Genomic DNA, 56,935 nt, shown 5'->3' with positions numbered 1-56,935 from the left:
CTGGTCGGTCTGCTCCGCGACCGGATCTGAGAGAGGACGACCCGTCATGCGCCGCACGGCGATCGCCGCATCTCTGCTCCTGGCCACGGTGACCGGGTGTGCCGACGAGGCCGCACCGACACCCGCCGTCACGGTCACCGCGACCAAGACCGCACCCGCGTCCGCGGATGAAGCCGCACCGCCGAGTCCGGGCACGGCCCCGGCCTCTCCGGCGGAGGCCGGCGTGAAGGCGTGCGAACTCCTGCCGAAGAAGGACGCGGAAGCCCTCGCGAAGACCCCGCTCGACGAAGGCGTCGAGGGTCCCGAGACCAGCCCCAGTTGCATGTACACCGGACCGGTCACCGGACCGTTGGCCCAGGTCGAGATCTACCTCGGCGACGGAGCCAAGAAGTACTACGACATCGACCGCAAGCTGGACCACAAGTTCACGCCGGTCACCGGCTGGAAGGTTACGCCGAGGACAACGCGGTCTTCTTCCGCAAGGCCACGACGTGGGTGGCGATCCGGCTGGTCCGGCTCAACGACCCCGCAGCCAACCGCGAGCCGCTGCAGAACCTGGCACGCCAGGTCGCGGCGCGCATGTGAGCGGAGTTCCGGACGGTGTGAGCACCGCATGCCATCAAGGAGCTTGGTCCATGCACCACCACCTGACGGAACGGCTCGGCGCCGCGGCCGGAGCCCTTCTTCTGCTCGTGATGCTGGCCGGCTGCACATCGGCCGGCGGCACCACAGGACACGCCCGTGAGACCTCGGCAGCCGACGGAAGCAGGCCCGAGGGTGGAGACAGCACCGCAGCCGCCCTCACGTACGGAGCCGGACCTGTCGAGGACCGGTCGGTGACCTATCAGTCCGACGTGGTCCTCGTCGAGGGCGGAGCGGGTGCCATCCGGTCCGCCAGTCCGGACGGGCTGACCTGGACGATCGACGGGCGGGCCGCCGGTGCGGCCGACGTCGAGGTCGGAAAGGTCATGTACGTCACCAGCAGGGCGGTCGGACGGGTCGTCCGGATACGGCAGGAGGGCGGCGATCTCGCCGTGACGCTGGCGCCGGTGGCGCTCACCGAGGTCTTCCGCGACGCGCACTTCCACACCGACCGGAAGATCGACCCGAGCGCCATCCTGTACCAGGAGGTACCCGATCGGCCGGGAGCCGTGTCCGTCCCGGCGGGCGCCGCCGGGACGGCCGCCCCGTCGGCGAGTACGGCAGCCTTCACGGCGCGGCCCGCGGCCCTGACCCGAAGCGCCGGTGCGGTCGTCTCCCTGGGCAGGCCCCGGTTCGTCTCTGCCGACGCGGATCGGCTGCCGCCGGCCCGGGAGAACAGCGTCACCTGGAGCCACGGGGGGGTGGGAGGTCCAGCCCGAATCGTCGCCCGGGGAACTGGGACTGAAGATCGGTCACGAGGCAGGCGACGGGCTCAAGGCCTTCATCGACTTCTCGCTGCACACCAGCGACCTCCGCGTCCGGTCCGACGTCTCGATATCGAACGGCAGGATGGGATCCGGATCCACCTTCGTGGTCGAGGGAGTCGACGGTTTCTCGATCGACATCTCCACCGGTGCCGCAAACGGCGCGGACGACAACAAGAAGATCCGGGTGGAGGTCCCCGTCGAACTGACCGTCCCCGTACTGCCGGGCGAGCCGCTGATGTACAGCAACACCTGGAAGTTCGTCGTGGGCACCGCTCTCAGCGGCAAGAACACCACGGTGACGGCCGGGGGGACATGGCGGCTCGACGGCCCACTCGGCATCGTGGACGGCAAGTTGGTGACACCCCGGCTGACCGTGGTGAAGCCCATCATGGACTCGATCGGCGGGGTCTCCGTCGGCGTCAGCGGCGTCGCCGCCGCGGTCGAGGCCAAGTTCCAGCTCGGCCTGGGCATTCCCGCCGCCTTCGCCGGACCCTATGCCAAGTTCGTCATGGACACGGGCGTGGCCAACGGCTCCGCACTCGGCTCTCCGCTCGCCCGGTGCAGATCGGCGCGGCTGGAGGCCAAGGCCGGTGCGGGGTTCGGCCTCACGCTGTCCTCGGAGGTACTCAAGGCACTCCGGAAACTTCTTCCGGCAGGCGCGAAGATCGAAACCGAGAGCGAAAGCCTGAAGCCGTATTTCAGCGCTTCCCAGACCCTTCCGAACGTCCCGCTGTGCGTCGGCTCGAGCTGAACTCCGGTGGCGGGACGGGCGGAATGCACGGGACAGGCCCGGACATGGGCCTACCCGGCCTGATACTTCACCGCACACGGGGGACACATCATGACCACGGACACGACAGAACCGTACGGGATCCGCGGCGGTGCCGACCGCAGACCACGACACCGGCGCCGGGGTCTCACGACCATCGCCGTACTGGCCGCCATGGCAGTGGCCCTGCTGGTGGCCCGCATGACACTCATACCCTGGGCCTACCCGCTGCCCGGACAGCCCCGGCTCACCGGCTACTGGGAGGGCCGTATCGCCTATTCGGACACCGACAGCAGACAGATACTGCTGCAGATGCGCTATGACGAGAACTGTTCCATGGCCTGCGACATGACCGGGCGAATCAAGGTGTGCGGAGCCGGCAGGAGCACGAAAGGCGACCTCGCGGGTGACGTGTACAACTGGCGCGGCAGCCGCTTCGCGCTCAACCCCTACCTCCCACGGAGCAAGGGTGATGTGAACATCGAGAAGCTGGACGGCGACTGGAGCGGCGACGTCATCCGGATGCGCGCGAAGGTCGAGTTCCTCGACGCCGACGGTTCATGGGAGTCGTCCCGGCAGCCGTCCGCGCCGCCCGCCTTCGACATGCGGCACATCGACGAGGGGGCGTTCAACGCCGGGTGCGCCCGCGGGTGACTCACCGTGTCCGGCTGCGGGACGCGTCCGCCGGGCGTGGGCGGGCCGGGGCTCTGATGCCGAAGGCCCCGCCGTGACCGGCTCTGCGTCCAGGCCCGCGGCGGAGTCACGTATCCGATGGCCGCAACTGAGGGCCCCGGGGGGCCGCCCTCCCTGGGCGGCCCCCCCGATGTCACTCTTCGCGCCACCGAAGAGACCCGTTCTCCACTTGCGGGCGTTGAACGTCCCAGTTGCCGCGGTCCATTCCGTCGGCGAACGACGTCAACAGCTCGCCCAGGGAAGCCGTGGGATCGGTTTCATTCGGACTTACCTCGGCATAGTGCAGCACACGAAATCCGGAAGATCCGGAGGTGTCCATGGCATAGCCGTAGTAGGCGCGTTCAAAGTCCCAGATGACCGGGATCAAGTGGGGCTCCCAGTAGCCCTCGGCATCCTGTGCTATGTCCAACATCTGGGCGCGCGTCTCGACGATCTCCTCGCATCCCAGGAGCACCTTGCCGAACGGGAAGATCACCGAATCCACGTGATTGACCGGCACCATACGGCCGTTGGGAAGGGTCTGCGTGGTGTCCTTCGCGCCGCTGCCGTTGTTCGTCCGCAGCAGCGCCTCGAGCACGTCGGGCACCTCGAATCCCAGCGCGTCGTGCAGGCTGGCAATGTCCTCGTCCGTCGCCGGACCACGCAGCGCCTCCGCCGTGGACGGGGCGTTGGCCGTGATCCAGCGTACGATCCGCCCCCAGGCCGCCCGCACTTCCTCGATCTCGGACACTCCGGCTGCACCGCCTCGCTCGTGATTCAGAACTACTCGTCGGCACCGCACACCATCGGCGTACCAGCCGGCTTGCTGCGCCGGATGGTTGTGTCCTCGCGTCGGCGCACTTTCGCGCGGCCTGACCCTAGCCGGGCGGAGAGCACGGAGTCACCCGGCGGCCGGGCGGATGCCGGGTGTGAGGTGGCGGCCAGGGGGTTCGGCAGGGGCACATGGGGCCTGTCCGGTGGGTCGGAGACAGAGGCGTCCACCCGGGCTGCCGTGGGGCGCTTTAATGCCCAGGTGGTGAACTGGACGCAGATGCACGACTGCTACGGGGATGTCGATCGCGTCCCCGCGCTTCTGGAACTTGTGGAGCTCGAGGACAACGCCGAAGCATGGGAGGAGCTGGGGTATCGGCTGGTCCTCGAACACGACGTCGTCTTCCCGGCCGGCTTTGCCGCCCTGCCGCGCCTGATACGTCTCGCATCGAGGAGCGCACGGGCGCGTGGTCTGGCCGGAGCGATCCTGCGACGCGCGGCAGGACACCACGGCTGCGACGATCTGCTGGCGGACTGCGCCGACGCGATTGCGGAGTTCCGCGAGTTGTTGGACCGGCACCTGCAATCACGGCCGGTCGGCTACCTCGGGCCCCTTCTTGATTTGCTCGCGGCCAAGGAGGAGTACCACTGGAGTGCCGTCCTTGGGGACTTCACGGACGACTTCTACCACCTGGCCTGCCCCAACTGCGCCGTGGAAGTGACGATCGCCATTGGGGACTACGGGTGCTATTCAGCGATCCGGGACTGGCACCTGGGCGACGTGGACCGTCGCGGCCTACGGCCGGCGTCCTTCGAGGAACTCTCCGGCATTGGCCGGTGGATGCACGAGACTGCCGTCCGCGACGGGCACGAGGCCCTCGCCGACGGAATCGCCTACCTCTTCGGCAAGGCCCAATGCCCACTCTGTGCCGCCGTGTTCAACATCGCGGACGAGTACTCGTCCGCCAACTGCCCCGTCCTGCGGTAGGCCGGGGTAAATCGAGAGCATGCGGGGAGGGCTCAGGAGCGGAGCCACAGCCGGATAGCGGTGACGGTCACCGTGCCGTGGAAGACGTAAGCCCGTTTTGTCGAATCGAGTGGGACGGCGCGTAAGCTTTTGCGGGTGTTGATCGTTCACTCGACCTCGTTCCTGCGGCCTGGTCGCGGCGATCGGGGATGGTGTGTTTGATCGGCCGGCATGGCGTGGGCCGCATCGGCGACCAAGCCCGGACTGATCGGCCGCGCCGTCGAGCGCGGCCGGCGACCCGAGCTACAGCGCACGTCCCGCCGGACTCCTTCCGCATCGACGGCAATCGTCCGCCTTCGAATCATCCGAGCAGATGCGCTTCCGCTCGCCGCCCCGGTGCTGCCCGGCAGTGATGCCGCCCACTCATATGTTTACGAGTGTAGACTTAACTCGAAGTCTACAGTCGTATACAAACCTGGAAGGACAGTGCGATGGACGTGAACCTGAGGGGCCGCCGGGCTCTGGTGACCGGATCCAGCTCGGGGCTCGGCGAGGCGATCGCGCGACTGCTCGCCGCCGAGGGTGCGGACGTCGTCGTCCACGGGCGCGACGCGGCCCGCACGCGCAAGGTGGCCGAGGAGGTCGGTGCTGTCGCCGTGGCCATCGGCGACCTCACCACGGACGAGGGAGCCGACGCCGTGGCCGCCACCGCCGGCGAGACCGACATTCTGGTCAACAACGCCGGGGCGTACGACCACATCGGATGGACCGACGCCACCGCTGATACATGGGTTCGCACATACGAGGTGAACGTGGTCTCGGGCGTGCGCATGATCCAGCGGTTGGTACCCGGGATGCGCGAGCGCGGCTGGGGCCGGGTGATCCAGATCGGCGGTGGGCTCGCATCGCAGCCGATCGCCATGCAGCCCCACTACAACGCGTCACTCGCCGCGCGTCATAACCTGGCCGTCTCCCTCGCGCGGGAACTGAAGGACACCGGAGTGACCTCGAACGTGGTCGCCCCCGGAGCGATCCTCGTCGACGCCGTGGAGCGGTTGTTGACCGAGATCGCTCCGGATCACGGCTGGGGGGAGTCATGGGAGGAGATCGAGCGCAACGCCGCACGCGACTTCGTGCCCAACGACATCGGCCGCTTCGGCCGCCCGGAGGAGATCGCGAGTGCCGTCGCATACCTCGCCAGTCCATACGCCGACTACATCAGCGGTGCCACCATCCGCGTCGACGGCGGCACGATCCGCTCGGTGAACTGACCCGCACCCGCATCCGCCGGGGACGGCACGGCCTTCACCGCGCAACCGTGCCCACACCGGGGTCACCCCGGGGCCATCAAGGTCAGGACGAGTACCGACGCATGTCTACACTCGTAGACTTATCCTGGTCTCCCGACTAGACTGCGCGCCATGAAAGAGGACCCTCCCGCGCCGCCGTCCACCGATCCGGCCGCCAGGCGACCGCGGGACGCCAAGGCAACTCGCGAGGCGATCCTCCGATCCGCGGTGGAGGCATTCACCCGGTTCGGCTACGACGGTGTGGGCGTGCGCGAGATCGCGAAGTCCGCCGGCGTGACCGCCATGCTGGTCAACCGCTACTTCGGTTCCAAGGAACAGCTCTTCGCCGAGGCGGTGGAGGAGTCCTTCGCGCCGCGCACCGTCGTCACCGACGACCCGCGCACGCTGAGCCGTGATGTCGCCAGAGTGCTGGTGGACAGGACGGCACCCGAGGCGGACCATCTCGATCCGTTCCTGCTGATGCTGCTGTCCGCGCCCAACCGGAGGAGCGCGGAGATCATCCGGGAGGGAATCGAGCGCCACGTGGAGCGGCATCTGACCGGACTGCTCACCGGAACGGGAGCACGCGAGCGTGCCGGACTGGCGCTTTCATTGATCGCCGGGGTGTGGCTGATGAGGAAGGTCATCGGCGACACGGCGCTGTTGCAGGCCGAGGGCGACGATCTCGCCCGACGGCTGGAAGAGGTCTTCGAACTCCTCTTCAGGGACCCTGAGCGCGAAGAGGTCGCGGGCGTACAGGACTCCTGAGCGGTGGCCCGAATCGGCTCCCGGTCCGACAGCCCCGGGACCTGCTCTTGCGCATGGCGTCAGCGCGGGCCGGAGGCCGCGCAACGCACGCACATGGTCGACGCCGGACGTACTTCGAGCCGCTCCCTCGGAATCGGCTCACCACACTTCACGCACTTTCCGTAGTCGCCTTGCTCCAGCCGTTCCAACGCCCGGTCCAGTTCGGTCAGATGCTCCCGTGCCCGGTCCAGCAAAGAGGCGACATGAGCCCGTTCGAAGGCCGTGCTCGATCCTTCCGGGTCGTGTTCGTCGTCGATGGCCACGAAGGCGTTCGCTGCGACGATCCCCTCGAATTCTCGACTCAGCGCGGCGATCTGTCCGAGCGTCGCAGCACGTTCGGCGGCCAGTAGCTCGCGGAACGACTCGCCCTCGACCGCGGGGACGGCCGCGCTGCGGAACTTGTCGCTCATATGTGTAGGAACGTATTCGCCCCCGGCCGGATTCCACAGAGCCGGCTACGAAAACCAGGTCCACGACGACCTGATGATCAGCCGCCCGTGCTCTCCCGGACGATGATCCGGTGCCCGGCCACATGGTCGCGCAGGGCGGCGCCGTCCGGGGCGTCGATCCGCTCCAGCAACAGGGACACCGCGGCCCGCGCGATCTCCCGCTTGTCGGGGGCGACCGTGGTCAGGCTGGGCACGCTGAAGCGCGAGGCCTCGATGTCGTCGAAGCCCACGACGTCGAGGTCACCCGGGACGGAACGGCCGTGTTCGTGCAGCGCCCGCAGCGCGCCGAGCGCAAGGTGGTCGTTCAGGCACAACAGCGCGTCGGGGCAAAGGCCGCGTTCCACCAGCCAGGTGGCCGCACGGGCGCCGTCCCGCCAGTGGTAGGCGCCGACGGGGATCACCAGGTCGGCGTCGAAGGGCACTCCGGCGGCCCCGAGGGCCTCCCGGTAGCCGTCCGTGCGCAGTCGGTCGGTGCCCTGGCGGCCGCGGACGGCACCGCCGACGACAGCAATACGGCGCCGGCCCCGGGACAGCAGATGTTCCGTGGCCTCGCGTGCGGCACGCACATTGTCGATGCCCACGTGGTCCGTGCTGCCCCCGGCGGGCCGCTCGCCGAGCAGTACCACCGGCAGTCGTCGATCGCGCGTGGCGAGGTCGCGCGGGTTGAGGGCGAGCGGGCTGAGGATGACGCCGTCGGAGAACTGGGCGTCGAAGCCGTGCAGCGCGGCCAGTTCTCGTTCGCGCACCGCCTCGGTCGAATGGAGGAGCACGGTGCGGCCGCGCGCGGCGGCCTCGTCCATGACGTGCTTGGCAAGTTCGGCGAAGTAGGCCACGTCCAGCTCGGGGACAGCCAGCGTGATCATGCCGGTGCGGCCTTGCCTCAGTTGACGTCCGGCGATGTTGACGCGGTAGCCCAGGGCGTCGATGGCCTCCTGGACGGCGGCACGGGTTCGTTCCGAGACATGCTCGAAGTTGTTGATCACGTTGGAGACGGTCTTCGGGGAGACACCGGCGTATTCCGCCACGTCCTTGATCCTGGGTCTGGCCGCCACGCTGTTCATCCTTCCGCCTGCCCATGATCGTACCGACCGTCACGAATCGGTTGCGGGCCGGATCGGTTCCCGCCGACATATTTACATCGATGTAATCGCCATGATGCCATGTGCCCCGCACACCTCGAGTCCCAAGGCGCAAGGAGCCCCATGCCCCTCCCCCGCCCCTCGGCCCCACCCCGCCCCGAATACCCGCGGCCGCAGTTCGTCCGGCATACCTGGCTGAACCTCAACGGCGAGTGGCAGTTCGAGATCGACCGGTCCGACACCGGTCTCGAGCGCGGTCTGCGGGAGAGAGAACTCGCCGACCGCATCGTCGTCCCGTTCTGCCCGGAGTCCGAGCTCTCCGGGATCGGTGAGACCGACTTCCTCGAGGCCGTCTGGTACCGGCGCACGGTGACCGTCCCGGCCGCCTGGGCGAAGTCCCGGGTTCTGCTGCACTTCGGTGCCGTCGATCACGACACCACCGTGTGGGTCAACGGCACCGAAGTGGCCCGACACCGCGGCGGCTTCACCCCGTTCACCGCCGACCTCGGTGATGTCGCCGAGCCGGGCGACGAGTTGACGATCGTCGTCCGCGCCCGGGACAGCCGTCACGGCGTCCAGGCGCGCGGCAAGCAGGCCACCTGGTACGCCAACTCCCACTGTCACTACACCAGGACGACCGGAATCTGGCAGACCGTGTGGATGGAGCCGGTCCCGCGAGCGGCCGCGCTCAAGCGCCCCCGCATCACCCCCGACCTGGCCTCCGGCGCGTTCTTCCTGGAGCTGCCGCTGACCGCAAATGTCCCCGGTCACCGCCTACAGGCCACCCTCACGGACGACCAGGGCGAGATCATCGCGGCCGAGACCCGCGCGGACCTCGATCTCGCGCCCCGTCTGGTGCTTCCCGTACCGGACGACCGCCTGCGCACGTGGTCACCGCAGGATCCGCACCTGTACGACCTCACACTCCAACTGCTCGACGCCGACGGCGCGATCCTGGACTCGGCCCGCTCGTATGCGGGGATGCGCTCGATCTCGTTGCACGGCAAACGGCTGCTCCTCAACGGCGAACCGGTCTTCCAGCGCCTTGTGCTCGATCAGGGCTACTACCCCGGCGGACTGATGACCGCGCCCGAGGACACCGACCTGGTCCGCGACATCGAACTGGGACGTGCGGCGGGCTTCAACGGCGCCCGGCTGCACCAGAAGGTCTTCGAGGAGCGCTACCTCTACCATGCCGACCGGCTCGGATACCTGGTCTGGGGCGAGTTCGGCGACTGGGGGTGCGAGGTCGGCGTCCGCGACGACAACCAGCGGCCGGACGCGTCGTACGTCACCGAGTGGCTCGAGGCCATGGAGCGGGACTACTCGCACCCCTCGATCGTCGGCTGGTGCCCTCTCAACGAGACCTACCAGCCGTTGCACGACCGCATCACCCGGCTCGACGACGTCACCCGCGCCATGTTCCTGGCCACGAAGCAGGCCGACGGCACCCGCCCCGTCGTCGACGCCTCCGGGTACGCCCACCGGGTGGCCGAGACGGATGTGTACGACTCCCACTGCTACGAGCAGGACCCGGTCGCCTTCGCCAAGGTGATGGACGGTCTGGCGGAGGACCGGCCGTACGTGAACGCGGCGCCCGACGGCCGGCACTGGTCGCTGCCGTACCGGGGACAGCCGTACTTCTGCAGCGAGTTCGGCGGCATCTGGTGGGACCCGGAGGCCGCCGCCGCGACCGGCGAAGAGCGCGACAGTTCCTGGGGCTACGGTGAACGGCCATGCACCGACGAAGAGTTCGTCGACCGGTTCACCGGGTTGACCGGCGTGCTGCTGGGCGACCCTGACATGTTCGGCTACTGCTACACGCAGCTCACCGACGTCTTCCAGGAACGCAACGGCGTCTACCGCTTCGATCGCACCGAGAAGGTCGACACGGACCGTCTGCGCCAGGCCCAGTTGCGCCCGGCGGCCTACGAGAACACCCCCTAGCACGGTCCGCGCGAGCGGAAGCACAGCGCATCCCGCGCAGAATTTACATCGATGTAAGACATGAGCCGTGCGGCGGCGGTGCTCCGGTCTCGCCTTCGGATGCACCGCCGCCGCTGGAAAGGAGCCCGATGACAGGCATACCCGCGCCCGTCGGTCCCCCCGGCCTGAGCCGGCGCCGACTGCTCGGCACCGCCCTCACCTCCGGTGCGGCCCTCCTCGGCGCCGCAGCCCTCAGCGGCTGCGGGTCGGCGCAGGCCTCCGACGCGTCGACCGTCCGCCTGTGGGATCTGTTCAGCGGCGCCGACGGCGGCCTGCTCAACGACATGGTCCGCGCCGCCCGTCCCGACATGCCGGGCACACGTATCGAGCGCACCGTCCTTGAATGGGGAACCCCGTACTACACCAAGCTCGCCATGGCCTCCGCCGGTGGCCGCGGCCCCGAGGTCGCCGTCGCGCACATGTCCCGTCTGGCCAGCTACGCGCCAACCGGCCTGCTCGACCCCTGGGACCTCGATGTCCTCGCCGAATACGGCGTCGGACGCGACGACTTCGCCGATGCGGTGTGGGCACGCACCCAATATCGCGGACACACCTACGCCGTCCCCCTGGACACGCACCCGTTCATCGTCTTCTTCCATCCCGAACCGGCCGCAAAAGCCGGTCTGCTCACCCCGGACGGCGTCCTGGACACCGAGGCGTTCTCCTCCCCCGACCGCTTCCTGGCCGCCGGCAGGGAACTGGCCAAAGCCTCCGGCCGGCAGGGCATCGCCTTCGGCTACGTCACGGACACAGCGCAGGGCTGGCGCCTGTTCTACGGCCTGTACCGGCAGACCGGCGGCGCCTTCGACCTGCCCGCAGGCGGACCCGCCGAGGTCGACGTGGACCGCATGGCCGAGGTCATCGCGTTCATGGCGAAACTCGTCGACGGGCGGGTCAACCCCAAGCGGCTCGACTACCCCGCCGCCATCGCCGCGTTCGCCAACCGGCAGACAGCGATGATCCTCTCGGGTGAATGGGAGCTCGGTACCTTCCGCACCGCGGACAAGAACGTGAGTGCCGCCCCCTTCCCCACCGTCTTCGGCACCCCGGCCGTGTACGCCGACTCGCACTCCTTCGTCCTGCCCCGCCACCCCGACCCGGATCCCGAACACCGCCGCCGTACGCACCGGGCCGTCGCCGCCCTCCTCAAGGCCGGCCAGATCTGGGCCACCGCGGGCCACATCCCCGCCTACGGGCCCGTCACCCGGACGTGCGCATACGCGCGGCTACAGCCCCAGGCCCACTACGCCAAGGCTCAGGACCACGTCGTCCTCGACCCGTCGGTGTGGTTCGCCGGCGCCGGATCGGACTTCCAGAACGCGATGTCCCAGGTGCTGCAGCAGGCTCTCCTCGACGGCCTCGCCCCTGACCGTGCGGCGCGCGCCATGGTGCAGCGCCTGAACACCTTCCTCTCCAAGCCCAGCCCGGCCTGACCCGGCCGCACACCCCGCGCAGGAGGCACAACGATGTCCTCTCCTCAGGCCGCGCCCCGCACCGGGGCCCCGTCCGGGCGCCGACCGGTCCCTCCGGGTCTGCTGTTCGCGCTGCCCTTCCTCGTCCTGTTCGCCGTCTTCATGCTGTGGCCGCTGGGCCAGGGCCTGTGGATGAGCCTGACCGACACCTCTCTGTCGGCACACAGCCCGGGCTTCGTCGGCGTCGACAACTTCACCGAGGCCCTGGGTGACGCCGCGATGTGGAGCTCGCTGGGTCACACCGTCTGGTTCACGCTGATCTCGACCGTTCCGCTGGTCCTGGTCGCCCTCGTGCTGGCTCTGCTCGTCCACACGGGCCTGCCCGGCCAATGGGTGTGGCGGCTGGCCTTCTTCGCCCCTTATCTGCTGCCGGTCGGCGTCGTCAGCCTGTTGTGGATCTGGCTCTACCAGCCGGACCTCGGCCTGTACAACCACCTGCTCCACATCCTCGGTCTGGAACAGGTGGCCTGGCTCAGTGACGAGTCGGTCGCCATGTGGGCCATCGCCCTGACCACGCTGTGGTGGACCGTCGGCTTCAACTTCCTTCTTCTCCTCGCCGCGTTGCAGTCCATCCCCGACCACCTCTACGAAGCCGCCGCCATCGACGGCGCGGGCGCCTGGCGGCGCCTGTGGTCGATCACCCTGCCCCAACTCGCCCGCATCGGCGCGGTGATCACGGTGCTGCAGATCCTGGCCTCGCTGAAGGTCTTCGACCAGGTGTACCTGATGACCAAGGGCGGTCCCAACGGCTCCACACGCCCCGTTGTCGAGTACATCTACGACGTCGGCTTCACCGGTTACCGGCTCGGCTACGCCTCGGCGATCAGCTACATCTTCTTCGCCCTCGTCCTGATCGCCTCCGCCGTCCAGTACGCCGCCCTCCGCCGTCGGGAGAAGTGACATGACCTCCACCGATCTGCCCCTCCGCACCGCGCCCTCCCGGCAAAGCGAAGTAGTTGTGCGGGAATTGAGGCCGCGGCAGCCGGGCCGCCGCAGCCGCACGAATCTCACCCTCGGGGACAGCGCCCTCGCCCGCGTGCTCGCGCTCGCCGCGCTCGTCGTCATGACAGTGATATGGCTGCTGCCCATGGCATGGGCCCTGCTGACCGCCTTCAAGTCCGAGACGGACGCCAGCGATCCGGCCCACTGGTTCTGGCCCCGGCACGGGTTCACCTTCCACGGCTTCAGCTCCGTGTGGCAGCGCGGAGACCTGCCCCTGTGGATGCTCAACAGCCTGCTCGTCTCCGCCGCCGTCACGGTGATCACCGTGCTGGTCTCGGCGATGGCCGGCTACGCCTTCTCCCGCACCCGGTTCACCGGCCGCCGCGCGCTGTTCGCACTGACCGTCGCCGCCGTTCTGGTGCCGCCCCAGTTGATGATCGTGCCGTGGTTCCGGCAGATGCTCACCCTGCACCTGGTGGACACATACGCCGCGGTGATCCTTCCGCAGACGGTCGCGCCGGTGATGGTGTTCATCCTGAAGAAGCACTTCGACTCACTGCCCCACGAGCTTCAGGAGGCGGCCCGCATCGACGGTGCCGGCCACTGGCGCATCTTCTGGTCGGTCCTTCTGCCGCTGTCCCGCCCGATGCTGGCGGCCGTTTCGATCTTCGTGTTCATCGGGGCGTGGAACAACTTCCTGTGGCCGTTCGTATCGACCTCCGACCCCGCGCTGATGACCCTGCCGGTCGGCATCACCTCCGTGAAGGACGCCTACGGCATCCAGTACGCCCAGACGATGGCCTCCGCCGTCCTGGCCGCCGTTCCCCTCGTCGTGGTCTTCATGTTCTTCCAGCGGCACATCGTGAAGTCCGTCGCGACGACGGGCCTCGGCGGCCAATAGGCACCCTGCCGTCTCACCACCCACCCCCTGCAGCGAAGGAGCCGCCATGCGCGCAGCACGGCGCTTTCCCCGCCTCACCCTCCTCCTCGTCCTCCTGTTAGGACTCGTCACCGTCCCGCAGACCGTCACCGCGTCCGCCGCCGCGACGGGCACCTTCCGCAATCCGCTCAACACCGGTCCGGACCCCTTCATGACGTACTGGAACGGGTCCTACTACCTGACGACCACCCAGGGCGACAGCATCCGCATGTGGCGCTCGTCCTCGCTTGGCACGCTGCTGACCGCCGCCCCCGTCACCGTGTGGACGGACACCGACGCCTCGCGCAACCGCGACATCTGGGCACCGGAGTTCTACCGCTTCGGCGACCGCTGGTACCTCTACTACACGGCGGACGACGGCATCGACGACCACCACCGCCTGTACGTCCTGGAGTCGGAGCGTGACGACCCGGCCGGTCCCTACCACTTCAAGGCGAAGCTCTCTCCACCCAACCACGCATCCGACTTCGCCATCGACCCCGGAATCCTCCAGCACGACGGGCGCCTCTACCTCGCCTATGCCGGTATCAACGCGTACCAGCACAACGGCATCAACATCGCCCCGATGTCCAACCCCTACACGGTCTCCGGCGACGCCGTCGCGATCGACGCCGCCGGCGGTTGTGCCGAGGTGCGCGAGGGGCCGGAGTTCCTCAACCGCAACGGCCGTACGTGGATGACGTATTCGACATGCGACACGGGCAAGCCGGACTACCAGGTCTGGATGATGTCCCTGCATGAAGGCGCCGACCCGCTCGTGCCCGCCAACTGGGTACAGACCTCCGGCCCGGTGTTCTCCCGCGCGGACGACCACGGTGTCTACGGTCCCGGCCACCATGCCTTCTTCCGCTCCCCCGACGGAACGGAGGACTGGATCGTCTATCACGCCAAGACGACCTCGGCCTACACCTACACCGACCGCACCACCCGCGCCCAGAAGATCACGTGGAAGGCGGACGGCAGCCCCGACCTCGGCCGCCCGCTCGCCGTGGGCGCCACCCAGGACCTGCCGGCGGGCGACCCGGGCTCCGGTACCTACTGGATCAATGACGACGGCCGGTCGAGCAGCGACGGCACACTCGCGTACACCGGCACCTGGAACTCCGGCACCGGATGCGCCACTCAGTGCTTCTGGGGCGACGACCACTGGAGCGACCGAAGCGGCAACACGGCCACCTGGACCTTCACCGGAACCCGTATCGCACTGCTGTCCGTGCGCGACACCGGCAACGGCATCGGGGCCCTGAGCATCGACGGAGGTTCCGAGCAACGCGTCGACTTCTACGGCTCGATGCGCACCGGGGAGACGTTGCAGTACGTCAGCCCACAGCTGCCGTACGGTCGGCACACCCTGCGTGTCCGGGTCACCGGCGAGCACAACTCCCAGTCACAGGCGGCGTTCGTGAGCGTGGACCGGGCGGAGGTGTACACCAAGTGACCGGTCGTGCGTCGTAGCGGATGCAGCCCGCGCCCGATCAACCTGACACGGGCCATGCCTGGGCGGGACACCAGGGCTCCGGCGGCGTTGGCGACGGCGCTCGCAGCATCGTCGGCGGACAACTGCGGCTGGAGCAGGCCGGGACCCTCTTGGTGACACGGAAGTGTGCAAGCGGCACCGGCGAACCGCGGTTTCCCGTCGGCCGCACCCTTAGGGCGCCCGCTCCGGTCGCCCGCCCGGGTACGACGGAGAACCAGATCGCTGCGTTCCGCGGTGGAGTGGCCTGGGCGCGTCCCGCTGTCCGGGACCGGCCTGTCAACGATCACCTACGCAGGCTCGGGTGATTGCATCACAGAAGTCGACAGGTCGGCGGCCCCGCCCGGAGAGCGGGGCCGCCGACCTCGTGGACGGACGTGCGCCGCTGCCGTCGGCAGGACCCGGCGGCAGCGACGGGGGCAGACTGCGGCTCAGACGGCGGCGAAGACCTCGTCGTAGTCCAGACGCGGGCCGCGGGGGTACGAGGCGTTCTCGCCGGGCTTGCCGATGTTGACCACGACCAGCACCGAGTGGTCGCCATCCGGGAAGAAGTCCTTCTCGATGCCCGCGGCATCGAAGCCGGTCATCGGGCCGGCGGCCAGTCCGGCGGCCCGAACGCCGAGGATGAAGTAGCCGATCTGCAGCGCGGCGTTCAGGGTCGCCGACTGCTCACGCACCGGCCGCTCGCCGAAGACCAGGTCCTTCGCCTCGGGGAACACCGGGAACTGGTCAGGCAGCTCCTCATGGAACTCGTTGTCCGCGGCCAGGATCGCCACGAGGGGTGCGGCGGCGGTCTTCGGCGCGTTGTTCGCGGTCATATGGCCCACCAGTCGCTCGCGGGACTCGGGAGTGCGCACGAGCACAACGCGCAGCGGCTGCTGGTTGTAGGCGGTCGGGGCGTACTTCACCAGGTCGTAGACGGCCCGCACCTGCTCTTCGGTCACCGGCTCGTCGGTGAAGGTGTTCGCGGTGTGCGCATCCCGGAAGAGAAGGTTCTGGGCGGCCGGGTCGAGCTGGAGAGTCATCAGGTACCTCGGTTGAATCGGGGACACCCATCACTGAGTGTTGTTGAACTTTCTACCACTATAGGTGAACGTTCAACGAATTTGCCGTTCCCGCCTGTGACGCTGGGCACAATGTCCACAATGTGCTCGCGCATCTGACAGTGCCGCGGACCTGCAACGTCGGACTTCACGAGAGCGATCACCGGACGGGCTGACACCGCCTCCAGCACCGGACGACACCAGGGCGGGCATTGCCGCCCTGGGACCCGATGGTCAGTCCAGCGGCCTTCGACGCAACGCCCGGCTCCCGTCCATGGCCTTGCCAGTCGGCAGCGTGGGAGCATGCGGCGGTGCGGGAGTTGACCGTGCTGGGGACATGTGGCGCCTGGCCGGAAGCCGGCCGGGCGGCGAGCGGCTTCCTCCTGGAGGTCGACGGTTTTCGCCTGGTCCTGGACCTCGGCTACGCAACCCTGCCTCGACTGCTGGAAGTATGCCCGACGAAAGCGCTCGACGCCGTGGCCATCACCCATGAACACCCTGATCATTGCGCGGATCTGAGCGCACTCTGTCGCGCGCTGCTCTTCGGCGGAGAGCTCGACACCCGCCTGCCGCTGTACTGCCCGCCAGGGGTGCTCGAGCGGGTGCAGGCGATGGAGCCGACCGAGGATCTGCGCGAGGTCTTCGAACCCCATCCTCTGCCCGGCAGCCACGAGATCGGCACCTTCCGGCTGGAAGGGAGCCCGCTTCCGCACCATGTGCCGCACGCCGGCGTGCGGTTGACGGCGCCCGGACTGACCGTGGCCTACAGCGGCGACGCCGGTGGCGACCACGCGCTCGGCGAACTGGCCGCCGAGGCGGACCTGTTCATTGCCGGCGCCACATTGCAGGGCGCCGCCACCGACCCTCATCTGCTCAGTGCGGCCGAAGCGGGCCGATGGGCCGCTCGCGCGGAAGTGCGGCGTCTGCTGCTCACGCACTTCTGGCCCGACACGGATCGAGGGCGGTCCGTCACGGAGGCGGCCGCCGCCTACGACGGGGAGATCCTGGCCGCAGCGGAAGGGCTGGTTATCCCGCTCTGAAGCTCGGTCGCATCAGCCGCGCCACGTGACGCCGCTCGGCACCGTCCCGACACGCACCACACCGGACCAAAGTAAAGCCTTTGCATGGTCTAGTCCAAACTGTCACTTGGTCTAGGCCAATTCATTGACGTGACTACAACAACTCACCAGGCTGGGACGACTCCCCCACCACCCCCACCGGAGGCACGCAGTGAGACGTCTTCGTGCATGTCTGGGCGCGGTCGCCGCGGTCGGACTGGCCGCGGCAGGTACGACCGCGCTGGTCGCGGGCAACGCCTCGGGCGCGACAAGCGCCCTGAGCAACCGCTGGTACGCCGCGGCCCCCTATCTGATGCCGCTGGACAACGACCCGCCGGACGCGGGCGCCATCATGGACGCAACCGGACTCAAGGCCTTCCAGCTGGCCTTCATCCTCGCCCCCGACGGCGGCGGCTGCTCCCCCACCTGGGGCGGCACCGCGGCGGTCTCCTCGGACACCGCCGTCCAGTCCGTCATCAGCAACATCCGCGCCAAGGGCGGTGACGTCTCCGTCTCCATCGGCGGATACGGCGGCACAAAGCTCGGCCAGGCGTGCTCGGACGCAGCGGCCACAGCGGCGGCGTACCAGCAGGTCATCACCAAGTACGGCCTGCACGCCATCGACTTCGATCTGGAAGAGCCGGAGTACGAGAACGCGGCGGCCATCAAGAACGAGATCGGCGCGGCCAAGATCCTCCAGCAGAACAATCCCGGCCTCTACGTCTCCGTCACCACGGCCGGCACGGCCGACGGCACCGGCTGGTTCGGCAAGCAGATGCTCCTGGAAGCGAAGTCGCAGGGATTCACCCCGAACAACTTCTCGATCATGCCCTTCGACGGCGGTTTCAACGGCGCCGCCTCCCAGACCGGCGCACTGACCAACTTCAACCAGATCCTGCAGTCCACGTTCGGCTGGGACCAGGCCACCGCCTACGCCCATGAGGGCTTCTCGGGCATGAACGGTCGCAGCGACACCGGGGAGATCTTCACGCAGGCGGACTTCCAGAGCGTGCTGGACTACGCCACCAGCCACAACATGGACCGCTTCACCTTCTGGTCGCTCAACCGTGACCGCCAGTGCAACCCGCCCGACAACGGCGGTCGCACCTCGGGCACCTGCTCCAGCGTCGCGCAGAACACCTGGGACTTCGCCAAGTACTCGGTGAAGTTCGCCGGAGTCACCCCGCCAACCGGCACCCCCACCGGCACGCCGACTCCCCCGAACACGACATGCAAGCCCGCCTGGAGCTCCACCGCGGTCTACACGGCGGGGAACGAGGTCTCGTACAGCAACCACAACTGGAAGGCCAAGTGGTGGACCCAGAACGAGCAGCCCGCCGCCACCGAATGGGGCCCCTGGCAGGACGAGGGCGCCTGCTGAGTCTCTGAGGCAGCCGGTCGCCCTTGCGGGGAACCCGAAAGATCCCCGCAAGGGACCGGCGCCACCGTGTCACCGCCTCACCGTGGTGGTCGGCGCGGGGCCTACCGGCCGACTACGGGACCTGCCGAGCCCGTCTGCCCGGTCGGCCGGACGGGCGCGTGGGAGGTGCCGGTGGCTGAGCCCGGTACGCCGTACGGGCCCCGACCGCCATCAGGCGGCGCTTGCGGCCACGGTCTCCCGCACCAGATGTGCCGCGCGCTCCGCGTCCGCCCTCGAGACGTCGAGATGGAAGACGAACCGGAACTGCGGCCGACCCCCTGTGCACAGCACACCCTGCGCCGCGAGCCGCTCCAGCAGATCCGGCGGCGTGACGCCCGGCACCGGCCGCGCGAACACCATGTTGGTGCGCGCCGGACCGACCTCGAGCCCCGGTACGCCGTCGAGGATCTCGGCGAAGAGTGCCGCATTCGCGTGGTCGTCGGCCAGCCGCTCGACGTGATGGTCCAATGCGTAGGAAGCAGCCGCTGCCAGGACGCCCGCCTGCCGCATACCGCCGCCCAGGGCCTTGCGCCACCGCCTCGCCTGCCCGATGAACTCCGTCGAACCGAGCAGCACCGACCCGACCGGCGCCCCCAGGCCCTTGCTGAAGCACACCGACACGCTGTCGAACGGCTCCACGATCTTCCGCGCCCCTTCGTAGGGATCGCCGCCCCCGGCCACCGCCGCATTGAACATCCGGGCCCCGTCCAGGTGCGTCGCCAAGTGATGCTTACGGGCCAGTGCCGTGGCCGCCTGAACATACTCGGGGGCGATCACCGTGCCGCTGAACGTGTTCTCCAGACACAGGAGCCTGCTCCGCGCGAAGTGCGGGTCGTCCGGCTTGATCGCCGCCTCGATGTCTGCCAGATCGAGGGTCCCGTCCTGGTGCGGCAACGGCTGCGGCTGGATCCCGCCGAGCGCGGCCGCCCCGCCGCCCTCGTGGCTGTACAGATGGGCCTCCGCCCCGGCGATGTACTCCTCGCCCCGCCCGCAGTGGCTCAGCAAGGCGCACAGGTTGCTCTGGGTTCCGGACGAGACGAACAGCGCGGCGGGAAAGCCGAGCAGCTGCGCCAGGCGCTCCTGGAACGCGTTCACGGCGGGATCGTCACCGAACACGTCGTCGCCCACCTCGGCCTGTGCCATGGCGGTACGCATGGCGTCGGTGGGGCGGGTGACGGTGTCGCTACGCAGGTCTATGACGTTGTCCATGCCTCCTTACTACCGCTCCGACCTTGGTGACCTACTCGCGGGGTGACCGGGCCAAGGCATCCACCGCGAACCCGACCGCCGTCACAAGGCGACCGCCCCCTCCACCGGCACCCTCAAGTTCGGGTCGAGGGACAGACGTCACTCCAGAAGACCTACAGGTCCCACTCACAAGTCTCCGGTGGCCACCACGCGCGGCCGCGCACCTACGCGGTCCGCGGCACCCTCCATCGCGCAGTGGCAGGTGCGCACCGGAGGCGACGGAGCCATCACTCCGTCCGATCGGCGAGGCGCTGGATGGCGATGAGGGCGGCATCGTCGCCGAGAGGTCCGCGAGCGTGGCTCAACAGGTCCTCATGAACGTGTCGGACAAGGCGCTCCGGCCCACCTGTGCCGTCCCAGGCCGCCATCCGTTTGGGGAGCGGATAAAAGGTGCCGTTGGGGCTGGCTGCCTCGACGACACCGTCGGTGTAGAGAAGCAGGACGTCGCCGGCCACGAAGCTGAAGGTGTCCACCACATACTGATCCACCGACGGGACGGTGATGCCCAGCGGGAGCCCGGGACTGCGGGCATCCAGGGCGCTGATCTTCCCCTCATGGAGCAGCAGCGGCGGCGGATGGCCGCAGCTGATCGTCTCCACCCGCCCGACGTTGTCGGGGAAGTCCAGAAGAAGAACGGTCACGAAGGACTCGTCGGCCTCGGGATCGTCATCGGCGGCGTTGGCCCAGTTCCAATACATGGCGTTCCCCAGATGTATCGCCATGTGGGGAAGCGAGAGATTGCGATAGGCCGAGCCGTGGAAGGCGCCGAGCAGGAGGGATGTGTCCTTGATGACGGGCAGCCCCTTGCCCCGGACATCACCGATGATGACCCGGGTCACCCGGTCGGCGCGCACAGCCGCGAACAGGTCGCCGCCGACCCGTGCGTCCAGCTCCGCGGCGATGTAGTCGGTGGCGATACGCAGTGGGCCTGCACGCCGGGGAAGGGGGCGTATCAGGACTTCTTGCGCGGCCGCTGCGATGGAGCGCGTATGGGCGAGTTGCCGCTCGCGCAGGTCGCGAACGGCACGGAGGGCGACCAGGAACCCGGAGACCACCGCGAGGCCGATCACCTGGATCTCGAGCCCGGCAGTGAGCCCGCTGCCCTCTGCGAACGCCGAGAGGACTTGGCCTGCCACGGCCAGGGCGCCCATGAGCCCTGTGAGACGAGGACCGGCGAAGGATGCGGTGACCGCGGGAGCGACGATCAGCAACGGACCCAGTTGGGAACTCCTGCCCGTGAACACGTCCGCGATCATGATCAAGATGATCAGACCGAGCGGGATCACGAGCAGTGCGTGACTCGGCCGTACGGCCCGGCGAGCTTCCGGTGTATCCGACTTCGCACCCATATATCCCATGCTCGCACTCAGGCACCCGAGGCGAACACCGCACCCGCAGCGGCACACACGACCCTTGTCGCCCGCCCCGGCCGGACCGACATGGGGATGGCCCGCCCGGAACAGAGCCTCGCCGCGGACCCGCGCGGCGAGTGGGCATGGCGAGTCCGACGGGCTAGAGGCTGGTGCGATAGAAGGGCTTGTCCGCACGCGGCTCGACGCCCTGGGCCTTGTAGAAGTCGAGTGCCGGAGGATTGCCGGCGTCCGCGGTCCACTCCATCCGCGTACAGCCGGCTGCACGGCCCGCCTCACGGACGGCTTCCATAAGCCGACCCGCGACACCGTTGCGCCGGTGAGCCTCACGTACGAACAGTTCCTTGAGATAGATCGACGTGTCGGCGCCGGCGGCGGGCCAGACGAAGCTGTACGAGGCGAATCCGAGAGGTGTGTCGCCTTCGCGGGCGATCAAGACGGTGGCAACGGGCTGTGGACCGAAGAGCGCCAGGCGGATCTGCTCCCGATCCACGCGGGTGTCGACCCCGCCGTAGTAGGCCTCGACCTCGCCGAGGAAGTGCGCCACGAGCTCGACATCCGCTTCGATCGCCTTCTCGATCCTCACCAGCGCCACCCTTCTCTTCCGCCGGTGACGCCAACACCGCACGCAGCACCCGCACTTCCGACACCGCCCGTGCCCCGGGACCCTAGCCGCAGGACGCAGAGCACGACAGTCGGTCACCGAAGAGCGTCGCCGTCGGCGAGACGAACCCTGCAATGGGGCGATCATCGAGCACTGGTGTCACGACTGCGGGATCAGATCGCCCAGTCCGTTCTCCAACAGCGTGAACGCATGGTTCGCGTCGGCCACAGCTCCCGGATGGCGCGCGTCCGCCGGTTCTCCGTACGCCAGACGCGCGGCGTTGTCCTGCGCCAGCGCCCATTGGACCGCGACGATCTGGACGGCGGCCAGCCGCGCGGTGAGCTCCGGGGTTGCAGCCGTCTCCTGCAACGCCTCGGCGAGTGCACGTTCGGCGCCGGCTTTGAAGCCTTCCATCCGGGCCACCAGTGAAGGCGTGTCGAGGATCATCCGGGTGAGCCGCAGCACCTGTGGATGGTCGTTGAGCCCCGTGATCGGGTCCCGGTCGTCCAGTCCCTTGAGGAAGTGCTCGCGCACTGCGACCAGTGGCGCGGTGCGGGGCAAGCGGTCCCGCACAACACGTGCCGTTTCGGTCTCGTGGTCGGCGAGGCGATGCACCACAAGGTCTTCCTTGGTCGGGAAGTAGGCGAACAGCGTCCGCTTGGACACCTCAGCGGCCTCCGCCACCTGCGCCACCGAGACCTGGTTGAAGCCGTGCTCGAGAAACAGCGTGATCGCCGCGTCGGAGATCGCCGCGTGGGTCCGCCGCTTCTTCCGTTCCCGAAGCCCTGGCCTGCCGTCCACGACGCACACCGTAACAGAGATCTTCCCCGAGAGTATTTCTGCACCTGGTATACATTTACTCCGAGGCGAGAAATGCTGAGGGAGTGAAGGTGTTGACCGAGATCGAGACCGAGGTCGTCGTCGTGGGCGCAGGCCCGACCGGACTGATGCTGGCGTGTGAACTCACCCTGGCGGGGGTCGAGACCGTGGTGCTGGAGAAGCTGCCCGAGCGCATCCAGCAGGTGAAGGGCGGCGCGATCCAGCCCCGCACCGCTGAAATGCTGGAACTACGCGGGCTGCTCGAACCGTTGCGGCGCCGGGCCGTGCTGCGAGAGCCGATCGGCGGGCACTTCGCTGCTCTGCCCGTGCCTCTGGACTGCGCTCCTTGGCGGACCAGACACCCCTACCCGATCGCGATCCCGCAGTGGGAGATCGAGGAAGTGCTCGAGGAGCGGGCGATCGACGCCGGGGCACGGGTCCTGCGTGGCGCCGCGGTCTCAGCGGTCCAGCCGGACGACGACGGTGTGGTCGTTGCGGCGGGTGACCTGCACGTGCGGGCCCGCTACCTGGCGGCCTGCGACGGTGGCCACAGCACGGTGCGGAAACTGCTCGGCCTGCCGTTTCCCGGTAGGCCCGGGACGCATCAGGCGGTGTTGGCCGACATCCGTCTGTCCACCGTCTCGCCACTGGTGCCTCAGGAAATGGGGCACATGAGCACCCTCACCCGCCAAGGAGGCGGCTACTGGGCCATGCTGGCCCCTCTCGGCGGCGACCGGTACCGCTTCACCTTCGGACGCGCGGACCGGACGGACGTCGACCGCGACACTCCGGTCACCCACGAAGAGATCACCGCGGCGCTCCGGGCGGTGTACGGCCAGGAGACCACCCTCGGCAGCGTGGACAACTCCTCGCGATTCGGCGACGCCACGCGCCAGTTGGAGGACTACCGTGCGGGCCGGGTCCTGTTCGCCGGCGACGCCGCACACATCCACCCCCCGCTGGGCGGCCAGGGACTGAACCTCGGAATACAGGACTCGTTCAACCTCGGGTGGAAACTGGCCGCGGTCGTCCAGGGTCGGGCGCCGAGCGACCTTCTGGACAGCTACCAGGCCGAACGGCACCCGGTCGGAGCCCAGGTCCTGCACCACACCTCGGCGCAGCGGGTACTGGCCGATCCGCACCCCAGCGAGGACGTGGCCGCCCTGCGTGCCATCTTCATCGACCTCATGCGACTACCGGACGCCAACCGTCACTTGGCGGGCCTGATGTCCGGGCTCTCGCTCCGCTACGAGTTGCCCAGAAAGCACCCGCTGACCGGACAGCGCGTGCCGGACACCGATCTGGTCACCGCGGCCGGCCCCACCCGGCTCTCGGCACTCTTCGCCTCAGGGCATGCCGTACTGCTCGATCTGACCGGTGCCGTACCGGCCGAACTCGAACTTCCGCCGCGAGTCGACCTCGTCCGCGCCACATGCGTCGACGATCTGGGGGCCGCCGCCCTGCTCATCCGTCCTGACGGCTATGTCGGCTGGGCCGCCGATACTTCCGCCGAGTGCGGCGACAACCTGCTCGCCGCACTCGCGGGCGACCTGGTGGCGCTGCCCTGAAACCGGCTCGGCCGCGGCCTGCCCGAAGCCGCCCGCCGCTTCGCCTCCTTGAATGCGTGTAGCGCGCGCATCGATGCGTGCGCTATACGCATTCCGGGATGATGCTTCAGACAGAAAAGCGGCCGGCATTCCATGCAAGATGCGACCCTTCTTCACACGCATAACCAGAGGTATGCGGAATGCGGGTACACACATCGCGAAAATCCTGAACGCACTCCTATCCAAAGCGATTCCCCATGCCCATGATTCTGCATGATAAACTGGGTTCGTGGTGCGCCAGCCCGAACTTCTGCGAGACATAGCGCTGAGGACCGGATTGAGGCCAACGTGGGGCTCCTTTGTCACCACCCGCTATGGACCCTTCCTAATCGCGCTCACGATGATCGCCGCCATTATGGTCGCCGGATTCATGCTTCCCCGATCCGAGCACCTGGCCTCCCTGATGGCCACCGTCCCGGCGGCGACCGCCACTCTTGCCGGTGCACGGTTGACTGCTGTGATCGCCGGCCTCTCGTGCGTCGGTTCCCTGGTGCTCGACGCGTACGACGGCCTGCTCGGCACCTCCATATTCGCGGTGCACCTATTGGCAATCATCCTTGTCTCAGGCTGCGTCATCGCATTTCGGACCCTGCGGGAACGTAATACTCGAGAATTGATCGAACTGCGCACGGTCGCCGAGACCGTCCAGCGTGTTCTACTGCGCCCGCTACCACCGTCCATCGGTTCACTGCGCATCCGCTCCGAATACCATGCATCGCATCCTCATGCGCTGGTGGGCGGCGACCTCTACGCTGTGTCGTCCACTCCCGACAGCGTCCGCATCCTGATAGGGGACGTGAAAGGGAAGGGGTTGCCCGCGGTGGAGGACGCAGCCGCCCTCCTCGGCGCCTTCCGCAGTACCGCCCGCAAAACACCGTCCCTCTCGCAACTTATGGCCACACTCGACGAGGCCGTCCAGGCGCACTTCGACGAAATCTCCGCCACCGACCCCAATGCCGCGGAGCGTTTCATCACCGCACTGCTACTGGAGATACCCGCCGACGGATCGAGCGTCCGCATGATCAACTGCGGCCACCCTCCCCCGTTCGTCATCGAGCACGGCAAGGCGCACTCCCTGCCGTCGATGCTGCCCGCACCCCCACTGGGACTCAACAACACGCGCACCTCCGACTACGCCACGACCGTGCTCCCTCTGGCTACGGGCGCCATCGTGCTCCTCTACACGGACGGTGTCGCCGAAGCGCGTGACACGGGAGGCAACTTCTACGAACTGGACGCCCGGATCGCCGCATGGTCGGGTTGCGACCCCGGTGACCTGCTCCGTTACGTCCTCGACGGTCTGGCCGACCATGTGGGCGGGGAAATGCGCCTGGACGACGATGTTGCCCTCGTCGCCGTGCAACACCACGACACCGAGTGCGCCTCAAGGCGAATCGAACAGCCTGCGCATGTGGACGGCGACTGAAGAGGGCCCAACACAATGAGGCGGTGTCACCCTCAGGCGACCCACTGGGTCAGGTCTTCCGAGCGGAAGAGAACGATACGCCTCTGCTGTCCGTTGACTGTCGCCTTGTGGACACGGGCCGCTCCTGGGGCTTGGAGGCTGTCGACGGCTCGGGCCAGTCGAGGCCGGGGGGTGACGCCTGTCGAGCATGACTTCGTGCCAGCAGGACCAGATGTCCCAGAGTAGGCGGGCAGAAGCCGTTCGGCTCGGAAGTACCTCGAAGTCAGCACCGGTCTCCAACTTCAAGAGCCCGCTCCTCAGGTCCATCAGGGGGAAATCCGGCGTATTGCGCCTTATGAATGAGGAATCGTCGAGGAGCACGGCAAATCTGTCTGCTGACGTTCAACCGAGCCGGCTCCTTCAAGGGCCGGTCCGCTTCCAGTTGCATGAAAGGCTTCCCATGCTTCTCGCACGCGATGGCAGGCCGCTGCGCAGGCGCGTTGTCGCCGTCGCCGTAGCGGCCCTGATGGCCACCGCCGCGTCCCCCGGCGTACGGCAGGCCCCTGCGGCCGACGCCGGCAAACCAGAGGTCACCACCCTCGCCTGGGGAGACAACGGTTCGGGTCAGCTCGGTGACGGCACGACCATCAACCGGAGCACGCCGGTTTCAGTGTGCGCGCCTGGCCGGACAGCCCCCTGCACCCGATTCCTCACCGACGTGGTGGGCATCGCCGCAGGCACCACCAACAGCCTCGCACTGCGCAAGGACGGCACGGTCCTCGCCTGGGGAGACAACGGTTCGGGTCAGCTGGGTGACGGCACCACCGTCAACCGGCGCACTCCGGTCCGGGTGTGCGCGCCCGGCCAGATCGCCCCCTGCACCCGATTCCTCACCGACGTGGTGGACATCGCCGCAGGCACCAGCCACAGCCTGGCGCTGCGCAAAGACGGCACTGTCCTCGCCTGGGGCAACAACGGCGGCGGTCAGCTGGGGGACGGCACCTCCGCCAACCGGACCACGCCGGTTCGGGTGTGCGCGCCCGGCCAGACCGCCCCCTGCACCCGATTCCTCACCCACGTCCACACCATCACGGCACACGGCGGGCACAGCCTGGCGCTGCGCAAGGACCACACCGTCGTCGCCTGGGGAACCAACGGTTTCGGTCAGCTGGGTGACGGCACCACCGTCAACCGGCGCACGCCGGTCCGGGTGTGCGCGCCCGGCCAGACCGCCCCCTGCACCCGATTCCTCACCCACGTCCACACCATCGCCGCCGGCCGTACTCACAGCCTGGCGCTGGGCAAGGACGGTACAGCCTTCGCCTGGGGAGAGAACGGTTTCGGTGAGCTGGGTGACGGCACCAACACAAACCGGCGCGCGCCGGTCCGGGTGTGTGCGCCCGGCCAGACCGCCCCCTGCACCCAATTCCTCACCCACGTCCACACCATTGGCGCGGGCCGCACTCACAGCCTGGCGCTGCGCGATGGCGGCGCCGCTCTCGCCTGGGGCAACAACGGTGCCGGTCAGCTGGGTGACGGCACCACCGTCAACCGGCGCACACCGGTTCCCGTGTGCGCGCCCGGCCAGACCGCCCCCTGCACCCAATCCCTCACCCACGTCCGCACCATCACCGCAGGCGGACGCCACAGCTTGGCGCTGGGCAAGGACGGTACAGCCTTCGCCTGGGGAGAGAACGGTTTCGGTGAGTTGGGCGACGGCACCACCACGAACCGGAGCACACCGGTCCGGGTGTGCGCGCCCGGCCAAACGGCCCCCTGCACCCGATTCCTCACCGACGTACACACCATCGACGGCGGCGGACAGCACAGCCTCGCCCTGGTCGACGATCAGCGCCCCCGAGACTAGTTTGTCCCGTAACCGTCTGCCATCCCCTCAACGACGGGGCACTCCGCACTCCTGTGGTCAGCCGAAGATGAGCTCAACGTCCTTGTCCACACGGAACCGCAGGACGGTGACCAACTGGCTGATGTCTTCGAGCGGCCTTCGGAGGACGGGGTCGCTGTCGTCAGGCTGACGTTGGTCGAGAATCGCTTCCAGTCGGGGCAACATGGCTTAGCATGAGCTTCTGGCCGAGGTGGTCTATGACGCGACTGACCGCGGACTTCAACACGCCGAACAGAGGCGCCAGTTGCCGCAAGGTCAGGTCGGTGCGCCAGTACACGGCGACCAGCAGCACACGGTCCGCCAGTGGCAGCCTCCACGGCCGTCCGCGAGCGGGAGTGTCGGCACCGTCCCTACGCAGCTGGGTCACCGGCTTGCTCAAGGCACGCGGGCTCAGCCCTGTGAACGGGGCTGTCAGGACGACGATGGCCCCAACCTCGCGCCCGCTCAATGCGAGGAGGGCGCTCTACACGATCAGGACCGGGTCCTTCGCGAACCGCTTGCGTAGCTCGAGGGTTTTCAGGCCTCCGCGATTCCTCATCAGCCCGTTCACCGAAGGGGTCGCGTACGCCCCTTGGCGTGACGAAGCCGCCCGCCTCGTGTGCTCGGCGAGCGGCTCGCGCCGTAGGTGTGCAGAGTTCGAAGTCGGCAGCGGTACACAAGGTGTCCTGGGCCGCTGGACGACACCGGCACAATGCCGGCGGCGGGATTCGAACCCGCGTCACCCGCTTTCAAGGCGGAAGTAACCGCAACCTGCGCACCTGCACGTGCGTAACCTTAGCTCGGTCCGGCCCGGCGATGCACGTCCGTTTCTGCGTCCGCGACCCATGTCCGACTCGGTCAACTAGCCGGAAATGCGGCGTTGTTGGCGCTCCCTTCGCCTCCCGGGTGCAGCCCGCACGTCATCAGGCCATTTCGTGAGTCCGCTTGTCCACCATCGTGAGGAACTCGTCGGTGGTGAGTACGGCGTGCGCGTACGCGGGCGCGTTGATGTCGAACGTGGCCCTCATCTCGTCCCAGTTGAAGGCGCCGATGGCGTCACGGATGAGCGTCACGTGGTAACCCAGTTCCTGGCCGAAGCGTGCTGTGGTGTCGACGCAGGTGTTGGCCTTCATGCCGATGAGTACGATCTTCTGGACACGATGTTGTTTGAGCAGCATGTCCAGATCGGTGTTGGCGAAGCCGCTCGACGCCCAGTGCTGGCGCATGACGAGCTCTCCCTCGCGCGGGACGAAGTCAGGGTGCCACTCGGCTCCCCAGCTGCCCGCGGCGAACACCTGCCTCTGGACGACGTGCTGCTGGGTCGGGGACAGATGGTCCCACGTACGGTAGTCGCCGGGCTTTGTCTGGTGGTGGGGCACGATGAAGACGTGGAAACCCAGGGTGCGGGCCGCGGAGAGCATCGCGCGCATATGGTCGAGCAGCCCCACGCCTTCCGCCACCTGCCTGGCCGAGGGCCACAGCTTCCCCCCTCGGACAGGAAGTCGTTGTACGGGTCGATGACCAGCAGTGCGGTTTCTTCCGGCGGGTAGGTGCTCTCTTGGTCGTTCATCGTTTCCTCGCTCCGGTCTTGTCGCGGGTGGCGTCGGACTACTCGACACGGCAGACACCTGGGCGGCGGGCCTGCAGGTGCCGATGAACCGGATGCCGGATCCGAGTCCCACCCGCGGAGCGGATGGCCGTCGAAGGCTTCTCGCACTCTCAGCTTGACACTGAGGCTCGTCGTCGGCCGAGCGAGCCGAGCGGAGCCGGGTGCTCATCAACCTGTGTCTCGACGCCGCGACTGAGGTGGGGAGCACTCCGTTCCCGTGGTGCCCGGCCGGACAGGACGGCCAACAGACCTTCTACGCGGTTGCCGGTCCCCCGGCCGGGTCCCGGTCGATCGGCCGGGACCCGGGGTGACGAGTGTCCGGCTCCTGCGTTCTGTCGCCGCCGTGAGTCCCGGACGTCAGCTCCGTCCGCCCCAGTCCAGACGGTCGGACAGCCCGGCGGTCATGAAGGCCGCCTCGATGTCGTCGCGGCCCTCGGTGAAGTGGGCCCAGCTGTCGTAGTGCACGGGAACGACGCGACGGGCGCCGAGGATCCTCGCGGCCTCGACCGCTTGGGCGCTGTCCAGGACGATGAGCTGGTTGTCGAAAAGGCTGGGGAAGCGGGGGGCACCGGCGAAGAGGATGGCGGTGTCGATCGGGGCGAAGCGGCCGGCGATCTCCCGAACGGCGTCCAGCGAAGCGTTGTCGCCGCTGACATAAACGGTGGGCAGGCCCTCGCCGGTCAGGACGAAGCCGACGACCTGGCCGGTGATCGGCTCCACCTCCTCTCGGGGGCCGGGACCGTGGATCGCGGGAACCCCGGTGACGGTGATCGTGCCCCCGTCGGGGCGGTTCAGTTCGATGGACTCCCAGTCGGCCAGGCCCTTGGCCTTGCCCCCCAGGCGCTGCCCGCCTCCGGGCGTCGTCAAGGTCAGGGGAACGTCGCCGAGAAGGGCTCGGCCGGAGTTGTCGAGGTTGTCGGGGTGCTCGTCGTGCGAGAGCAGAACCAGGTCAATGTGGCCGAGGTCGGCGGGCGTGGTGGTGGCGTGGGCGGTCTTGGTCAGAACGCGGCCCGGCCGGCCGTATGCGCCAGGGCCGTCGAACGTCGGATCGGTCAACAACCGCAGTCCGCCGTACTCGAAGCCGGCGGTCGGGCCGCCGAACACCCGGACGGGGAACTGATCGGTCGCTGCGGGGAGAGAGGACACCAAACACCTCACGGATGGATTCGAGTGAACCGTGATACGACGGTAGCCGCTTCTCACGGATGCGCGCAATCCGTACCATGAGAACCATGAAGGAGCCCGTGATCGAGCAGCCCGGCCTGCCGCCCGCACAAGGCGAGGACGAGCACCTCTCCATCGCCCTGGCCAACAGCGCAATCGCGCTGCCCGGCGGCCTCACCGTGGATCTTCTGGGCACTCCCGCGCAGTCGAATCAGTGGCTGACGGAGCGTGGCCTCGCTCCGGTCGACGCCGGCATGCGGGAGATGTGCGCGTCGCAACTGCGCTCGCTTCGCGAACAGATCAGATCGCTGTTCGCATCCCACGCCTCCGGCCTGCCCGCTCACCCCACCGCCATCACGGCCATCAACGATGCGATGACCCGCGTTCCTACCGCCCCGCTGCTGCAATGGGACGAAAGGACCGGCCCGTACCGGACCATCCCCCACCCCACCACCGCCATGGTCGACCACGCCCTGGCCACGCTCGCGGCCGACGCTGCCGACCTGCTCACCGGCCCCGACGCCGCTCGTCTCACCGCATGCGGCTCCACGCCCTGCAACCGATTCCTGCTCCGCCACGGCCGCCGCCACTGGTGCTCCACTCGCTGCGGCGACCGCGCCCGGGCGGCCCGCGCCTACGCGCGCCGCACCACCTCCCACTGACGCCACGCAGCTTCGGGCCGAGTTGTCGGTCGTAATGGTTCAGGGCAACTGTGCAAGGAAGTCCAAGAGCCCTCGGTTGACGTCGTTCGGGCGTTCCTGCTGGGTCCAGTGGCCGCAGCCTGGCAGGATCACTCCGCGCCGGAGATGCGGTGCCGCCTGCTCGACCCTCTTGAGGACGGCGTCTCCGCCTCCGGACATGCCGACAACCATGTCGCGGTCCCCGGCGATGTACAGCGCCGGCACCTCGATCCGTCGGCTGCGAAAGGCCGCGAGCAGCTCCCAGTTGCGTTCGGCGTTCCGGTACCAGTTCAGGCCGCCGGTGAAGGCCCGTTCGCCATGACGGACGTAGTCGCCGGCGAAAGCCTCGATGTCTACTTGGGTGAGCCATTCCGGCAGCTGTGCCGGCTCCGGCATGAAGTCCAGTAGTGTGCCGCCTTCGGGGACGATCCAGGGATCGAGGCTGGAAGGGTTGTCCCCCGAGCCCCCGAACAGTACCCGCCGGAACGTGGTCTCCGGGTCCCGGGCGAGCGCTGCGTCGGCGACGCCCGGTTCCTGGAAGGCGACCTGGTAGAAGCCGTCACCGTACCTCTTGCGCGTGATCGACGGCGGACTCATGCCCCCGGGCAGTACCGGCGGGACGCTCAGGCCCGCAACGGCGCGCACGACATCGGGACGCAGCATGGCGGTCACCCAGGCCACAAAGGCACCCCAGTCGTGCCCCACGAGCACCACCCTTTTGTCGCCCAGCGCGTCGACCAGCCCGATGACATCCCCGGCGAGATGCAACAGGGTGTACGCCTCGACGGCTTCGGGCTGCTCACTGCGGGCGTAACCACGCTGATCGGGGGCGACGACGCGGTACCCCGCCGCAGCCAGCGGACCGAATTGGTGCCGCCACGAGTACCAGCTCTCCGGAAATCCGTGCAGCAGCACGACAAGCGGGCCTGCGCCCTGCTCGGCAACGTGCAGCCTGACCCCGTTGACCGCGAAGAACGTGTGCTGGACCGTGCCCGCCATGTCAACCTCCGAACCGGACCGCGTGTGGACCCCGGAGACGCCGGCGTCAGCATCCGCCATCTGCCCGAAGCCGTGTACCGCTGCGATGCAGGCGGACTCTGGCCTCGGTCCGGCATGGTCCATCCAGAGTGGGGCAGCGGCTGTGCGCCGGCTCGTGCGGAGCTGCGATGCCGCCGTGAAGGCACCCCGCCGCCTCCTCACAGCATCGCAGTCCTGACAGTCGGTGGCGAAAGGAGGCCGGATCCTCGAGAAGTGCCGGGGCAAGGCTCGTGATGCACGATCGCCTGCTTCGATAGCGTACTTTCGGCGGATCACCAGATCCTTTGTCCTTCGTTCGCCGCAATCACGACCTCTTCTGGCATACATGCGCTGTCGGCATTACAACGAGGTCAGAGCACATATGGCGCAGGAGAGGTGGAGACGATGACGGACCTCATGAGTCAGGTTGTGGCCACGGACCGAGGCACGGTCCGGGGCTCGGACGAGGGGCCCGTGTTTTCCTTTCGCGGGATCCCCTACGCGGCCTCACCGGTATGCGAGCTGCGCTTGGCCGCACCGCAGATCCATCCGGGATGGTCGGAAGTACGTGAGGCCGTCAGCGCCGGTCCGGCCGCACCGCAGGGGCCGTCCCGGCTGGAGCGGATCATGGGGCATCGCAAGCCCTACTGGAACGAGGACGATTCCCTCACCCTGAACGTGTGGACTCCGCGGTCGGCCCTCGAGGACAAGAGCCCTCGCCCCGTTCTGGTCTGGTTCCACGGGGGCGGTTTCACCAGCGGCTCGGGCGGATGGGACTGGTACGACGGTGCCCGCCTGGCGGAGACCGGCAATATGGTGGTGGTCACCGCCAACTACCGTTTGGGACCGCTCGGTTACCTGCATCTGCCGCAGATCGGTGCCGACAACCTCGGAGTTCGGGATCAGGGCGCTGTGCTGCGGTGGATACAGGACAACATCGCTTCTTTCGGCGGCGATCCGCAAGCCGTGACCGTCGGCGGTCAGTCGGCCGGTGCGTACTCGGCCCTCTACCTGGCACTGGATCCCGCGACCAGCTCCATGGTCGATCGTCTCCTTCTGCAGAGCGGTCCCTGGGGCCTTCCGCCACAAGACCCCGAGCAGGCCGCCGAGGCCGCCGAGGAGTACCTGAAGCTGTTGGGCATGGAGGGCAGTCCCGATCCCGGAGCGGCACTGCGATCGCTTCCCGTCGAGCAACTTCTCTCCGTCTACGCCGAGTTGGGAGCCCGACTGGCACGCCCCGATAACGCCGCCCCTCCCATGTACCCGGTGCTGGGCGGCGCCGGTTTCCCTGCTTCCTGGCAGCAGGCCCTCTCGGACGGGCGCCTTCAGGGCAAGGATCTCCTGATCGGCACCGCCCGTAACGAGATGACCGCGTTCTTCGCCTTCGACTCCCGCATTCAGTCGCTCACACAGCAAGGCGCCCTCGACCTCCTGGCCGGCCAGCTCGGCTCCGATGCACCGGCGGTGTATCAGCAGTACGCGGCGAAGCTCCCGCACGGAACACCGGCCGAGGTGTTCACCGCGCTGCACACGGATGCCCTCTTCCGCAACGACGCGCTCCGGATAGCCGACCACCACGCCGCCAACGGCAACGGCACGTACGTCTACCAATTCGACTACCGTCCCGCCGGCGACCCCGACCATCTGGGCGCCACGCACTGTGTGGATCTGCCCTTCCTCTTCATGACGTTCGACAGCTACCCGGACAGCCCGATGCTGGGCGAAGCGGGAGACGGTCAGCGAGCACTGGGGCTTGAATTCGCCACGGCAGTCGCCGCGTTCGTCGCCACCGGCGCCGCGAGTGACTGGCCTGCGTACACGCCTGGGGCCGACACAGGGATCCGGCACTTCGGCTGAGGCAAGCTGGCTTCCGGGTGTCTGGTGCAACCCGCGCACCTGGCCGCCGGCGGCTGAGGCCGGCGCTCCGCCCCTAGGGCGCCGACCCGTTCAGAGGCCGGGCACACGGTGGTACCGGCCGGCGCCGACAGTACGAAGGGCAGAGGATCGCCTTCGCTCACACGAGCCGCGGCCCGTCCCCTGCCTTCTGTACCGGAAGGCGCGCTGCCTCGGACCCTCACAGTTTGGACTTGCAGGTCCATTTTTGTCGTCGCACAGTGGCACTCGCCCTGGTCGCCAGGGCACCCGCCCGGCCGGCGTCACCATGCGAATCGGCCGTTCGGGATCACGGTGAGACGCGAGCAACGGAGTGGACCATGTCGATGCGGCTCGAGAGCAAGACCGCCCTGGTGACAGGGGCAACCAGCAACATCGGGCGGGCGATCGCCGAAGCCTTCGCCGCCGAGGGGGCGCACGTCGTCGTCTCGGGCCGCAACGTCGAACGGGGCAAGGAGGTCGTCGACCGGATCCGCGCCCGTGGCGGCCGCGCCGACTTCGTACAGGCCGACCTGGACGGCAGCGCCACGGCCTCGGAGGCGCTGGCCCGGGAGGCGACGCGGGTCCTCGGCGGCCGTATCGACGTCCTGGTCAACAACGCCGGCATCTACCCCGGCGACACCACGGCGGCGACCGACGAGAAGACCTTCGACCAGGTCTACGCGGTGAACGTGAAGGCCCCGTTCTTCCTGACCGCGGCCGTCGCACCCGCCATGGTGGCGGCCGGTGGCGGCTCGATCATCAACCTGGGCTCCTGGATCGCACGCCTGGGCATTCCGGTCGGCGCCCTGTACAGCTCGACCAAGGGAGCGGTGGAGACCCTGACCCGGGCCTGGGCGGCGGAGTTCGGACCGCAAGGTGTCCGGGTGAACGCGATCTCTCCGGGCGTGGTGCTGACCCCGGCGCCCGGAGAGGTCCACCCCGGCGAGGTCATGATGAAGGGCACTCCTGCCGGGCGCATGGGTACTCCTGACGCCATCGCGAACGCCGCCGTGTATCTGGCGGGCGAGGAGTCCTCGTTCGTGCACGGCATCGTGCTCGACGTCGACGGAGGCCGCACCACCGCGGCGGTCATCGCCGCCTGACGCACGGCGCCGAGGCCGTCCGCGCCCGGGAGCGGCGGTTTCGGCGGAGCCGCCCTCCGGGGGCGGAACGGCCGCGGTCAGACCGCGGCGTGGCTCGTAGCGCGCAGGTCCGCGATCCCCTGGTCGAGGGCGGCCCGCAGATGGGTGGACCGGCCCGTCGACAGCAGGATCGACACGCCCCCTTGGATCGCGGCCAGCAGCGCCGCGGCCCTGATGTCGGCGTCGACGTCCGCGGGGATGAGCCCGGCCGCCTGGAGCGCCCGGACGCCCGCCGCCAGGCTCTCCTGCCACTGGCGCAGCAGCTCGATGACGATCGCCCGCGTGCCGGGAGTCGAGCGACCGATCTGGAAGAACAGCGAACCGAGCGGGCACTCGTCCCCTTGGGCTTCGTAGCGTTCGATCACCACGTCCCGCCACTGCTGCCAGGCCTCCCATGAGTCGAGGCATCCCAGATGCGGCTGCTGGTCCTCCAGGACCTGATCCGCCTCGAACTGGGCCACCGCGACAAGCAGTTCGTCCTTGCCTGCGGGAAAGTAGTGGAACAGCTGACCCTTGCTCGTCCCGGTCCGGGCCATGATGTCGTCCAGCGTGGCCAGGGCGGCTCCCCGCTCCCGCAGCACCGCCGCCGCCCCCTCGACGATCCGTTGCCGCGTTGCCCTGCCCTTCGCCGTCAGCTCGCCGCGCATGACCCGTCCTATCAGAATGGACTACGCAGTCCATTGTAGGGCCGCGGCGGGCACCCGTCACACCTCAGGACTCCGCAGCCCGATCCGGTGACCGGCGCTCGCTGGGCCGATCGGCGCACACCCCTTTCCAGCGCTCATCACATGACTGGCTCGGCCCGCCCACGGGGCGCCCGAAAGCGACGACACGCCCGAATTCGACGTCGCCACGCTCCGCTGCCCGCCGGGCGATGCGGGGCTACCGTTGAATACGTGGAAATGCTGCATTTGCGATATTTTGTCGCGGTCGCCGAGGAGCTCAACTTCTCGGCGGCTGCTCGCCGGCTCCACATGGCGACGTCCCCTCTGAGCCAGCGCATCAGAGATCTGGAGCGCGAACTGGGGCAGCGACTGTTCGAGCGGGACACCCACAGCGTCGCGCTCACTCCAGCCGGCGCCGCCCTCCTTCCGATCGCCCGCGACGTGCTCGATCAGTTCAGCTCCATCCCATGGCGGCTGCGCGAGGCGACCCGGGTGCAGCGCAGCACCGCGCTGATCGGCATACCTCCGGGACTGAATCCCGAGCTGAGAGCGCGGGTCGCCACCCTCGCCGACCGCGTCCAAGGGCTGTTCGATCTCCAGCGCTGGCCGGGCAGCACCCAGGCCCTGGTAGCGGGTGTCCGCGAGGGCAGGCTCGCTCTGGCGCTGGCCCGACTGCCGTTCACCGACCCCGCCCTGGACCTGATCAACGTCATGTCGGAACGCATGGGTGCGGCCGTACCGGCCGATCGCTTCGCCGGCCGGGACGCCGTCGCCCTCGCCGACCTGGCCGATCTCGCGTACATCCCCCCGCCCAAGGAGATCAGGCCCCCGTATTTCGAGGTACTGGATCAGGCGTTGACAGAGCACGGTATTCGCAATCGCATCACCCTCACCGACACCGGCTACGCCGGAATATCCGAAGTCATTTCCAACGGATCGGCGTTCTGTATATCCATTCTCGAACCGGATAGCCCGATGCGGGGATACAGCATCGAGAATGTGACTGTACTGCCGTTCACCGACTTCCACCCCAGCCTGGACACGGCCCTGGTGTGGCGCCGCGACCGCGCCGACGGAGATCTCAAAGAGCTGGTCACAGCCGCGTGCGACATTTTCGACAAGCCCGTCCGTCGCCGGTCCGATACCCGGAAAACGCCATCCGGAAAATCCCGGTGAACGGTGTGACCGCTGCGGTCACACCGCCGTTCCTATTTCGATAATTCCACCTGGCATCGCTCTTCATTAGCGTTGTGCATCAGGCACGACGAAGCACGGCGCGAAAGGAAGAGGAGATGGCGGAATCCTTGAGGACCGGACCGCTCGACGGTGTACGGGTGATCGACCTGTCCACCGTGGTGATGGGTCCGTACGCGGCCCAGATCCTCGGTGATCTCGGCGCCGACGTGATCAAGATCGAGTCGCCCTCCGACACCGTTCGCGTAGGCCGGTATCACGTCACCCCGGGCATGACCGCCCTCAGCCTCAACGTCAATCGCAACAAGCGCAGCGTCGCCCTCGATCTCAAGGACCCGGCGCAGCACGAGCAGGCCCTGAAGCTCATCGACACCGCGGACGTGCTGATCACCAACATGCGATCGGCCGCACTGCACCGACTGGGCCTGACCTACGCGGACGTCGCCGCACGCAACCCGGGCCTCGTCTACGCCCACGGTCAGGGCTTCCGCAGCGACTCCGACCGAGCCGGCAACGCCGCCTACGACGAAACCGTGCAGGCCGCCTCCGGGCTGGTCGACATCACCCGCCGCGCGCTCGGCACACCGGTGTACCTGCCGACGATCATCGGGGACAAGGTCTCCGCCCTGACCATCGTCTACAGCGTGCTCGCCGCCCTGCTACACCGCTGCTGCACCGGGCAGGGCCAGCACATCGAGGTGCCGATGACCGACACGCTCCTGGCGTTCAATCTGGTGGAGCATCTGGCGGGGCACGAGTTCGAGCCGGCGATCGGCCCAACTGGCCACCCCAGGTCGATGTCGAAGGAACACCGGGCCCGGCGCACCAAGGACGGCCTCGCCTGCCTCATCCCCTACACCCCGCAGAACTTCCGCGACTTCTTCGTAGCCGCCGGGCGACCGGACCTCGCCGCCGACCCCCGGGTGAACGGGGCGACCATCGACATGGCCGACCTTGACGGCCTGGCCTTGCTCGCCGACGAGTGCGCACCGGCGCTTACCACCGCCGAGTGGGAAGAGGTGTGCGCCGAGCACAGCATCCCGATGGCCCCCGTGCTGGAGCTGGAACACGCCCACGAGGACCCCTACGTCAGCGACGGCCACTTGCTGGAGCCCGTCGTCCACCCCACCGAGGGACCGATCCGCACGATCGGTATCCCGGTGCAGTTCTCCGCGACACCCGGTTCGATCCGCCGTCTGGCCCCGGTACCTGGCCAGGACACCGCCGAAGTCCTCGCCGAGCTGTCCGGCCACTGAACCCCACCCCCCTGTACCTCACCGAGAGAGGCGAGCCATGAGCACCACCGACGTGCGCACCCAGCGGGCGGGCACAACCCTGCTGATCACGATCGATCGTCCGCAAGCACGCAACTCCGTCAACGCCGCGGTCGCCACGCTCCTGGCCAAGGCGCTGGACGAGCTGGAGGCCGACCCGGAACTCCGAACCGGAGTGCTGACCGGCGCCGGCGGGACCTTCAGCGCCGGCATGGACCTCAAGGCCGCTCTGCGCGGCGAGTCCCCCAACGTCCCCGGGCGTGGATTCGGCGGGGTGACCGAGGTCGAGCGCACCAAGCCGCTGATCGCCGCCGTCGAGGGCTGGGCCGTGGGCGGCGGATTCGAACTGGCTCTGGCCTGCGATCTGATCGTGGCTGCGGAGGACGCCCACTTCGGCCTGCCGGAGGTCAAGCGGGGACTGATCGCCGCAGGCGGCGGAGTGATCCGGCTGCCCCGGCGCATCCCGTACCACCTCGCGATGGAGTTCCTGCTGACCGGCGAGCCGGTGAGCGGCGGCCGCGCCGGCGAGCTGGGCCTGGCCAACCGGGTCGTGCCCACCGGACAGGCCGTGGAACACGCCCTTCTGCTCGCCGAGCAGCTCGCTGCGAACGCCCCGCTCGCGCTGGCCGCCGTGAAGGCGGTCACCCGGGCCGCGGACGGCGCGCCCGAGTCCGAGGCCTTCGCCGCACAGCGCACGGTGATGGCCGGTCTGATGGCCTCGGCCGACGTCCGCGAGGGCATGACCGCTTTCGCCGAGCGCCGGACCCCTGAGTGGACGGGGCGGTGACATGCGCATCGAGGACGTCAGGAAGCACCTGACCACCCCACTGACCAGCCCGGCGTACGCGTCTACGGTCCCCCGCTTCACCGACCGCGAGTACCTCAACATCGTCTACCGCACCGACCCCGGCGCACTGCGTGCCGTCGTCCCCGAACCCCTTGGGATCGGCGAACCGCTGGTCCGCTTCGAGGTCATGAAGATGGGCGACGTCAGCGGGTTCGGGCCCTACACCGAGGCGGGACAGGCCATCCAGGTCCACTTCGAGGGCGAACAGGGCGAGTACCTGCACGCGATGTACCTCGACAACTTCCCGGCCACCGCGTCCGGGCGCGAGGTCAGCGCATATCCGAAGGTCATCGGCGCACCCAGCCTGTACGTCGACCACGGGGCGCTCGTCGGCACCCTCGACCACGGAACCCTTCGCGTCGCCACCGCGACCATGGGCTACAAGCACCAGCCCCTCGACGAGGACACGGCCAGGGCCCAGATCACCGTGCCCACCTTCATGCTCAAGGCCGTCCCGGGCTACCGGAGTGGCATGCGTGTCCAGGAACTGGTGCGCACCGAGATCACCGACGTGGTCGTCAAGGAGGCCTACACGGGCCCCGCACGGCTCCAGCTCTTCGCCCACGTCCTCGCCCCGCTGGCGGACCTGCCCGTGCTCGAGGTCGTCTCCGCCAGCCACATCCTCACCGACCTGACCCTCGCTCCGGTCGAGCCGGTCTTCGACTATCTGAAGGGAGACGTGCAGTGACACACCCCATCCGTACCGCCGCCGTGATCGGGGCGGGCACCATCGGACTGTCCTGGACAGCCTTGTTCGCCGCACACGGTCTGACCGTCCACGTCAGCGACCCGCGGCCCGATCTGGCGGAGGCGGTCGCCGAGGCACTTGCCGCGTTCGGTCCGCACCTGGCCGCACAGGGCCTGGACACCGACGGCCTCGCCGCACGTGTACATCTCGCCGCCGATGTGACCCAAGCGGTCCGCGACGCGGACGTCGTCCAGGAAAACGCCCCGGAACGCGTGGAGTTCAAGAAGGAGCTGTTCGCCCAGCTCGTCCGGGAAGCCCCTGGACACGCACTGCTGCTGAGCTCGTCGTCGGCGATCCCGGCGACCGCCTTCACCACGGACATCGAGGACGCCGGCCGGATCCTCATCGGACATCCGTTCAACCCGCCCCACCTGCTGCCGCTCGTCGAGGTGGTGCCCGGCGAGCGCACCACCGAGGAGTCCGTGCAGGCGGCCGTCGCCTTCTACACCGCCGTCGGTCGTACGCCCGTCGTCGAACGCCAGGAGATTCCCGGGTTCGTGGGCAACCGTCTCCAGAACGCGCTCAGCCGCCAGGCCGTCTACCTCGTCCAGCAGGGCGTGGTGACCCCCGAGGACCTGGACACGGTGGTGACCCACTCGCTCGGCATCCGCTGGGCGACGGTCGGTCCCTTCCTGGGCGCGCACCTGGGCGGTGGGCCCGGCGGCTACCGCCACATCACCGAGCACATCGGTTCGTCGATGCAGCAGATGTCCCTCGGTGAGCCCTCCCAGGAGCCCGAGGACCAGGAGCGGGTCGTCCAAGCGGTGGAGAAGGCCTACAAGTCCACCCCGTACGCCGACCTCGCCGAAGCCCGTGACCGCAGGCAACTCGCCGTCCTGTCCGCCCTGGCGGACATCCGTCGCAATCAGCACCAGAAGGAGAACTGAGATGACCACCACCCCCGTCCCCACCCCCGCCGCCCCGCTGGACGACCTGCCGGCCGCCGACTTCTACCGCTACGAGACGCTGCTTTCGGACGAGGAGCGCAAGATACTGCTCGACGCCCGCGCCTTCCTGCGCAAGGAGATCAAGCCGCTGGTCAACGAGTACTGGGGCAAGGCCGAATTCCCCTTCGAGTACATCGAGAAGTTCCGCAGCAGCGGACTGGCCGCCCTCGCCTACGAGGGGTACGGCGACCACAAGCCGGCCGGCAGCCACCTGTTGGGTGGCATGCTCGCCACTGAGCTCGGCCGCGTCGACGCCTCTACCGCCACCTTCTTCGGCGTCCACAACGGACTCGGCTTCTACTCCATCTACTACGGCGGCGACCAGGAGCAGCGCGACAGGTTCCTGCCCGCCATGGCCACGATGGAGAAGATCGGAGCGTTTGCGCTGACCGAACCGCTCGGCGGCTCCGACGTCTCCGGCGGCATGCGCACCACCGCCCGGCGCGACGGTGACACCTGGGTCCTCAACGGCGCCAAGAAGTGGATCGGCAATGCCACATTCGCCGACTACGTCGTGGTCTTCGCCCGGGACGTCGACGACAACAAGGTCAAGGCCTTCGTCGTCGAGAAGGGCACCCCCGGCTTCAAGCCCGAGAAGATCGAGGGCAAGATCGCACTGCGCATCGTGCAGAACGCCGAGATCACCCTGACCAACGTCCGTGTGCCCGAGGCCAACCGGCTGCAGAACATCAAGGGCTTCCGCGACGTCGCCGAGGTGCTGCGCCAGACGCGCAGCGGGGTCGCCTGGCAGGCCCTCGGCGTCATGATCGGCGCCTACGAACTCGCGCTCGACTACGCGAAGGAACGCATCGCCTTCGGCCGACCCATCGCGAAGTTCCAGCTGGTGCAGGACCTGCTGGTCAAGAGCCTGGGCAACATCACCGCCTGCTGGGGCATGCTGATACAACTCGCCCGGCTGCAGGACCAGGGCATCTTCCGCGACGAACACTCCGCGCTGGCCAAGGAGTACGTCGCAGCCCGAATGCGCGAGGTCGTCGCCTGGAGCCGCGAACTCTTCGGCGGCAACGGAATCCTCCTCGACTACGACGTCGCCCGGTTCTTCTCCGACGCCGAAGCCCTCTACTCCTACGAGGGCACGCACCAGATGCAGACCCTCATCGTCGGCAAGTCGATCACCGGCCACAGCGCCTTCGTGGGGTGACGGCGATGACCACACATTCCGTCTTCACCGGCCTGAAGGTCCTGGACGCGTCGACATACATCGCGGGACCGGCGGCGGCCACCATGCTCTCCGACTTCGGAGCGGACGTCGTCAAGATCGAGCCGCCGGGTCAGGGCGACCCCCAGCGGCGGCTGAGCTTCGTGCCGCCCAGCCCCCGGGCGGAGGCCAACTACGGCTGGCACCTCGCCAACCGCAACAAGCGCGGCATGGTGATCGACCTGAAGTCCCCCGCGTCCACCGAGGTTCTCAAGCGCCTCGTCGAGTGGGCCGACGTGGTGATCACCAACTTCCCGCACGGTACACGCGAAAAGCTGCACCTCGGCTACGACCAGGTCTCGAGCTGGAACCCGAGGGTCGTCTACGCCGACATCACCGGGTTCGGTGATGCAGGCCCCGACGCCAGGCAGCCGGGCTTCGACCTGACCGCCTTCTGGTCGCGCAGCGGCCTGCTGGCCTCCACCCGGGACGCGGGAGCCCCGCCCACGGTGCCGGTCTGGGGCAGCGGCGACTACACGACGGCCGTCGCGATCTACGGGGCCATCGTGACAGCCTTGTACCACCGCGAACGGACCGGGGAGGGGACCAGTGTCGGAACCTCACTGCTCGCCACCGGGGTCTGGGCCACCGGAACCCTCGTGGCCGGTGCGCTCGCCGGGGGCACGCCGTTCGAGCTGCACGACCGCAACGCACCGGTGAACGCGTTGACCAACCCCTACCGCACGGCGGACGGCCGGTGGTTCATGCTGGCAACCTCGTCCCTGCACTGGCCGGGACTGGCGCGCGCCGTCGGGCGCCCCGAGCTGCTCGAGGACCCCCGCTTCGCCGACGCCGAGGCCCTGGTCAAGAACGCCGCCGCCGTGAGCGAGGTGCTCGACGCCGAGTTCCGTTCGCAGTCCTTCGCCCACTGGAAGGACGCCCTGGACCGGGAGCGCATCACCTTCAGCCTCATCCAGACTCCGGAGGAGGCCGCGCAGGACGTGCAGTTGCGCGCCAACGACATCGTGGTGCCCCTGGAAGGCGTCAGCGATCTGAAGGAGACCGTCAGCAGCCCGATCAATCTGCGCGGGGTGCCGAAGGTGGCGGCCAAGCGTGCGCCGGACCTCGGCGAGCACAACGACGAGGTCCTCGCCGAGCTGGGCTTCAGCCCCGCCGATGTCGTACGGCTGCGCAGCCAGGGAGCGATCCCTGGCGCTCCGGAAGAGGAGGCTGCGTGATGAGCACGATGTCGGGAGAGACCCACTCGGGACGCCGTCTCAGCGCACTGGCCGTGAGCCTCGAACTCCCACAGTGCCGGAACACCGCCGGTCGTGCGAGACATCACGCATGACATCGACGCCGCGGAGCGTCGTCCTCCGGCGCCCCGGACCGTCGGACAGGCCATGGGATTCCGCGTTGACGAGAGGAACCGGCACAAAGAGCCGACGGCACCTCGCCGCACGATGAGGCGGCGGGGTGCCGTTGTCCATGAGTGCGCCGTTCCGGCCGGTTGTGGTCCTTGATTGAAGGCTCCCCCGTCTGGAGGCGGGGGATTCCCGTCCGGCCTTGTGGCCGGACGCCCCTTGCGGGGCGCCTTCGGGCGTGTATGGGGATTCCAGGCTCAGGCAGCCTTCCGGGCCAGCGGCCCGGAAGGTCTTACGCCCTCAGCACCTGCCGGGCACCAACCCGCCCGGACCAGCATCACGAACGCGGAATTCTTGTCCCGAGGGCGCACGGCTCCGCATCGCGTGCAGGGCACTCCATCGTGGTGTGCGCGGGATGCACCAGGCGCACATCCCGCCCATGCTTACGGCCCATCTCGATCAGGGCGCGCTTGGTAGCCGAGAGAGCGGCGTCGGCCGCCTTCGTCATGAACCCGAATCTATCCGGGAGGACTGACAGTCGGGAGCTCTTGATCAAGACGGGCCTTCTCACCCCATGCCGTGGTGGACGACCAATCGCCCTGGCGACGGTTGCCCTTCCCCCGCCCTGCTCCACAGGGATCCAATTCCTCCACGGCCTGAAGGCCGGGGCATCCTCGGAGGAACCCGGTGACCTGTCTCCCCCCGGCCGTTGGGCCTGGAGTGCCGGTCCGGACATGACCGCCCCGACATCTCCGAAGCACCGTGTCCGCGCTCTTGGTCGCAGCGGGGGCCAGGATGTGATGGTCTTGCTCGACGACGTCGGCCGGAACCGAGGAGGCCCAGTGACCGCCCTGCCCCTGGAAGGGATCACGGTGGTGAGCCTGGAGCAGGCCGTCGCCGCTCCGTTCGCCACCCGCCAGCTCGCGGACCTCGGAGCCCGGGTCATCAAGATCGAGCGCCCCGGCGTCGGTGACTTCGCCCGCGCCTACGACGAGTCGGTGCACGGTCAGTCCAGCTACTTCGTCTGGCTCAACCGCTCGAAGGAGTCGGTCACCCTCGACCTCAAGTCCCCTGGCGGCCGCGAGGTGTTGGACAGGCTGCTTGTCGACGCAGACGTGTTCGTCCAGAACCTCGCCCCCGGCGCCACCCGCCGGCTCGGCCTCGGCGCCGAGGATCTTGCGGAGTGCCACCCCAAGCTGATCGTCTGCGACATCTCCGGTTACGGCAACCACGGCCCATGGGCCGACCGCAAGGCGTACGACCTGCTGGTCCAGTGCGAGACCGGCGTCGTCTCCCTGACCGGCTCCCCCGAGGAACCCGCCAAGGTCGGCATCTCGATCGCCGACATCGCGGCCGGCATGTACGCCTACTCCGGCATCCTCACAGCGCTGATCCGGCGCGCCACCACCGGCCGCGGCACCCCGGTCGAGGTCTCCCTCTTCGAGGCGCTCTCGGAGTGGATGGGCTCACCCGCCTACTACACGGCTTACAGCGGCGTGGAGCCCGCCCGGTTCGGCGCCCAGCACGCCACCATCGCCCCCTACGGGCCGTTCACGGCGCGCGACGGCGGGACCGTCCTGCTCGCCATCCAGAACGAACGAGAGTGGGCCTCGTTCTGCAAGGTCTTCCTCAAGGCCCCGGACATCGCCGCTGACGAGCGTTTTCACCGTGGCTCCGCCCGGGTGGCCAACCGCGAGGAACTCAACTCGCTCATCGGCGAACGCTTCGCCGACCTCGACGCCGCCGCAGCCATCGAGTTGCTGGACCGGGCCAATGTCGCCAATGCCCGGCTCAACTCGGTCGCCGACTATTGGGACCATCCCGTTCTGGCCGGCCGTGACCGATGGCGTGAGGTCGAGACACCGTGCGGGCCCATCAGGGCCCTGCTGCCCCCTGCCACCCTGCACGGAGTCACCCCGCGGATGGACCCGGTCCCGGCCGTGGGCGAGCACACCGACACCGTGCTGCGCGCGCTCGGCTACGACGACGAAGCGATCAAGGCGCTGCACGCCGACGGCTCGGTCTGACCGAGGAGTTCACGATGTCCTCCCAGCCCTCCCGCAGCGGCCTCCGCGCCCCTCAGCGGGGCGCCGACCGCCCGGACATCCCGCCCCGTCAGCGAAGTCAGCGAAGGCTCACGGACGCGGTGATCCCGGGAGCGGCGCCCGGGAGGCCTGCCGAGAGCACCGCACGGTCGCCTTCCGGAACGCCCGTCACCTCGATGTCCCTCGGCGCGAAGAGAGGGGCTCTCGATCGGAACGCGAGGGCGGTCACGGCGCGTTCCGGGGCGCAGCGGCGAGGGAGTTCCAGCAGCGACAGGGCCAGCAGGGGGCCGTGCACGACCAGGTCCGGGTAGCCCTCCACGTCCCGCGCATAGTCGCGGTCGTAGTGGATGCGGTGGGCGTTGTAGGTGAGCGCGCTGAAGCGGAAGAGCAGTGTCGGGTCCGGCCGCAGGGTGAACGCCCAGGGGGCGGGCGGCACTTCGGCTGGCGCGGCCGGGACCGCTTCCCCGACGGGCTCGGGGACAGGCGGCATGCCTGCCTGCTTGTAGACGAGGTCCTGCTCCTCGACCGTGCGGATCTCGCCGTCGACGAGATATTCATGACGTACCGTCACCAGCAGCAGCCGGCCGGATCCGCCATGCCGTACGCGTACGCTCGCGACCTCGGAACGGCGGGTGAGAAGATCGCCGACGCGGATCGGGGCACGGAATTCCAGCCGTCCTCCACCGAACATCCGACGCCGGTCCGGCAGCGGTGGCAGGAAGAGCCCGCCGTCGCGAGGGTGGCCGTCCTCGCCCAGATCGGCCTGGGCCGGGCGGTCCAGCACGTACAGCCAGTGCCACAAGGGAGGCAGCGGATCGCCGACGCCCAGCGCCGGGACCAGCTGGTCGAAGAGCCCCGCCAAGGCCCGGACGGGCGCGGCGGTGACGAACTCGGTGGCCTCGACGGGCGCCGGACGCCAATCGGCCTCGATGGCCGCGAAATGCTCAGGGGCGCCGCTCATCCCAGCGCCTCCCCTATGGCTGCCGGCACGGTCTCGGCGCCCGTGGGTCCGGCACCGATGCGCCGCCCCTGCCTCGGGGCGCGGAGCGTGGTTAGGGTGTCGGATCGGCTCATCAGCGGCCTCCGCCGTCGATCGGGTTGCGGGCGATGTGCTGCTTGGCGATGACGTTGCGCTGGATCTCGTTGGTGCCCTCACCCACGATCATCAGCGGGGCGTCCCGGAAATAGCGCTCGACGTCGAACTCGGTGGAGTAGCCGTAACCGCCGTGGATCCGGATCGCGTTGAGGGTGACCTCCATGCAGACCTCGGACGCGAAGAGCTTGGCCATGCCGGCCTCCATGTCGGCACGCTCGCCGGCGTCCACCCGGGCGGCAGCGTCCAGGGTGAGCAGGCGCGCCGCCCGCAGTTTGGTGGCACCGTCGGCGAGATAGTTGCCGATCGACTGGTGCTCCCAGATCGGACGGCCGAAGGCCTCCCGCTCCTGTGCATAGCGGGTGGCGTCGTTGAGCGCCGCCTGGGCGACACCCAGCGCCCTGGATGCCACCTGGATCCGGCCGATCTCCAGTCCGCGCATCATCTGCGGGAAGCCGCTGCCGGCCACACCGCCGAGGACAGCGGACTCAGGGACCTGCACCTGGTCGAAGACCACTTCACAACTCTCGACACCCTTGTAGCCGAGCTTGGGCAGGTCCCTGGAGACTTCGTAACCGGCATCCCTCTCCACCAGAAGGATGGAGAAGCCCTTGCCCTGTTCGGGTCCGGTGCGGGTGAGCAGTGCGATCAGTCCGGCCCGGCGCGAGTTGGTGATCCAGGTCTTCGAGCCGTTGACGGTCCATGTGCCGTCCGCGAGTACCGCCTTGGTCCGCATGGCCTTCAGGTCGGAGCCACCGCCCGGCTCGGTCAGCGCCATGGTGGCGCGCAAGGCGCCGGTGGCCATCGCGGAGAGGTACGTCGCCTTCTGCTCGGGCGTGCCGAAGGTGCGGATCAGGTAGGCCACCACGGAGTGCCCGCCCATCGCACCGGCCAGCGACATCCAGCCGCGTGCCAGCTCCTGGGCGACCAGGGCGAAGCAGGCGGTGGATACATCAACACCGCCGTACTCGGCGGGCACGAGCAGGCCGAACACCCCGAGCCGTTTCATCTGCTCGATGAGCTCCTCGGGGTAGGTGTCGGAGTGCTCCAACTGCCGCACCACGGGGAGCACCTCGTTGTCGACGAAGTCGGCGACCACTTCCACGATGGCGCGCTCGTCCTCCGTGAGCCGGGCAGTCGACGGGACCTCGGTCATCCCCATGATTGCGTCACGTCCTTGTCGAGCGTCTTGCCGAGGATCGGCTTGCCGTCCTCCACCTTCTCAGGGGATGACTCCCGCTGGACCGGTCGGGCTCCGCAACGGGCAGGTTCCACCTGGTCCTGCTGCCCGGAAAGTCCCTGCGGCACGGCGCCGAGGGCTCGCAGACTGTCCTCCGTCTGCGAGCCCTCGGACCACAACTGCGGTTTCGGCGAGTGTTCGACTCCTGCTGCAGGCATCAGGCGCGCTGTGACCTGTCCCGGTCCGGAGTCAGTTCCCGCAGCCGGGGACAGCTCCGGGGGGCGCACAGTTGTTGGGCAGGTTGTCCGCCACCTGCGTCCGGCCGAGTGTGACCGTGCTGCCGGACTGCTCGTAGATCCCACCACCGTTTCCGTTCGCCCCGTCGCGGTTCCGGACGACCCTGGAACGGTTCACGGTCGCGGTTCCCGAGGCGGTGAACAGGCCGCCGCCCTGAGAACCCACAGCGGTCGTCCGGTTGCCGACGAGCTCGCTCCCGTCGATGCGGGTGGTGCCGCCGCTCCAAATGCCACCGCCCTGACTGCCTGCGATGTTGCCCAGGACCGTGGTTCGGCGGACGTTCAGCTCGCCCGAGCTGGAGATGCCGCCACCAACGTCGACCGCCTTGTTCCGGGTCACCTGAGTGGATTCGAAAGTGCTGGTGCCGCCGAGCATGGCCACACCACCGCCGGGACCACTGGTGGCAGTGTTTCCGGTCACCCAACTGCGGTTGAAGGTGACGGTGCTGTTGGAGGCGACTCCGCCGCCGAAGCCGGCCGTGTTCATGTTCACAGCGGTGCGCGTGAGGGTGACATTGCCCAACGACGAGATTCCGCCGCCGGCGCTACTGGCCGTGTTCTTCTCCACCCGGCTCGACGTGACAGAGACCGTGCTCCCGGACTGACCGTTGATGGCGCCGCCCTCGTTGCCGACGTGATTGTCGGTCAGCTCGGAGTCGAAGACGGCGAGGGAACCGAAGACAAGGGCGACACCGCCGAAGTTGGCGGCGCCGTTACGGAGGGTCAGGCGGTTGAGGGTGAGCTTGCCGTTGGGCTGATTGACCTGGAACAGCCTGAACTGCGGTGTGCCGGGGGCGGTGGAACGCTCGATGACCGTGTGCCTGCCACCCCTGAGGGTGACGTCGCCGGCGATGGGGGAAAAGCCGACGGACGAGCCCGGATTGACGGCGTCGGTGAGGGTGTACCTGCACTCGGATGCCAAATCGATGATGCCGCCGCCCGCGACGTTGGCGGTGTCGATCGCACCCCTGAGTGCCTGCACACTGCAGCCGACATGGACGACGGCTGCGTAGGCCGGGATGGCCGGCAGCACAGCCAGGCCGAGGGACAGCGCCGCGACGGCACCGCCCGTTCTCGCGACAAGACTCATGAACACTCCAGATGTGAGTGAGGCCCGAGGGCCGCTCCCCGGACAGGCCGACGGCACCCGGGAGCAGGGGACAATGACGGCAGCCACAACCGGTACGGGAGACGGGGTTGTGCCTGACGACGGCGAGACTTATCCGGGCGAATGGGTACGTAAACACAACTGCCGCCAGGCGGATCAACCCGCATCCCAGTCGGCTGATACGACGTCAGCTCCCGTGACCTGTACGGATGACAATGGGGTCGACACCGGCCTGAGGCATCGTCACAGAGTCACCGCGGCGCGGCGCACAAGGCCGGTGCGCTTGACTCCGGTGAGGATGGGGGTCACCTCTATTCCGTAAACACCGGTCAACGCCCCTACCGTGCCGGTCAGGAAGGTGTACAACGCGCTGAGATCGCTGGCGGCCACCGCCACCAGCAGACTGCTGGAGCCCGTTGTAGCCGCCGTGAAACGTACTTGAGGATGCTGACTGAGGACCTGCCCCGCCTCTTCCCATGCGCCTGGATCCACCGTGATCCACAGCAGTGCCTCGGCGTGCACCCCCAGCAGCGCCAGGTCAACCTCGGTGGCCAGCCTGACGACATGCGCCTCCACCAAGGCGTGCAGGCGCCGTTGTACGGCCCTCGGGGTCCTGCCGGTGCGGTGCGCGAGCTCTCCATAGGTCATACGGGCGTCCTCGACCAGTGCGTCGATGAGCGGCTTGTCCTCCGGGAGTGGAGACAGCACCTCAGGGGGCCTGGTCAAGTCAGGCCACAGCACCTGGGACTCCTCCTCGCTCAGAAGTCCCGCGCTCCACGCGAAACCCGCGGGGAAGACCTTCAGCAGGTCGTAAGCCGTCCAGGACTGCACGGCCGCGGTCACCGGCAGGTCGCGGAGGAGCAGGTTGTTGCGTGCATCGGGTCCTTCGATGAAGGCCACGATGCAGATCTCGTCTCCCCCACCGAGGATGTCGACCCAGACGGTGTCGGAACGCCGGGCGAGGGCGGCGGCGATCGCGGTGATCCGGGCGGGGCGACAGCGGATGCGCAGGACAGTCGGGACCAGGTGGGGAAAGAGAGCGGGATTGCGTACGGCGGTGGCCCGCAGGGTGCGATCCTGGTACAGCGGGGCGGCACGCCGTACGACCGTGCGCTCCGACACGCCCAGCACCGCCGCGACGCTCCGCCAGGACGCACGGGGTGACGCCATCAGAACGGCCGTGATCCGCCGATCCGCCGTGTCGAGACGGCGGCGCGCTTTCTGCATGGAGGGCCTTCAGCGTCCTCTCTCTTCTTGGCGGAAGCCTGTGCGGTGTCCGCAGGGTGACGGTTCCTGTCGCCGGCCGAAGCGGCCCGCACGGTCACCGGCCGCCCGAGGGAGCAGCCCGCAATCGGCCGCCCGCGACAGAGCCGTTGGTCAGCCACCGGTGCCCGAGTCGGCGCCTTGTGCTACCCGGACGTCCCCGCGCCGAGTACGGGCATGACCTCCGAGGCCAGCCGCTCGAGGTGTTCGGCCTGCGCGAACAGCGGCGTGAACAGGATGAGTTGCGCGCCCGCGGCGACGACCTCGCGCAGCTGGACAGCACATTCCTCGGGAGTCCCCGCGATCGCCGCGGCCTCCACCTCGGGCGACTTCCTCATGTAGAGCGCGGCCAGCTCGGCGTTGATCCGTTCGCGGGCCGACCGGGCGTCGTCGTCCACCGCGATGTAGACGCGCTTGGCGATTGCGAAGTCGTCCGCCGGCCTGCCGGACTCGGCCAGGGCCTCCCGCACGATCTGTACCTGGTCGGCGAACTTCGCGGTCGAGACCTGTCCGGCGCCGAAGAAGCCGCTGAACAGGCCGGGGCTCATCACGGCCCGGCGCAGCGCGGTGCGACCGCTACCTCCGAACCACATGGGCGGGTTGGGCTTCTGGAACGGCTTCGGCTCCATGGCGGCGTCCGTCAGCTGCCAGAACTCGCCTTGGTAGTCGGTCCTGGAGTCGCGCCAGAGCCGGGTCATGACGTCGAGGCCCTCATAGAAGCGGGCGACGTAACGCTCCGGATCGACACCGAAGGCCCCGAACGGGCGTTGCTTGCCACCCGTGCCGAAGCCGACCTCGATCCTGCCGCGGCTGAGCTGGTCCAGTGAGCTGATGCTCTTCGCCAGGTGGACCGGACTGTGCAGGGTGGACACGAAGACCACGCATCCAAGGCGTAGGTGCTCCGTGCACGCGGCGGCGTAGGTCATGGTCTCGATCGGTCCGAGCTGCGGCTTCGAACCGAGCATCTGCTCCTGCGTCCAGGCGCTGTCGAAACCCGACTGCTCCACACGCGTGAGGTAGGCGCGGAACGCGGCCGGATCGAACGCGCCGTCTGCGGAGAACTGCGGAATGGAGATCGCGAATCGCACCCGCACATCCTAGGGAGCGTCGCCTGCCGGGCACCGGGTGCCGCGCCGCTCACCCCTTCGGCCTTGTCAGCCACACAGCCGGTGCTTGTCGGCGAAGGACAGGTGTGGTCCATGCTCCCGAGGGCACAGCACCCGAACACGAAGAACAAGAACTTCTTCAACAGGAGCATCTACGGGATCCTCGCCCCCGACGCCCTCCACCTCGTCGGGGACCTGCTCACTCAGCCGGTCCACATCGTCGCGGGCAGCGACGCCGGCTCGCTCTGACACCCCACCGAACGGCACTCCCCGGATACGCGGCCCCAAGCGGCTGGTGATCGTCGAGGGCGGCGCCCGCGTGGACTTCTACGACATGCCGAAGGAGTTCGGCTGTGCCGTTGCCGAGGCCTCGTCCCTCTGTGGGGCATGCGCGTACAGCCCGGCCCCGGGGCCACGCGTCATACCGCAAGGTGCCAGTCTCGCCGTGATGGGACACAGTGGAACACCTGGAGGTGCAGTCCGCCCATGAGCACGCGCTCGGCGGCGGGCGATCACCACTGAGCACCTCCGTGAGAGCGACGGGGCGGTACCGGATGGTGATCCACGTCCTTGTGGCCGACGACAGTGAAATAGTGCGCCGCGGCATCGGTGACGTGCTCGAGTCCGCGGACGACGTGCACGTGGTCGCCCAGGCGTGGGACGGTCGCAGCGCTGTGGACGCGGCCAGGCAGTTCAGCCCCGACGTCGCCTTGCTCGACATCCGTATGCCCGGCATGGACGGGCTGGCCGCGACGCGTGAGATCCGTGCTCTTCCGGTGCCGCCTCGCGTGATCATCCTGACGATGTTCGGCGAGGACGAGCACGTCGACACGGCGGTACAGGCGGGCGCCAGCGGCTTCCTGCTGAAGGACACGCCCCCTGAGGACCTGCTGCGCGCCGTTCGTCAGGTCGCGGCGGGCAAGGGCGCGCTCGACCCGGCCGTCACCGGACGGGTCATGGAGCAGCTCGCCGAGCACGGAGTCCGCCTCACCGAGGCCGAGCAGTCCGCCCTCGCGAAGCTGACCGAACGCGAGGTCGACGTATTGCGGCTCATCGGCCGGGGGCTTTCCAACGCGGACATCGGCGCCGCCCTCCATGTCAGCGAGGGCACCGTCAAAGGCCAGGTCAGCCGACTACTGGCGAAGATCGGCGCCGAGAACCGCGTACAAGCGGCGCGGCTGGCCTATCGGGCGGGGTTGGAGCGCTGACCCCCGAGGCCACCGGCACCGCCCCACGCCGTCCCCGGCGATCCGCCGACGGTCTCGGCGTGCCATCGGCGACCAGGACCTGATCCACTGTAGGGGTGGCGTCCGGCATCTTCTCCGCGTCGTTCTGGTCGCCGCGGCGGGTGGACGCAGCCCTGGTGATCGCCGCGGCCACGCTCGGCGTGGGCAACAGCTGGATCAAGCCCTCGAACGGTCTGCTGCTGACCGGAGCACCGCTGCCCCTGACCGCCACGGTCTCCGGTGCGGTGGGGCTGCTGCTGTGGTGGCGGCGACGGCATCCGTTCGCCGTCGGCTGTCTGGTCGTACTGTGCCATCTGCTCTGCTTCACCCCCACGGCGCTGGCCATCGCCTTGTACACGGTGGGGACCACCTACCGTCGGCAGGCACGGGTGCTCGCCTTCTTCCTGATCGTCGCGAGCGGAGCCGACATCGGGACCCTGTGGGCGGGTGGGGCGTGGGACCCACGGGAAGCGGGATACACCCTCGCCCTGGCCATCGGTCCGCTGGCCGTGGGCGGAGCGGTCGGTCTGCGCCGGGACCTCACCACGGCCGCCCAGGCCCAGCTGGCCACCCTGGAACGCGAGCAGGAGCTGCTCGTCCAGCGCACTCGTGTCGAGGAGCGGTCGCGCATCGCCCGGGACATGCACGACGTCGTCGCGCACCGGGTCGGCCACATCGTGCTGACAGCCGGTGCCCTGCGCGTCGGAGCCGCAGCGCACGACCCCAAGATCGCCGATGCCGCTGAACTGATACGTCGCGAGGGGCGCCACGCGCTGGAGGAGCTCCGCGAGATCCTCGGCATCCTCACCCCCGGCCGCCGCGCCCCGCGAGCTCCGCGACCCGACGCCGACGAACTGTCGGGCCTGGTGGAGCGGTGCCGACGTACCGGGCAGCTGATCTCCCTGTGTGTGGAGGGGTTTCCCGAGGCGCTGCCCACCGTCGTGCAGCAGGCCCTCTATCGCACCCTTCAGGAGGCACTCACCAACGCCGCCAAGCACGCTCCCGGCGCGTCCGTGGACGTCGATCTGCACTGTCGGGTGGACGGTGTGCACCTGACGGTCTCCAACGGTCCGCCCACCCGGACACCTGACGACGATCTGCCGAGCGGCGGCCACGGCCTTGTAGGTCTCCGCGAACGCGCTGCCCTGCTCGGCGGGCACATCCACGCCGCCCCGAACGCCGACGGCTTCCGCGTGGCGCTCCGCCTGCCCTCCCATCCGCCGACCGAATGACATACCGGGACGGCCCCACGCTCCGACCGTGGCCATGCCTCATGGGGAAGCCATCGCCATCTGCCCACCATGGCGACGGTTTGACGCGGGAACCGCTTCCCAGTCGCACGTGGCCTCGAGCTGGAACCACACCCACTTCCCCCGGCCACCGACCGGGGAGACGCCCCAGGACGAGGCCAGCATGTCCATGAGGTCCAGACCACGACCGTTCTCCAGGCACACATCCGACTTGGCCCCCTCGGCCTGCCGCAGGTGCGTCACCCGGGCGCCGGGCCCCATCCGAGGCTCGGTGTCGAAGACCGCACCGACGATCGTCCCGCCTGCCTCGCGCGTGACCGCCACGGTGATGTCGGCACCGTCCGAGTGGAGGACCGCGTTCGACACCGCCTCGGACAACAGCAGCGCCGCGGTGTCCGCGACCGCGCAGCCGGTCGGGGTGAGGCGGGCGAGGACTCGGCGTGCGTGGGAGGGTGCACGACGATCGCGGCGAAGCCTGGCGACCAAGCGGTGACGACTCATCGAAGGGCCTCCAAGAGGATGCGCACGCGGGCCGAAGGCTCGGCCCCGGACTACCTCCACAGTGGCCTTGCGGGAAGCGCAGGAACGATGACTTTCTTCCGATTCGAGGATGACCCTAGACACCCGGCGACGTAACTTTCGTCGCGGCGGCGGCCCCCGCCCCCCTTTCGGTGGACCGAGAGTCCGTGGGCCCTCGGGCAGCCCTGGTATGTCCGTACACAGCGAGGCCCCGGAGGCTTCGGCGGCTTCCCCTCTGCTCGCCCTGGCGACGATCCGTGCAACTCCTCGCCGGAACACAGCCCAGAGTCTTCGTCCCGTCCCTTGGTTGAAATCCCTGATCCGGCACAATCGGCGCATACAATCCCAAAGCCGGACAGATTCATCGGATGTGATCGCGGCGTACTTCGGGAGGCATCATGAGCCAGCAGCCGGTCCTTCTGCCCTACGCCGACCCGGACTTCCTCACCGACCCGTTCCCGTTCTACCGGCAGTTGCGCGACGAGGGTCCGGTGCGGCGCGCCGTCATTGCAGGCGGCCTGGAGGCCTGGCTGGTCACACGCTACGAGGACGCTCTCGCCGCCCTGTCCGATCCGCGGCTGAGCAGCGACATCCGCGACGCCTCGGATCCCCGGCTGATGCAGCAACTGCCTGCGACGGAGCGCGAGTCCTTTCTGAGCACCATGCTCCGCGCCGACCCGCCGGACCACACCCGCCTGCGCCGGCTGGTGTCGAAGGCGTTCACCGCACGCCGGGTCGCCGAACTGCGCCCCCGCGTTCAAGTGATCAGCGACCGTCTGCTCGACGCGGTCGTACCGACGGGCCGCGCGGACCTCATCACGGACTTCGCCCTGCCCCTGCCGGTCACCGTCATCAGTGAACTGCTCGGAGTCCCCTCGACCGACCGGCACGAATTCCAGCGCTGGACCGACGAGATGATCCGCCGGGGCTCGGAACCGCCGGATCCGGCCGTCGTGGACGGCGCCTGGCGGCACATGCGCTCGTACCTCACCGGGCTGCTGCAGGCCAAACGGGACCGACCGGCGGACGACCTGCTCAGCGCGTTGATCGTCGCCCGGGACGAGGAACAGCGACTGGACGAGGACGAACTCGTCGCCATGACCTTCCTGTTGCTGGTGGCCGGATACATCACCACCGTGAACCTGATCGGCGGCGGAATCTCCGCACTGCTGGCCCATCCCGACCAACTGCGGTCGCTCCGGGATGATCCTGCGCTGCTGCCGGACGCGATCGAGGAATTCCTCCGCTACGACGGGCCGGTCAACCCCGGCATCGCCCGGTTCGCACGCGAGGATGTCGAGATCGCGGGCGTGACGATCCCTCGCGGCGCCACGGTTGTCGTCGCCTCCGCCATCGCGGACCGCGATCCGGCACGATTCGCGGACCCCGATCTTCTGGACATCACCCGTCGGGACAACGCCCATCTCGCCTTCGGGCACGGCATCCACTATTGCCTGGGGGCACCGTTGGCCCGCCTGGAGGGCCAAGTCGCCATCGGGACCGTCCTACGACGTCTTCCCGACCTCGCCCTGGCCGTGCCGCCGGGCGAACTGCGGTGGAGACCGAGCGGCCTGCGCGGCCCCGAACACCTCCCGGTCACTTTCACCCCCGACCGGCTTCCCGTGGACTCCTCCGCATGACCCCTGCTGCCGTCGCAACTCCCCGGGGAGCCTTGCCACCGACGCGTCCGTCCGACCGACCGGGCCGTGCTGTCCACGGATCCGCCGCGCAGAGCAGGTAGCGGAGAAGTACCCGGGCGTGACGAGTGTCGACGGCGTCCATCAACTTACCCGCGAACATGGCTGCACCGGCCCCACCACCCGCCTGGGGGGGCGGCAGTTCCAATACAGACGGACGGCCGCGCGGGTCACGTCAACGAGACGGGGCGCCGACCCGCGCAGTCGGCATCGTCACACGTGCTGGTGAGGGTTGACGACGGGGAACTCGGACTCCGTGCCGGCGACGAGGTTGAAGTAGTTGGTCAGGATGTTCAGTGCGAGATTGCCGACCACCTCGGCCATCTCGGCGTCTGTTACGCCGGCGGCCCGAGCGCTCGTGATCGTGCTCTCGTCCACGGCGCCGCGACCTCGGGCGATCGCGCCGGAGAGAGCGAGCAACGCGGCCGCGTGCAGGTCGGCCGACTGCTCGTGACGGGCACGCTCGATCTCCTCACTGTCCAGCTTGGCGACGTTCTTGCCCAGGTAGGTGTGGGCGGACAGGCAATAACTACAGCGGTTGTACTCGGCGGACGCGAGCGCGAGTCGTTCGCGCACCGGCGCAGGCAGCACGCCACCGGCAAGCGCGGCAGACAGCGCCATCCACCCCTTGAGCAAGGCCGGGCTGTTGGCCATCGCCTTGGCCATGTTCGGAACGGCACCGATGTTCTTCTTGAGCTCGGCGAGCAGGGTTGCCGCCTCGCCAGTGGCCTCGGAAGGGCGGATCTGGGACAGCGTAGACATAACGATCTCCTTGGCAGATTCTCAACACATGGCTAATGGTTAGAATTACTTCTCCCATTAGGACTGTGTCACGCCGCCACTCGCCGGTCAAATGGATGGAGCGGAACTTTTCCGTTAGCCATGGAGTTATCCTGGGAGCATGAGCAACGAGGGTGTGATCACGAGCGCGCCGCTGCTGGGTGAACCACTGCCGGTCGAGCTGATGAACACCGTCACCGCC

The 56,935-nt window shown here is 68.6% G+C and carries 52 protein-coding genes and 3 pseudogenes (1 of these 55 cut by a window edge); 31 read left to right on the top strand and 24 right to left on the bottom strand.

Annotation, left to right across the window (positions count from 1 at the left end):
- A protein-coding gene (locus ADL25_RS30630; protein WP_059131124.1) for a hypothetical protein crosses the window boundary here: on the top strand, window positions 1-30 show its end. It extends 477 nt beyond the left edge of the window; 30 of the gene's 507 nt are visible here — the last part of the coding sequence; the start codon falls outside the window, past its left edge; it ends in the stop codon at window positions 28-30.
- Between the two features lie 814 nt (window positions 31-844).
- Here ADL25_RS30630 and ADL25_RS30625 read toward each other — a convergent pair.
- Window positions 845-1,327, bottom strand: coding sequence for a hypothetical protein (locus ADL25_RS30625; protein WP_059131123.1), 483 nt, complete (start codon window positions 1,325-1,327; stop codon window positions 845-847).
- 164 nt (window positions 1,328-1,491) lie between these two features.
- Between ADL25_RS30625 and ADL25_RS30620 the strand changes: the two genes are divergently transcribed.
- Together ADL25_RS30620 and ADL25_RS30615 are read left to right on the top strand one after the other, a co-directional pair.
- Complete coding sequence (locus ADL25_RS30620; RefSeq protein WP_059131122.1) at window positions 1,492-2,160, top strand: hypothetical protein; 669 nt, start codon at window positions 1,492-1,494, stop codon at window positions 2,158-2,160.
- 90 nt (window positions 2,161-2,250) lie between these two features.
- Window positions 2,251-2,832, top strand: coding sequence for a hypothetical protein (locus tag ADL25_RS30615; RefSeq protein ID WP_059131121.1), 582 nt, complete (start codon window positions 2,251-2,253; stop codon window positions 2,830-2,832).
- Window positions 2,833-3,004: 172 nt separating this feature from the next.
- On the opposite strand, the gene ADL25_RS30610 is transcribed toward ADL25_RS30615, so the two are convergent.
- Window positions 3,005-3,601 carry an SMI1/KNR4 family protein gene (locus ADL25_RS30610; protein ID WP_234381099.1) on the bottom strand — a complete coding sequence of 199 codons (597 nt, stop codon included), beginning with the start codon at window positions 3,599-3,601 and terminating at the stop codon, window positions 3,005-3,007.
- Window positions 3,602-3,883: 282 nt separating this feature from the next.
- On the opposite strand from ADL25_RS30610, the gene ADL25_RS30605 reads away from it, so the two are divergent.
- On the top strand, window positions 3,884-4,609 hold the full coding sequence (locus ADL25_RS30605) for a hypothetical protein (protein WP_147317805.1): 726 nt from the start codon (window positions 3,884-3,886) through the stop codon (window positions 4,607-4,609).
- 32 nt (window positions 4,610-4,641) lie between these two features.
- On the opposite strand, the pseudogene ADL25_RS50820 reads toward ADL25_RS30605, so the two are convergent.
- A pseudogene (locus tag ADL25_RS50820) lies at window positions 4,642-4,776 on the bottom strand (IS5/IS1182 family transposase); the annotation flags it as partial.
- A 303-nt stretch (window positions 4,777-5,079) separates the two neighbouring features.
- Between ADL25_RS50820 and ADL25_RS30600 the strand changes: the two are divergent.
- Window positions 5,080-5,859 (top strand): SDR family NAD(P)-dependent oxidoreductase, encoded by a 780-nt coding sequence (locus ADL25_RS30600; RefSeq protein WP_059131119.1) that lies wholly within the window; start codon window positions 5,080-5,082, stop codon window positions 5,857-5,859.
- 150 nt (window positions 5,860-6,009) lie between these two features.
- On the top strand, window positions 6,010-6,645 hold the full coding sequence (locus tag ADL25_RS30595; protein WP_234381098.1) for a TetR/AcrR family transcriptional regulator: 636 nt from the start codon (window positions 6,010-6,012) through the stop codon (window positions 6,643-6,645).
- A 59-nt stretch (window positions 6,646-6,704) separates the two neighbouring features.
- Here the strand turns inward: ADL25_RS30595 and ADL25_RS30590 are convergent, their stop codons facing one another.
- Together ADL25_RS30590 and ADL25_RS30585 are read right to left on the bottom strand one after the other, a co-directional pair.
- On the bottom strand, window positions 6,705-7,094 hold the full coding sequence (locus tag ADL25_RS30590) for a TraR/DksA family transcriptional regulator (RefSeq protein ID WP_059131117.1): 390 nt from the start codon (window positions 7,092-7,094) through the stop codon (window positions 6,705-6,707).
- 77 nt (window positions 7,095-7,171) lie between these two features.
- Complete coding sequence (locus tag ADL25_RS30585) at window positions 7,172-8,194, bottom strand: LacI family DNA-binding transcriptional regulator (protein ID WP_059131116.1); 1,023 nt, start codon at window positions 8,192-8,194, stop codon at window positions 7,172-7,174.
- A gap of 141 nt (window positions 8,195-8,335) precedes the next feature.
- On the opposite strand from ADL25_RS30585, the gene ADL25_RS30580 reads away from it, so the two are divergent.
- From ADL25_RS30580 to ADL25_RS30560, 5 genes are all read left to right on the top strand, one after another.
- Window positions 8,336-10,159: a glycoside hydrolase family 2 protein gene (locus tag ADL25_RS30580; protein WP_059131115.1), complete on the top strand. Its 1,824-nt coding sequence runs from the start codon at window positions 8,336-8,338 to the stop codon at window positions 10,157-10,159.
- Window positions 10,160-10,287: 128 nt separating this feature from the next.
- Entirely contained in the window at window positions 10,288-11,631 is a 1,344-nt protein-coding gene (locus ADL25_RS30575; protein ID WP_059131114.1) for an extracellular solute-binding protein, read from the top strand.
- Window positions 11,632-11,664: 33 nt separating this feature from the next.
- Window positions 11,665-12,570: a carbohydrate ABC transporter permease gene (locus tag ADL25_RS30570; protein WP_059131113.1), complete on the top strand. Its 906-nt coding sequence runs from the start codon at window positions 11,665-11,667 to the stop codon at window positions 12,568-12,570.
- A gap of 1 nt (window position 12,571) precedes the next feature.
- A complete protein-coding gene (locus ADL25_RS30565; protein WP_059131112.1) occupies window positions 12,572-13,513 on the top strand; it encodes a carbohydrate ABC transporter permease in 942 nt (313 codons plus the stop codon).
- A gap of 46 nt (window positions 13,514-13,559) precedes the next feature.
- A complete protein-coding gene (locus ADL25_RS30560) occupies window positions 13,560-14,990 on the top strand; it encodes a glycoside hydrolase family 43 protein (RefSeq protein ID WP_059131111.1) in 1,431 nt (476 codons plus the stop codon).
- 467 nt (window positions 14,991-15,457) lie between these two features.
- Here ADL25_RS30560 and ADL25_RS30555 read toward each other — a convergent pair whose 3' ends face one another.
- Entirely contained in the window at window positions 15,458-16,051 is a 594-nt protein-coding gene (locus tag ADL25_RS30555) for a malonic semialdehyde reductase (protein WP_059131110.1), read from the bottom strand.
- Between the two features lie 344 nt (window positions 16,052-16,395).
- On the opposite strand from ADL25_RS30555, the gene ADL25_RS30550 reads away from it, so the two are divergent.
- Both ADL25_RS30550 and ADL25_RS30545 read left to right on the top strand, forming a co-directional pair.
- Window positions 16,396-17,109 (top strand): MBL fold metallo-hydrolase, encoded by a 714-nt coding sequence (locus ADL25_RS30550; RefSeq protein ID WP_234381102.1) that lies wholly within the window; start codon window positions 16,396-16,398, stop codon window positions 17,107-17,109.
- 190 nt (window positions 17,110-17,299) lie between these two features.
- Window positions 17,300-18,508, top strand: a complete 1,209-nt coding sequence (locus ADL25_RS30545; protein WP_059131108.1) for a carbohydrate-binding protein — start codon at window positions 17,300-17,302, stop codon at window positions 18,506-18,508.
- Window positions 18,509-18,718: 210 nt separating this feature from the next.
- On the opposite strand, the gene ltaE is transcribed toward ADL25_RS30545, so the two are convergent.
- From ltaE to ADL25_RS30525, 4 genes are all read right to left on the bottom strand, one after another.
- A complete protein-coding gene (gene ltaE, locus ADL25_RS30540) occupies window positions 18,719-19,756 on the bottom strand; it encodes a low-specificity L-threonine aldolase (protein WP_059131107.1) in 1,038 nt (345 codons plus the stop codon).
- Window positions 19,757-20,022: 266 nt separating this feature from the next.
- Window positions 20,023-21,051 carry a PP2C family protein-serine/threonine phosphatase gene (locus ADL25_RS30535; protein WP_234381097.1) on the bottom strand — a complete coding sequence of 343 codons (1,029 nt, stop codon included), beginning with the start codon at window positions 21,049-21,051 and terminating at the stop codon, window positions 20,023-20,025.
- Window positions 21,052-21,307: 256 nt separating this feature from the next.
- A complete protein-coding gene (locus tag ADL25_RS30530) occupies window positions 21,308-21,751 on the bottom strand; it encodes a GNAT family N-acetyltransferase (RefSeq protein ID WP_059131138.1) in 444 nt (147 codons plus the stop codon).
- 177 nt (window positions 21,752-21,928) lie between these two features.
- Window positions 21,929-22,570 carry a TetR/AcrR family transcriptional regulator gene (locus tag ADL25_RS30525; RefSeq protein WP_059131105.1) on the bottom strand — a complete coding sequence of 214 codons (642 nt, stop codon included), beginning with the start codon at window positions 22,568-22,570 and terminating at the stop codon, window positions 21,929-21,931.
- A gap of 83 nt (window positions 22,571-22,653) precedes the next feature.
- Between ADL25_RS30525 and ADL25_RS30520 the strand changes: the two genes are divergently transcribed.
- From ADL25_RS30520 to ADL25_RS30510, 3 genes are all read left to right on the top strand, one after another.
- Window positions 22,654-24,156, top strand: a complete 1,503-nt coding sequence (locus ADL25_RS30520; RefSeq protein ID WP_416070633.1) for an FAD-dependent monooxygenase — start codon at window positions 22,654-22,656, stop codon at window positions 24,154-24,156.
- Window positions 24,157-24,535: 379 nt separating this feature from the next.
- Window positions 24,536-25,621 carry a PP2C family protein-serine/threonine phosphatase gene (locus tag ADL25_RS30515; protein ID WP_079050669.1) on the top strand — a complete coding sequence of 362 codons (1,086 nt, stop codon included), beginning with the start codon at window positions 24,536-24,538 and terminating at the stop codon, window positions 25,619-25,621.
- Window positions 25,622-26,060: 439 nt separating this feature from the next.
- Window positions 26,061-27,467 (top strand): RCC1-like domain-containing protein, encoded by a 1,407-nt coding sequence (locus ADL25_RS30510; protein WP_059131102.1) that lies wholly within the window; start codon window positions 26,061-26,063, stop codon window positions 27,465-27,467.
- A 208-nt stretch (window positions 27,468-27,675) separates the two neighbouring features.
- On the opposite strand, the pseudogene ADL25_RS46675 reads toward ADL25_RS30510, so the two are convergent.
- From ADL25_RS46675 to ADL25_RS30495, 3 genes and pseudogenes are all read right to left on the bottom strand, one after another.
- Window positions 27,676-27,954 (bottom strand): annotated as a pseudogene (locus ADL25_RS46675) (helix-turn-helix domain-containing protein); the annotation flags it as partial.
- Between the two features lie 454 nt (window positions 27,955-28,408).
- Window positions 28,409-28,933 carry a cysteine hydrolase family protein gene (locus tag ADL25_RS30500; RefSeq protein WP_234381096.1) on the bottom strand — a complete coding sequence of 175 codons (525 nt, stop codon included), beginning with the start codon at window positions 28,931-28,933 and terminating at the stop codon, window positions 28,409-28,411.
- Between the two features lie 518 nt (window positions 28,934-29,451).
- Window positions 29,452-30,240, bottom strand: coding sequence for an MBL fold metallo-hydrolase (locus ADL25_RS30495; protein ID WP_059131101.1), 789 nt, complete (start codon window positions 30,238-30,240; stop codon window positions 29,452-29,454).
- A gap of 86 nt (window positions 30,241-30,326) precedes the next feature.
- On the opposite strand from ADL25_RS30495, the gene ADL25_RS30490 reads away from it, so the two are divergent.
- Entirely contained in the window at window positions 30,327-30,920 is a 594-nt protein-coding gene (locus ADL25_RS30490; RefSeq protein WP_059131100.1) for a CGNR zinc finger domain-containing protein, read from the top strand.
- 39 nt (window positions 30,921-30,959) lie between these two features.
- On the opposite strand, the gene ADL25_RS30485 is transcribed toward ADL25_RS30490, so the two are convergent.
- Entirely contained in the window at window positions 30,960-31,937 is a 978-nt protein-coding gene (locus ADL25_RS30485) for an alpha/beta fold hydrolase (RefSeq protein ID WP_059131137.1), read from the bottom strand.
- Between the two features lie 423 nt (window positions 31,938-32,360).
- Between ADL25_RS30485 and ADL25_RS30480 the strand changes: the two genes are divergently transcribed.
- Both ADL25_RS30480 and ADL25_RS30475 read left to right on the top strand, forming a co-directional pair.
- Window positions 32,361-33,812, top strand: coding sequence for a carboxylesterase/lipase family protein (locus tag ADL25_RS30480; RefSeq protein ID WP_059131099.1), 1,452 nt, complete (start codon window positions 32,361-32,363; stop codon window positions 33,810-33,812).
- A 356-nt stretch (window positions 33,813-34,168) separates the two neighbouring features.
- Window positions 34,169-34,933: an SDR family NAD(P)-dependent oxidoreductase gene (locus ADL25_RS30475; protein ID WP_059131098.1), complete on the top strand. Its 765-nt coding sequence runs from the start codon at window positions 34,169-34,171 to the stop codon at window positions 34,931-34,933.
- A 77-nt stretch (window positions 34,934-35,010) separates the two neighbouring features.
- Here the strand turns inward: ADL25_RS30475 and ADL25_RS30470 are convergent, their stop codons facing one another.
- Window positions 35,011-35,619: a TetR/AcrR family transcriptional regulator gene (locus ADL25_RS30470; protein ID WP_059131097.1), complete on the bottom strand. Its 609-nt coding sequence runs from the start codon at window positions 35,617-35,619 to the stop codon at window positions 35,011-35,013.
- A gap of 255 nt (window positions 35,620-35,874) precedes the next feature.
- On the opposite strand from ADL25_RS30470, the gene ADL25_RS30465 reads away from it, so the two are divergent.
- The 7 genes from ADL25_RS30465 to ADL25_RS30435 all read left to right on the top strand — a co-directional run bounded on the left by ADL25_RS30465 (window position 35,875) and on the right by ADL25_RS30435 (window position 43,044).
- Window positions 35,875-36,813 (top strand): LysR family transcriptional regulator, encoded by a 939-nt coding sequence (locus ADL25_RS30465; RefSeq protein ID WP_234381100.1) that lies wholly within the window; start codon window positions 35,875-35,877, stop codon window positions 36,811-36,813.
- A 116-nt stretch (window positions 36,814-36,929) separates the two neighbouring features.
- The gene (locus ADL25_RS30460; RefSeq protein ID WP_181922943.1) at window positions 36,930-38,087 is read left to right on the top strand and encodes a CaiB/BaiF CoA transferase family protein; all 1,158 of its coding nucleotides are present in this window, start codon (window positions 36,930-36,932) and stop codon (window positions 38,085-38,087) included.
- A gap of 37 nt (window positions 38,088-38,124) precedes the next feature.
- On the top strand, window positions 38,125-38,892 hold the full coding sequence (locus ADL25_RS30455; RefSeq protein WP_059131095.1) for a crotonase/enoyl-CoA hydratase family protein: 768 nt from the start codon (window positions 38,125-38,127) through the stop codon (window positions 38,890-38,892).
- A 1-nt stretch (window position 38,893) separates the two neighbouring features.
- Entirely contained in the window at window positions 38,894-39,640 is a 747-nt protein-coding gene (locus ADL25_RS30450; RefSeq protein WP_059131094.1) for an acetoacetate decarboxylase, read from the top strand.
- Window positions 39,637-40,587: a 3-hydroxyacyl-CoA dehydrogenase NAD-binding domain-containing protein gene (locus ADL25_RS30445; protein WP_059131093.1), complete on the top strand. Its 951-nt coding sequence runs from the start codon at window positions 39,637-39,639 to the stop codon at window positions 40,585-40,587. The genes ADL25_RS30450 and ADL25_RS30445 overlap by 4 nt, the downstream gene beginning before the upstream one ends.
- 1 nt (window position 40,588) lies before the next feature.
- Entirely contained in the window at window positions 40,589-41,809 is a 1,221-nt protein-coding gene (locus tag ADL25_RS30440; RefSeq protein ID WP_059131092.1) for an acyl-CoA dehydrogenase family protein, read from the top strand.
- A gap of 5 nt (window positions 41,810-41,814) precedes the next feature.
- Window positions 41,815-43,044, top strand: coding sequence for a CaiB/BaiF CoA transferase family protein (locus ADL25_RS30435; protein ID WP_059131135.1), 1,230 nt, complete (start codon window positions 41,815-41,817; stop codon window positions 43,042-43,044).
- 383 nt (window positions 43,045-43,427) lie between these two features.
- Here ADL25_RS30435 and ADL25_RS50815 read toward each other — a convergent pair.
- Window positions 43,428-43,672: pseudogene (locus tag ADL25_RS50815) on the bottom strand (RNA-guided endonuclease TnpB family protein); the annotation flags it as partial.
- Between the two features lie 298 nt (window positions 43,673-43,970).
- Between ADL25_RS50815 and ADL25_RS30430 the strand changes: the two are divergent.
- The gene (locus tag ADL25_RS30430) at window positions 43,971-45,197 is read left to right on the top strand and encodes a CaiB/BaiF CoA transferase family protein (protein ID WP_059131091.1); all 1,227 of its coding nucleotides are present in this window, start codon (window positions 43,971-43,973) and stop codon (window positions 45,195-45,197) included.
- Window positions 45,198-45,294: 97 nt separating this feature from the next.
- On the opposite strand, the gene ADL25_RS30425 is transcribed toward ADL25_RS30430, so the two are convergent.
- The 6 genes from ADL25_RS30425 to ADL25_RS30400 form a co-directional block, all read right to left on the bottom strand.
- Window positions 45,295-46,176: an FAS1-like dehydratase domain-containing protein gene (locus ADL25_RS30425; RefSeq protein ID WP_059131090.1), complete on the bottom strand. Its 882-nt coding sequence runs from the start codon at window positions 46,174-46,176 to the stop codon at window positions 45,295-45,297.
- A 112-nt stretch (window positions 46,177-46,288) separates the two neighbouring features.
- Window positions 46,289-47,470, bottom strand: a complete 1,182-nt coding sequence (locus tag ADL25_RS30420; protein ID WP_234381094.1) for an acyl-CoA dehydrogenase family protein — start codon at window positions 47,468-47,470, stop codon at window positions 46,289-46,291.
- Window positions 47,461-47,706, bottom strand: coding sequence for a hypothetical protein (locus ADL25_RS30415; RefSeq protein ID WP_147317809.1), 246 nt, complete (start codon window positions 47,704-47,706; stop codon window positions 47,461-47,463). Before ADL25_RS30415 ends, ADL25_RS30420 begins: the two co-directional genes overlap by 10 nt.
- Before the next feature lie 31 nt (window positions 47,707-47,737).
- The gene (locus ADL25_RS30410; RefSeq protein ID WP_059131088.1) at window positions 47,738-48,874 is read right to left on the bottom strand and encodes a hypothetical protein; all 1,137 of its coding nucleotides are present in this window, start codon (window positions 48,872-48,874) and stop codon (window positions 47,738-47,740) included.
- Between the two features lie 261 nt (window positions 48,875-49,135).
- Window positions 49,136-50,119 (bottom strand): Lrp/AsnC family transcriptional regulator, encoded by a 984-nt coding sequence (locus ADL25_RS30405; protein ID WP_059131087.1) that lies wholly within the window; start codon window positions 50,117-50,119, stop codon window positions 49,136-49,138.
- Window positions 50,120-50,301: 182 nt separating this feature from the next.
- Window positions 50,302-51,243 carry an LLM class flavin-dependent oxidoreductase gene (locus tag ADL25_RS30400; protein ID WP_059131086.1) on the bottom strand — a complete coding sequence of 314 codons (942 nt, stop codon included), beginning with the start codon at window positions 51,241-51,243 and terminating at the stop codon, window positions 50,302-50,304.
- Window positions 51,244-51,354: 111 nt separating this feature from the next.
- Between ADL25_RS30400 and ADL25_RS49225 the strand changes: the two genes are divergently transcribed.
- From ADL25_RS49225 to ADL25_RS30390, 3 genes are all read left to right on the top strand, one after another.
- On the top strand, window positions 51,355-51,510 hold the full coding sequence (locus ADL25_RS49225) for a hypothetical protein (RefSeq protein ID WP_159045038.1): 156 nt from the start codon (window positions 51,355-51,357) through the stop codon (window positions 51,508-51,510).
- A gap of 209 nt (window positions 51,511-51,719) precedes the next feature.
- Window positions 51,720-52,469, top strand: a complete 750-nt coding sequence (locus ADL25_RS30395) for a response regulator transcription factor (protein ID WP_319113170.1) — start codon at window positions 51,720-51,722, stop codon at window positions 52,467-52,469.
- A 95-nt stretch (window positions 52,470-52,564) separates the two neighbouring features.
- The gene (locus tag ADL25_RS30390) at window positions 52,565-53,719 is read left to right on the top strand and encodes a sensor histidine kinase (RefSeq protein ID WP_059131085.1); all 1,155 of its coding nucleotides are present in this window, start codon (window positions 52,565-52,567) and stop codon (window positions 53,717-53,719) included.
- A gap of 39 nt (window positions 53,720-53,758) precedes the next feature.
- On the opposite strand, the gene ADL25_RS30385 is transcribed toward ADL25_RS30390, so the two are convergent.
- A complete protein-coding gene (locus ADL25_RS30385; protein WP_159045037.1) occupies window positions 53,759-54,238 on the bottom strand; it encodes an ATP-binding protein in 480 nt (159 codons plus the stop codon).
- A gap of 416 nt (window positions 54,239-54,654) precedes the next feature.
- On the opposite strand from ADL25_RS30385, the gene ADL25_RS30380 reads away from it, so the two are divergent.
- Window positions 54,655-55,896: a cytochrome P450 family protein gene (locus tag ADL25_RS30380; RefSeq protein ID WP_059131083.1), complete on the top strand. Its 1,242-nt coding sequence runs from the start codon at window positions 54,655-54,657 to the stop codon at window positions 55,894-55,896.
- A 270-nt stretch (window positions 55,897-56,166) separates the two neighbouring features.
- Here ADL25_RS30380 and ADL25_RS30375 read toward each other — a convergent pair whose 3' ends face one another.
- The gene (locus ADL25_RS30375; protein WP_059131082.1) at window positions 56,167-56,715 is read right to left on the bottom strand and encodes a carboxymuconolactone decarboxylase family protein; all 549 of its coding nucleotides are present in this window, start codon (window positions 56,713-56,715) and stop codon (window positions 56,167-56,169) included.
- Between the last annotated feature and the right edge of the window lie 220 nt (window positions 56,716-56,935).

This window comes from Streptomyces sp. NRRL F-5122, from assembly GCF_001507435.1.
GTDB lineage: Bacteria > Actinomycetota > Actinomycetes > Streptomycetales > Streptomycetaceae > Streptomyces > Streptomyces lannensis.
The sequence above is the reverse complement of the archived record's forward strand: the minus strand, read 5'-3'. Positions and strand labels throughout refer to the sequence as shown.

Bases quoted from the DNA above. Each gene is read 5' to 3' on its own strand.
- ADL25_RS30620 (WP_059131122.1), top strand. From the start codon at position 1,492: ATGGGATCCGGATCCACCTTCGTGGTCGAGGGAGTCGACGGTTTCTCG.
- ADL25_RS30615 (WP_059131121.1), top strand. From the start codon at position 2,251: ATGACCACGGACACGACAGAACCGTACGGGATCCGCGGCGGTGCCGAC.
- ADL25_RS30600 (WP_059131119.1), top strand. From the start codon at position 5,080: ATGGACGTGAACCTGAGGGGCCGCCGGGCTCTGGTGACCGGATCCAGC.
- ADL25_RS30595 (WP_234381098.1), top strand. From the start codon at position 6,010: ATGAAAGAGGACCCTCCCGCGCCGCCGTCCACCGATCCGGCCGCCAGG.
- ADL25_RS30590 (WP_059131117.1), bottom strand. From the start codon at position 7,094: ATGAGCGACAAGTTCCGCAGCGCGGCCGTCCCCGCGGTCGAGGGCGAG.
- ADL25_RS30585 (WP_059131116.1), bottom strand. From the start codon at position 8,194: ATGAACAGCGTGGCGGCCAGACCCAGGATCAAGGACGTGGCGGAATAC.
- ADL25_RS30580 (WP_059131115.1), top strand. From the start codon at position 8,336: ATGCCCCTCCCCCGCCCCTCGGCCCCACCCCGCCCCGAATACCCGCGG.
- ADL25_RS30575 (WP_059131114.1), top strand. From the start codon at position 10,288: ATGACAGGCATACCCGCGCCCGTCGGTCCCCCCGGCCTGAGCCGGCGC.
- ADL25_RS30570 (WP_059131113.1), top strand. From the start codon at position 11,665: ATGTCCTCTCCTCAGGCCGCGCCCCGCACCGGGGCCCCGTCCGGGCGC.
- ADL25_RS30565 (WP_059131112.1), top strand. From the start codon at position 12,572: ATGACCTCCACCGATCTGCCCCTCCGCACCGCGCCCTCCCGGCAAAGC.
- ADL25_RS30560 (WP_059131111.1), top strand. From the start codon at position 13,560: ATGCGCGCAGCACGGCGCTTTCCCCGCCTCACCCTCCTCCTCGTCCTC.
- ADL25_RS30555 (WP_059131110.1), bottom strand. From the start codon at position 16,051: ATGACTCTCCAGCTCGACCCGGCCGCCCAGAACCTTCTCTTCCGGGAT.
- ltaE (WP_059131107.1), bottom strand. From the start codon at position 19,756: ATGGACAACGTCATAGACCTGCGTAGCGACACCGTCACCCGCCCCACC.
- ADL25_RS30535 (WP_234381097.1), bottom strand. From the start codon at position 21,051: ATGATCGCGGACGTGTTCACGGGCAGGAGTTCCCAACTGGGTCCGTTG.
- ADL25_RS30515 (WP_079050669.1), top strand. From the start codon at position 24,536: ATGATCGCCGCCATTATGGTCGCCGGATTCATGCTTCCCCGATCCGAG.
- ADL25_RS30510 (WP_059131102.1), top strand. From the start codon at position 26,061: ATGCTTCTCGCACGCGATGGCAGGCCGCTGCGCAGGCGCGTTGTCGCC.
- ADL25_RS30490 (WP_059131100.1), top strand. From the start codon at position 30,327: ATGAAGGAGCCCGTGATCGAGCAGCCCGGCCTGCCGCCCGCACAAGGC.
- ADL25_RS30485 (WP_059131137.1), bottom strand. From the start codon at position 31,937: ATGGCGGGCACGGTCCAGCACACGTTCTTCGCGGTCAACGGGGTCAGG.
- ADL25_RS30480 (WP_059131099.1), top strand. From the start codon at position 32,361: ATGACGGACCTCATGAGTCAGGTTGTGGCCACGGACCGAGGCACGGTC.
- ADL25_RS30475 (WP_059131098.1), top strand. From the start codon at position 34,169: ATGTCGATGCGGCTCGAGAGCAAGACCGCCCTGGTGACAGGGGCAACC.
- ADL25_RS30470 (WP_059131097.1), bottom strand. From the start codon at position 35,619: ATGCGCGGCGAGCTGACGGCGAAGGGCAGGGCAACGCGGCAACGGATC.
- ADL25_RS30465 (WP_234381100.1), top strand. From the start codon at position 35,875: ATGCTGCATTTGCGATATTTTGTCGCGGTCGCCGAGGAGCTCAACTTC.
- ADL25_RS30460 (WP_181922943.1), top strand. From the start codon at position 36,930: ATGGCGGAATCCTTGAGGACCGGACCGCTCGACGGTGTACGGGTGATC.
- ADL25_RS30455 (WP_059131095.1), top strand. From the start codon at position 38,125: ATGAGCACCACCGACGTGCGCACCCAGCGGGCGGGCACAACCCTGCTG.
- ADL25_RS30450 (WP_059131094.1), top strand. From the start codon at position 38,894: ATGCGCATCGAGGACGTCAGGAAGCACCTGACCACCCCACTGACCAGC.
- ADL25_RS30440 (WP_059131092.1), top strand. From the start codon at position 40,589: ATGACCACCACCCCCGTCCCCACCCCCGCCGCCCCGCTGGACGACCTG.
- ADL25_RS30435 (WP_059131135.1), top strand. From the start codon at position 41,815: ATGACCACACATTCCGTCTTCACCGGCCTGAAGGTCCTGGACGCGTCG.
- ADL25_RS30430 (WP_059131091.1), top strand. From the start codon at position 43,971: ATGGTCTTGCTCGACGACGTCGGCCGGAACCGAGGAGGCCCAGTGACC.
- ADL25_RS30425 (WP_059131090.1), bottom strand. From the start codon at position 46,176: ATGAGCGGCGCCCCTGAGCATTTCGCGGCCATCGAGGCCGATTGGCGT.
- ADL25_RS30420 (WP_234381094.1), bottom strand. From the start codon at position 47,470: ATGGGGATGACCGAGGTCCCGTCGACTGCCCGGCTCACGGAGGACGAG.
- ADL25_RS30415 (WP_147317809.1), bottom strand. From the start codon at position 47,706: ATGCCTGCAGCAGGAGTCGAACACTCGCCGAAACCGCAGTTGTGGTCC.
- ADL25_RS30410 (WP_059131088.1), bottom strand. From the start codon at position 48,874: ATGAGTCTTGTCGCGAGAACGGGCGGTGCCGTCGCGGCGCTGTCCCTC.
- ADL25_RS30405 (WP_059131087.1), bottom strand. From the start codon at position 50,119: ATGCAGAAAGCGCGCCGCCGTCTCGACACGGCGGATCGGCGGATCACG.
- ADL25_RS49225 (WP_159045038.1), top strand. From the start codon at position 51,355: ATGCTCCCGAGGGCACAGCACCCGAACACGAAGAACAAGAACTTCTTC.
- ADL25_RS30385 (WP_159045037.1), bottom strand. From the start codon at position 54,238: ATGAGTCGTCACCGCTTGGTCGCCAGGCTTCGCCGCGATCGTCGTGCA.
- ADL25_RS30380 (WP_059131083.1), top strand. From the start codon at position 54,655: ATGAGCCAGCAGCCGGTCCTTCTGCCCTACGCCGACCCGGACTTCCTC.
- ADL25_RS30375 (WP_059131082.1), bottom strand. From the start codon at position 56,715: ATGTCTACGCTGTCCCAGATCCGCCCTTCCGAGGCCACTGGCGAGGCG.